This window comes from Nonomuraea sp. 3N208, assembly GCF_052245935.1.
Lineage (GTDB): Bacteria > Actinomycetota > Actinomycetes > Streptosporangiales > Streptosporangiaceae > Nonomuraea.
This window is the reverse complement of the sequence record NZ_JBQQBR010000025.1, coordinates 110,389-165,240: the sequence shown is the minus strand read 5'-3', so window position 1 is coordinate 165,240 and position 54,852 is coordinate 110,389. Positions and strand designations below refer to the sequence as shown.

Here is a 54,852-nt window from a genome sequence, read left to right as displayed (position 1 = left end):
GCTGGTGTTCGACGCCTCGCCCTGGCAGTCGATGAGAGCCCAGATCGAGCCGTGAGGTGACGCGCCGCGCGGCAGGCCCACGCCGCCCCAGCCGCACCGCCTCGGGCGTGCGGATCGGGCAGAAGGCGTCTTTGGGTCGGCACCAGAGCTCTAAACGATTTTGTAATGAGGCGGCGGGGCGTCGTCAGCCAGGATCGCTCGAGTTCAGGCGCTGTCCAGATTTTTCGTCCGGTACGGCAGGTAGGCGTGGGGCGTAGTCCGAGAGAATGTTCTCCGAGGCCGGCGAGCCCGAACCTCCGGACCTGCTGGGGCTTGCTCCCCCAGCACGTCCAGACCGTCGCCCGGCGGGCGGGTCTCACCTGATCCGCCCGCCGGGGTTGCGGACGGCCGCCTCTCGCAGAGTAACATCCCGAAGGCGCCACCCCCGGCCGAGTGGGTCGCCGATGAAGAGGCTTTCAACGCCAACCAACGCTGCGCGCCCAAGTCGACCCCTCATGGCAACGGATCATGTGTCGCAGCGGTGGTGCCGCGGTGGGCACGGATGAGTGCGACCACAGCGTCGGCGGTGCGGTCGAGGTAGCTGCGCCCATCGGGCAGCTGCGCCTCCGGGCTGATGTAACTGTGCCGCCCCATGTGGGTGGCCGGGTCAAGCCGGTGCATGGTGATCTTTCCGGCGCGGGCGGCCCGGTTCCATCCACTGCGGCGGAAAAGCCGCCAACGCTGCGGGAAGATCCAGATGCAGACCCGCTCAATCCAGTCACTAGCGCTGGTGAGCTGATACAGATGATGGGCGTGGGTGAGATCGTTGGCGCCGTTGTGGAACCCGCCGATAGTGATCAGCAGCAGCGGGGCATGCAGCTGGGTATGTAGTTCTTCTACCGCGCCGGTGGCGACCTGGGCGCCGCCGCTGTAGCTGAGCAGCACTACGGGTATGCCACTGTCGGGCTCGTACCCGGCAAGGCGCAGCTGGTCGGCAATCTGGGCGCCCACGGCGCGGTTGTACAGAGGACGGTACCGGCGGTCGGCGGCGACAAAGATCTGCATGACGTTGTGCAGGAACAGCAAGAGCCCGATGTGGTGGCGAAGCCACTCCCACACAGGCCGGTTGACGAGCGGGTCGGCCAGCGGAGAGTAGGGCTGCACCTGACCTAGCACCCGCAGTTCGGGCGCTCCGGCGATCAGGGCCTTGACCAGTTGGCCCCCGTCACGGGTGTCGGTGAAGCGGCGTTTTCCGATGCCGTCCAGATAGACCAGGTAGGCGTCGGGAGGACGGTCGGGGTCCGCGCCCCGGGCGTAGGGCATGCCCTGTGGGAGCTCGGTGGCAGGAGTACGCCAGCCGGCGATGTAGGCCAGCACCTCGTAGCGGGCGAGCAGAGCTTCAGCGAGCAGGACCGGACCAAGCACCAGGACCAGGAGCGGGAACTCGGTCATGTGATCAGCTCCCGTGCCCAGGCGGCGTTGATCTTCATGACCAGGCGCCGAACAGCATCGACGGTGGCGGCCAGCCCGACTCCAGCGATGGCCACGCAGCCCGCGGCAGCCCACCAGCCGAGCCCCGTCGTCGCGGCGAGCGGGGCGACGAGGCCGGCCCCGACCCCCACGAGAAGCAGCAGGTGCAGCAGGGGCCCGAGCAGTGGGAACGCGAGAACAGCGGCGAGAAGCAGCGGGGCGACCAGGCCGGGTGTCCAGGTCAACGCGGCGGCGACGCCTGGCAGCGGAGCGGGCAGCACCAGCTCGGCGAGGGTCCATGCGGCCAGTGGCCACAGCGCGAACACAGCGCCCTCGACCATGGCACCGAACAGCAGGAGCCGGATCGCATGGGACCGGGACACGCTGGGCCGGCGAGCTACCAGGGGCAGGATCCGCCCGGCGGCCTCGGACAGCCCGGCGAACAGCAGCAGGACGACAACGACGGGTGACATCGCTCAGCGCTCCTGTGGCGAACCCGTCTGGGCCGGCCGTCTGGGCCGGTCGGGCCGGTGCAGGTAGCGCTCGAGTTCGTCGGCGGCGTGCAGGTAGCCGCCGGCTTCGCGCTGGGCGACCTGCAGGCCGTCCGCCGCGGCCCGGAAGCGGGGCTCGTCGAGCAGACGCCGGGCGAGGGCGTGCACGAGTCCCGCGTCGGCGTCCCCGGGAGAGATCGACAGGCCCGCGCCGAGCTCGACCACCCGCCGGGCCACCAGCGGCTGATCTGCGCCCTGGGGGACCACCAGCATCGGGACCCCGGCGTACAGGGCCTCGTTGACGCTGTTCATCCCCCCGTGAGTGACGAACAGCGCGGCGCGGGCCAGCACCTCTGGTTGCGGTACGAAGTGGCGAGCGAGCACGTTGGCCGGCAGCGGCCCCAGCGCGGCCGGATCGGTCGCTCCGGTGGAGACGACCACGGTGCCGCCCAGGGGTGCGAGCGCGGTGGCGAACGTGCGCAGCAGCCGCGGGTCGGCATTGAACACCGTGCCCAGCGAGGCGTACAGCACCGGGGCTTGCAGCCGATCGGCCGGGAACGACGGGTCGGGTGGACGGGCGCCAAGGCTCGGGCCAACGAACTGGTATGACTGGTCGAAGGCGTCGACGCCGGGCTGGAACGCGCGCGAGGTGAAGACCAGGTTGAGCGGCTGGCGTACGTTCGCCAAGTCGAACAGTGGCAACCCACGGGTGTTGTAGCGGCGGTACAACTCCCACCGCGACCGCAGGTAGCTCTGGACATTGCGGGGCCGGGTCGCCGCCGCGGCCAGCAGCTCCCACGAGGCGCGGGTGGGGCTGGGCGCATACCGGTTGAACGCGAACGTGGTGAACAACGCTGCCGCCGGCACGTCGAGTTCGCGGGCGGCGACTGCGCCCCAGGGGCAGGCCGCGCCGTGGACGATCAGGTCAGGCCGTACGTCACGCAGCTCGGAAAGCACAGCGGGCAGCATGGCGACGGCGGTGCGCGCAAGCCCGTCGAGCATCGTGACCGGGATCGGCGGATCGGGGAGCGGTTGGTCACCTCCGCGGTAGAGGCACACGGTCGCACCGGTGGCCTCGATCTCCTTCGAGAAGGCGGGCGAGGTGTGATACGTGACGGAGTGGCCACGACGAACAAGCTCGGCCACGACCGGCAGCGTCGGATTTACATGCCCGTGCATGGCGATGTTGAGGAACGCGATGGTGCTCATCGGCCAACCTCCGATACGGGAGCGGTCTCTGCCTTGCCCAGATCAGCCGATATCGCAGGAGGACCGTCGACCCAATAGAGGCCGGGTCCACTGATGCGCAGCCCGTCGAGAAAGCGGCCCGCCGCGAGGGAAGCAGTATTGATCAGCCGCCGGGAATGGCTGAAGTCCCACGGGGAGGGCCAGGTCTCGATGCCGGTCGGCAGCACGACGGTCGGAATCTGTTCGGACACCTCGCGCAGGTCGCGCTCGATCTGATGGCGCCACATCAGCAGTCCCGCCCTGGCGGCGACCGCGCCGGCCCACCGGGGCGGGATGGTCGGGCGCAGCGGCCAGCTTGCCGGCCCGACCGCCAGCACCACCACGCTGGCCGCCCCTGCCTGCAGGGCCGCCCGTACCGGGACAAAGGCGATCACTCCGCCGTCGACGAGCGTCCGGCCTTCCCGATCCACCGGGGGCAGGACCCCCGGAATGGCTGCGCTGGCCAGCAGCGCGGACTCGAGATCTCCGTGGTCGAGCAGCGCCTGAGCGCCTGTGGCCAGATCCATGGCCACCGCGGTGAAGGGGACCTGCAGCTGTTCGATCCGCGACGGCAGCCCAGCCCGAGCGATCAGTCTGCGCAGGCCGCGATCGGCGAAGATGCTGGCCCGTGAGGACGGGACGCCGAGCGGAAACACCTCACGGCGCCGCGTATGGGTCCACACGCGATCCAGCCACGGTGCGGCCTGGCCGGGGTGGGCGGCCGCGATTGCTCCGTTGAGGGCGCCCACCGAGGTTCCGATGATCAGGTCCGGGACGAATCCTCGCTGCTCCAACGCGTACCCGACACCAACCTGCGCGGCCCCGAGCACTCCCCCGCCCCCTACGACTACCGCGACGGGACGGGGAAGGGCGTGCAAACCTGCCGAGTTCGGGCCCTCGTCCGGGCGGCTCGATGACGAGGAGGCCAATCTCCGGCGATATGTAACCCTCATGGTCCGTCCTCTCTCTCCACGGCGCCTAATCGGATTCGTTCCTCAGCTAAGACCGGGCAGCCACCGAATCAGTGACGACATCGGCCAACTTTTTCGTTCAGGTCGTCGCCGTGATCGGTGACAACGCGCTGCAACCGCTGGTCCGGGTAGCGGCGCTCGCGCAGGGCGGCCATGCCGGCTCAGGGACCGCTCCGCATGGAAGGAGCCCTGCTTTTACGCTCAGGCGAGGTCGGCGAGGTCCTGTTCGGTGAGGATGATCGACCGGGCGGCCAGGTTCTCCTCCAGGTGGGCCACGGAACCGGTGCCCGGGATGGCCAGGGCGACCGGGGACAGGGCCAGCAGCCAGGCCAGGGCGATCTGAGGGGCGGTGGCGTCGTGCCGTTCGGCGACTTTGATCAGGCCGGGGTCGTTGATGTCGGCCCTGCCGCCGCCGAGGGGGAAGAAGGGGACGAAGGCGATGCCAGCCTGCGTGCAGGCCTCCAGGACGGCCGTCTCGTCACGATTGGCGATGTGGAAGTTGTTCTGGACGGCCGTGACAGGGGCGATCGTGCGGGCCTCGGCGAGATGGCCGGCATCGACGTTGCTGATGCCCAGGTGGCGGATCAGTCCCTCTTCGCGCAGCGCGGCGAGCGCCTCGAAGCGTTCGGCGAGCGATTCGCCGTGCGGGGGCTCCATCGCGCCGATGCGCAGGTAGACCAGGTCAAGGCGATCCAGGCCCAGGCTCGCGAGGTTGGCTTCGACCTGGGGCCGAAGATCGGCGGCGCTGCCCGGGCGGGGGCCGCCGGGACCGAAGACGGGGCCGACCTTGGTGGCGATGACCAGATCGTCCGGGTACGGGGACAGGGCCTCGCGGATCAGGGTGTTGGCCCGTACCGAGCCGTCCTGGCTGCGGTAGAAGTCGGCGGTGTCGATGTGGTTGACGCCGAGCTCAACGGCGCGGCGTAGGACGGCGCGGCCGGACTCAGGGTCACGGGCCGATCCGCCCGGGCTGCTCTGGGGCAGGCGCATGGCGCCGAAGCCGAGCCGGTCGATCGTCAGGTCGCCGCCGAGGCGGAACTGGGTGGTCATGTCTCTCCTCGTGATGTGATGTGGTGCCTGCGAGGGACCCCCGACTTCGGCCGACGCCGAAGCAGGCCCCTCGTGGCACGAACCGGGAATCCGCTTCTTCAGGAGCCGGCGAAAGTCAACGTGCCGAGCGTCGTCAGCAGATGATCACGGCACTGCGGTGGACCACTCGCTCCCGTGTGCCGCCTGGTGTATGAAGGCGGCGACGTCCGCTGGCTGATCGTCGGGCTGCCTTTCATCGGCAACCGGTCACCCGCGCTGTCTGTGCCCTTGGCGGGGACCATGGATCGGCTTGGCCTGGTAGACCACGGTCCAGTCAGCCCGCTGGAGCGGATGCGCTCGTTCGCGATCTCCGTGTACTCGTGGATCGACCGCGGCAGCGGCGTGCGGTAGCGGCTTCTGTGTGGTGCTCGGCCGGTCGACGGCGTGGCCGGCCCCGAGCGACGACTCCCACTCCAGGCGGGAGACGCCCCCGTCACGCCGCATGCGATGGCAGGACTGGAACCCTCGACGAACGTGACCGTATCGTCGAGCGGTGCGCGTCCCGTACGGACGTAGTCCATCGTGACGTCCTCGAACCCGATGGACATGCCACAGAAGAGGATGAGTTCGTCGGGGGGGTTCACGATCTCCGCGACGGTCTTGCGATACACCGACCACGCCATCTGCGGGCAACTGTGCAGTCCTTCGGCGCGGAGCAGCAGCATGACGGTCTGCAGATATATGCCGACGTCGGCCCATTGGGGCGGCCCCATGTCGCGGTCGATGTACAAGAACAGGGCGACGGGCGCGCCGAAGCACTGCCAGTTCTCGGCGGCGGCCCTCTGGCGCGCCTCCCAGTCGTCGCGCGCGATGCCGAGTGCGCCGTAGCGCTCCCGGCCGAAGGCGGATCGGCGCTCGCGGTATGGGGACTTCAGTTCGGCCGGGTACATCTCGTACTCCCGCTCGTCCCAGGGGTCACCCGCGGCCAAGCGCTCGCCGGCGCGCTTTTTGAGCTCGGCCAGCGGCTCGCCGGTCAGCACGTAGACGCGCCACGGCTGGATGTTCGATCCGGACGGCGCCCAAGCCGCGGCGGACAGCACGCGCTCCAGCGCCTCTATCGGGACAGGCCGGTCGGTGAATCCCCGCACCGCACGCCGGCTCGTGACCGCCTCATAGACATCCATGAGCGTTACCTCCCCGCCCGCTCAACGCATCTATTTCCGTTACGTTCACTACGATATCAGACGAGAAGGTATCATTCAATACCATTCCTGATATAGGTCCCACCCCGGCGTTGTTACGGGTGACCGTTTGCACAGGCGTGGTCTCCTGGACACGCCACAGGCGGACCTTGGCATGGGACGAGCCCACGCGGCAGGCAACCGGCGCGCGGGCGCGCTTACGCCTCACCGCCTGCGGGATAGGCGAACCGGGTCAGCAGATCCTTTAGTTGCTCGTGCTCGCCGGGCCCCAGTTCGGCAACCAGACGCTCAGCCAGCGGCTCCGCCGCCACATGAGCTGCATCGAAAAGCTCGACACCCTGAGGCGTGATCTCCACTACCCGTACCCGCCGGTCCCCCGGAACGGTCTTGCGTACGGCCAGCCCCTTACGCTCCAGGTCGTCCACGACCCGCATGATCCCCGCCTTGTCCGACCCCGTCGCCGCCGCCAAGTCCCGCTGCACCGTGGGCCCGCGGTCGACCAGCACGATCAGAACGGCAAAATGCCGCAACTCGATGCCGAGCGGCCGAAGCGCCTCTGTCATCACCGTGGCCGCGCGCCAGTGTGCCTGCCGCAGCAGCAAGCCGAGAGCGAACGGCGAGGTATCCCCCGGGCGGTCGGTCGCACGCGAGGCGGTGGTTTTGCGAGGAACATCGGCGGTCATGAGGACATTGTACCGAATATCCTTTCATTCGATACGGTATCATGTGAAATTAAATGCGATCAAGGCCTCGTACGTCGCGCACCGGCATGGATGTCACAAATCACGCCGCCACCCGGTCTTGCTTCTGTAATGGCTTTCGTCCGAAGCGGTCAAAGGAGCACCATGCATTCGCCGGAGAACCGGATCGCCACGTCAGTCCTGGTCATCGGGACAGGAGGAGCCGGGCTGCGGGCCGCGATCGAGCTGGCCGAGCGCGGGGTCGGCGTCCTCGCGGTCGGCAAACGACCGAAGGCGGACGCGCACACCTCGCTCGCGGCGGGCGGCATCAACGCGGCGCTTGCCACGATGGACCCTGAGGACACCTGGCAACAGCACGCCGCGGACACCATCAAGGAGAGCTATCTCCTCGCCAACCCGAAGACAGTGCAAATCGTCACCGAGGGTGCCGCGCGCGGCATCGCCGACCTCGAGCACTACGGCATGCCGTTCGCCCGCGAACAGGACGGGCGAATCTCGCAGCGGTTCTTCGGCGCCCACACCTACCGGCGAACCGCCTACGCCGGCGACTACACCGGACTCGAGATCCAACGCACCCTGATCAACCGCGCGGCGCAGCTCGATGTCCCCATCCTCGACACCGTGTACATCAGCCGCATCCTCGTCCGCGACAACGTGGTCTTCGGCGCGTACGGATTCGACCTGACCGATGGCAGCCGCTACGTCATCCATGCTGACGCGGTGATCCTGGCCGCCGGCGGCCACACCCGGATCTGGCGGCGCACCTCCTCCCGTCGCGACGAGAACACCGGCGACTCCTTCCGCCTCGCCGTCCTGGCCGGCTGCCGCATCCGCGACCCCGAGCTGGTGCAGTTCCACCCGTCCGGTCTCATCGCGCCAGAGAACGCGGCCGGCACCCTCGTCTCCGAAGCGGCACGGGGCGAGGGCGGAATCCTCCGCAACCAGTCCGGCGAACGGTTCATGTCCCGGTACGACCCGGAGCGGATGGAGCTGTCCACGCGCGACCGCGTCGCGCTGGCCGCGTACACAGAGATCAAAGAAGGCCGCGGGACCCCGGACGGCGGCGTCTGGCTTGACGTGTCGCATCTGCCGAGACAGACGATCATGACGCGGTTGCCTCGCGTCTACCAAACGCTCCTGGAACTGCAGATGCTCGACATCACCAAGGACCCGATCGAGATCGCACCGACCGCGCACTACTCGATGGGCGGAGTGTGGGTACGACCCGAGGACCACGGTACGGGAGTCGACGGCCTGTACGCGATCGGGGAGGCGGCCAGCGGCCTGCACGGCGCCAACCGCCTCGGCGGCAACTCGCTCATCGAGCTCCTTGTCTACGGTCGCATCGTCGGGCAGGCGGCGGCCGAGTACTCTGCGGGCCTCGACGCCCAGCGCCGCTCGGCGGAGGCGCTTGATGCAGCAGGGGCGGAGGTGGACGAGCTCCTCGCCGCCGACGGCCCCGAGAACGTGCGCGCACTGCAGCGAGCCCTCCGCAACATCATGACGGAGCACGCCGGCGTGGTGCGTGACGAGAGCGGCCTGCTGAAAGGCCTCGCCGAACTCACCGCGGTGGAGGCGCGCATCGCCGACGTCGGCGTACACCCGGACATCGCCGGCTTCCAGGACCTGGCCCACGCCTTCGACCTCAAGTCCGCAGCGCTCGCCGCACGCGCGACGATCGAGGCCGCACTTGAGCGGCGTGAGACCCGCGGCTGCCACAACCGCTCCGACTTCCCCGATCTCGACCCCGCACTGCAGGTCAACCTGGTGTGGTCCGGTCCCGGATCAGTGCAGAGGGAGCCCATCCCACCGATTCCCGCCGAGATCGCGGCGCTCATGCGCGAGGTCTCATCCGTCGGAAAACTCGTCGAGTAGGGACGACCGGTGAGGCAGTCGACGAAAACATCCCGGCTGCCGGATCTCGTACCGCGGCAGACATCGCCGCCCTGTATACCCGCTGAAAGGACCGACAACGATGAGCCCTGTAGTCGTGGGCGTGGACGACTCCGAGGAAAGCCTGCGTGCTGTGGAGTGGGCCGCCGGCGAGGCCGAACGCCGCCGACAGCCGCTGCAGATCCTCCACGCGTTCATCTGGCCCCTCCTGGGAGCACCTCTCGGACCGCCGCCGGGAGCGCCCCCCGAAGGTGGCCTCCGGCACGCCGCCGAACGCATCCTGGCCACCGCCCTGACCCGTGCGCGGGCGGTCGCACCCGACATCGAGGTGACCACCAGCCTGCCGGAACACGATCCCGTCACCGCGCTGCTGCACCACTCTCACCAAGCAGACCTTCTCGTCGTGGGCAGCCGCGGGCTCGGCGAAGTAGGCGGCCTGCTCCTGGGATCGGTGGGCGCCCGGCTCGCGACCGAGGCCCCCTGCCCGGTCGTCGTCGTACGCGGGCCCGTCACGCCACACGGACCGGTCGTGGTCGGCCTCGCCGACCACAGCGAGAGCGAGGCGTTGCTGCCCTTCGCGCTCGCGTACGCCACCCGGACGGCGAACACCCTGATACTGGCGCACGTCAGCACCAAGGGATCAGCCAGCACGACGCTGCCCGAGCACTCCCTGACCCGGTGGCAGGAGCGCTTCCCCACGGTCACGATCGTCCAGGAGTCTCTCACCGGCCACCCGGGCAAGGCACTGATGCATGCCTCCTCCAAGGCATCCCTGCTCGTCGTCGGCTCTCACTACCATCACGAGCTCAGCGCATTGATGCACGGCTCGGTCAGCCAGGCCGTCCTGCACCACGCCCCCTGCCCAGTGGCGATCATCCAGGTCCAGCAGTCAGCAGGATGATCGCGATCTCGATGAGGTCTTCGTGCCGAGCAACAATCGCGTGGCTGGCCGCCGGGCGTGCTCGCTGGAAACCGTTCCTGATGCGCAGGGTCGACGGATAGCGTCACAGAGCGAGCGCGCGGATCGCCTCCTCGTCCACACCGATCCCCAGGCCCGGGCCGGTGGGCACGTGGGCGACGCCGTCGGCGACGGTGATGACGGGATCCGTGGCGTAGGGGCTGGTGATGAACTGCCGGCCGTTGAGGTCGACCGGCGTGTCCACGCCGAACGCGGCGAACAGGTGGAGCGAGGCGGCCAGCCCGATGTCGGACTCGGTGAGGCCGGAGCCCATGATCGCCAGGCCGCAGTCCTCGGCGAGTTGGCACTGGCGCAGCGCCAGGGTCAGCCCGCCGCAGCGCTGCACCTTGGCGACGGCGACGTCGATGGCGTCGAGCCGGACGAACGTCGCCAGGTCACTCGGGTGGCGCAGGCTCTCGTCCACGGCCACCGGGACGGGGCTGGCATCACGCAGGCGGCGCAGGCCGGCGAGGTCGTTGGACGGCAGCGGCTGCTCGAAGACGGCGACGTCCAGGTCGGCCAGGCGCCTGGCCACCCGGAGCGCGGCGGCGGCCGTGTAGCCCTGGTTGGCGTCCACCCAGAGCACGGCGTCGGGGGCGGCGGCGCGTACGGCGGCCACGATGGCCACGTCCTCGTCCTCGGCGTGCAGGCCGATCTTGACCTTGACGTGGCGGTAGCCATGCGCGCGGCCCTCGGCCACCGAGTCGGCGGCTGCGGACGCCGACTCGGTGGCCACGATCCAGGCCAGCTCGATGGTGTCGCGCCTGCGCCGGCCCCACAGCTCGCCAAGGGACAGGCCGAGGCTGCGGGCGAAGGCGTCGTGGCAGGCCACGTCGACCGCCGCGCGCGCCAGCGGCATGCCGATCGAGAAGCCCTTGCTGATGGTGCGGTCGAAGGCGCGGCAGAGCCCGTCCAGGTCCCACAGCGGGCGGCCGACGGCCGCCGGGGCGAGGTATCCGTCGATGGTGGAGACGATGGACTCGGTGGTCTCGTACGTCCAGGAGGGGATTGGGGTGGCCTCGCCCCACCCGGTGGCGCCGTCGTCGGCCGTGACCTTCACCAGGACCCTGACGGCCGGGCGGCCGCCCTGGACGACGGACCCGCCTGCGACGGCGAAGTCGCGCAGCGAGGGCAGGCCCACGGTGAAGGTCTCGACGCGTGCTATCCGGTTCACGTGACAGGCATCCCCAGGACGAACATGCCGCCTTCAGGGACCGTGACGCTGGCAGCCGAGCCGGTCACGACGACGCGCGCGGGGTCGCGGAAGCCGGCGATGAGGCTGGCACGCTGGATCCTGGTGGGGGTGGGAATCTTGGCCTCGGAGCGCCAGTGGCTGCCGTTCTCCAGGATGTAGGTGTAGACGGCCGAGGTTCCGTCGGCGGGGTTGGCGTAGACGCGGAACGCGGTCGGGGAGATCTGCTCCTTGTCGAACAAGGTGGCCTCTCTGGTCATCTCGGCGATGCGCCATTCGTGTCCCTGCCAGGCGGCCGCGTGCACGACGGTGGTGTCGCCGTCTTGGAGCATGAACAGCAGCACGGGACGGTTGCCGGCCATCGACCCGACCAGGTGGGTGTAGCCGACGTCTCGTGACAGCGGCTTCGCCCGCTTCAGCTCGGTCTCCAGGACGAGCGGGAGCCGGGACGCCTCGCCGCAGTCCACCCTGGTGCCCAGGTCGTCGCCGGCGGCGTTGTAGAAATGCCGGTCGCCGGGCTGGAAGGCCGCGTAGTACAGGTTGCGGTGGTAGTAGTCGTGCTCGTGGCGGCCGGGTCCGCCGCCGGCGAGGGTCCAGACGAAGTGGAAACGTTCCGGCACGTTCCCCTGCGCCGGGGTGACCTCGATCTCGCCGATGTAGATCTCGTTGCAGTTGTCGGGCCGGTCCGTGGAGCCGATGGCGAACGGGATGCCCTCCAGGTCCTTGGAGTGCGTCCAGGTACGGCCGTCGTCGGTGGACAGGAGGTAGTGGATGGGCCGGTAGTCGGTGGGGAAGGAGGGGTCGTCGTTGCGCGGGGTCGCCCGGAAGAAGAGGTAGATGTCGCCGTTGCTCGCCTTGACGGGCATGGGGTACGTCGAGCGGGGCGCGGCGTCGACGGTCCCGTCGGTCCAGTCACCCTCGACGGTGTGCGGCCGGGAGGCGGCCAGCCGCTGGACGCTGTTGTGTGAGCCGTAGAAGACCAGGAGCCGGCCGTCGTCGGCCTGGATCATCACCGGGTAGTGGTGCGAGTCCCCCTTCGGCGACTGCCCGACCTTGATCGGCTGGGTCCACGTGCCGGTGGCGTGGTCGTAGGCGGCGACGTAGGGATTGGTGTTCTCCCCGGTCCAGGAGATGAACGTCTTGCCCGCGATCGGGTCGTACAGGCCGCCGGCCATGGCGCGCCGGTCGCTCTTGGCGGCCACGCCGGTGGCGACGGTCTGGACGGCGAAACCGGAACCCGCGCTCGCGAGCGCGGGCGAGTCGGTCAGGAGGGGAGCCAGGGCAACTAACGTGCCGCCGAGCAGGAAGTTCCGTCGTTTGATCATGTCAGTACCATTCAGACTTGTCGACCAGATTGATCAGTTCCCGCCCGGCCACGAAGCGCCGGGCGTTCTCCAGCAGGACGGCGAAGCGCCGCTCGTCGGCATGCGGCCCCACGCCGGCCACGTGCGGGGTGATGAGCACGTCGGGACGCCGCCAGAGCGGGTGGTCGGCGGGAAGCGGTTCGGTCTCGAAGACGTCCAGGGCCGCGCCGGCCAGGCGCCCCGCGGACAGGGCGGCGGCCAGGTCGTCGAGCCGGACGGTGGGCCCGCGGCCGATGTTGACGACGTACGCCCCGGGCTTGGCCAGCGCCAGCCTCCGCGCGTCCAGCAGGCCCTCGGTGGCGGGAGTGTGCGGAACCGTGAGGATGACCAGGTCTGCCCCGGGAAGCAGCCGGTCGAGCGCGTCGGCCGGCAGCACCTCGGCGAAACCCGGCACAGGGCCGCCGCGCCGGGCGTCCACGCCCACTACCCTGGTGCCGAACGCCGCCAGTAGCCTGCCGACCTCCGCCCCGACCGCGCCCACCCCCACCACCAGGGCGGTGGCCTCGCCCAGGGCGAGCACGGCGCCGGGGTCCCGGTCGGGTGCCCAGCGCGCGCGGGCCTGGTCGCGGGCGTACCTCGGCAGGCCTCTGGCCAGCGCGAGCACAAGCGCCAGCGCGTGCGCGGCCACGTGATCGGTGTAGGTGTCACGCATGTTGGTGACCTGCACGGGGTGCGTGACCAGGGCCGGATGGTAGAACCCCGGAGGCGGCCCCGCCTGCGGGGCCTGCAGCCAGCGCAGCCGCCCGGCGTGCGCCAGCAGGTCCGCGGGCAGCGTGCCGTAGGCGGCGTCGGCCTCCGCCAGCGCCTGCACCACCTCCTCGCGGGTCCGCGGCACGAGCACGACGAGCTCCGGCACCGCCTCTTCCAGCCGGGCCCGCCAGTCCGCGGTGGCCGGATCGTGCGGCGGCAGCAGCACCAGGGTGGTGCTCATGCCCGCCTCGCCAGCCCGGACTCGGAGATCTCGTACAGCAGCGGCTCCCCCGCGACGTAGCGGGCGAGCTCCTCGGCCATCGCCTGGCCGTGGCGGCGCCGCTCGTGGCCCAGGCTGCCCGCCACGTGCGGGGTGACGACGATGTTGGGCATCGTGAACAGCGGCGACCCCGCGACGGCCGGTTCCGGGTCGGTGACGTCGAGCACGGCGAACAGGTCGGTCCGCCGGCCCAGCACCTCCACGAGCGCACCCTCGTCGACGAGGCCGCCGCGCGCCGTGTTGATCAGGGTGGCGTCGGTCTTCATCGATTCCAGCAGCCCGGCGCCGACCACGCCGCGTGTCTCAGGGGTGAGCGGCGCATGCAGGCTGACCACGTCGGAGGTGGCGAACAGCTCCTCCAGGCCGACGAGGCGCACCCCGAGGCGCTCCGCCTCCTCCGGGTCTGCGTAAGGGTCGCAGGCCTGCACGACGAGGTCGTGGTGGGCGAGCAGCCGCGCCGTGGCCCGGCCTGTGGCGCCGAGCGAGACCAGCCCGACCACCGCGCCGTAGGCTCCGATCTCAGGCCCGCGCACGGCGGGGGCGGCGGCGGCCCGCGCGGCCAGCACGTAGCGCCAGCCGTGTTTGAGCGCGTACAGGATCTGGGAGAGCGCGAACTCGGCGACCGGGGTGGCGTTGGCGGTGGCCGCCGAGGTGACCCGCACTCCCCTGGCCCACATCTCCGGGGTGACCAGCGGGCGGATGGAGCCCGCGCCGTACAGCACCAGCGAGAGCTTGGGCGCGGCGGCGAGCAACTCGGCGTCCAGCCTGGGCGCCCCCCACCCGGTCACCAGCACCTGGAGGTCGGCGAGCACGTCGGGAGTGAGCCGGTCGGCGGTGAGCGGGGGCGAGGCGATGGCGAGGTGCCGCTCGATCGCGGCCCGGGCCTGCGGGCCGTAGACGTCGTCGAAGCGGTTCGGATCCATCACGTACAGGCCGTTCAGCATTGCCTCTCCTTCAAGCGGGCCGCCGCCCGCAGGCTGGCCAGGCGGGCGGGTGAGCCGAGCCCGGCATGGTAGTAACGCAGTTGCCGCGCGCCCCCGGCGACGAGGTCGGCGGCCAGAGCCGGGATCCGGGCGTGGCCGTCCTCCAGCACGGTGAGGTTGGCGACGAGGGGGACCTCGGTACGGCTCGCCGCGGCCTTCACCTGGGCGAGGGCCGCGTCCTCCTCGCCCCAGCACTTGAGCACGTATGCGTCGACCGGCGCGTCGAAGGAGGCCAGGTCGATGCCCACGTCGGGGCCGGTGACCTGCGGGTCGTCGGTGGCCATAAGCAGCAGCTCACGGCCGCCGGCCAACGCCGCCACGGCGCGGACGAGGTCGGCGATGACCTGGCCGCGGTGACCGTACAGGGCCTGGGCGCGCTCGGGGCCGAGTGCGTCGTCCAGGCTCGTCCCGGCCGGGACGCCCTGCTGGAGCTCTCCGTCCACGGCGGCGCGCACGTCGCGCGCCAGTTCCTCGACGTCCAGGCCGCGCCCGGCCAGCGCGGCCCGGCAGGCCGGGCAGAGGCAGAGGGACAACAGCGCCCTGCCGCAGGCGGACAGGTGCGCGCCGGAGGTCTTCTCGTGGTGGCCGGCGTGCTCCGCGCCCAGCCAGCCGCACGCCTCGAGCATCAGCGCGGGCACGTCGTACTGCTCGCAGACCTCGCGCACGAGGGTGAGCGCGTAGTCGTGGACGGCGGGCTGGGCGGGGCAGAGCGCGTAGGGGTAGGACTCGCCGTAGGCGTTCCGGACTGTCAGGTCGGGCGCTTCGCGGCCCAGCACCGAGGAGTGCGTGAGCACCAGCCAGGCCTCGGGCCGCAGCCCGGCCCCGGACAGCGCGGTCAGCGCCGCGCCGAACCTGTCCTCGTCGGGAACCCCCCAGCTCGGCGGGTACGGCCGAAGCCGCCCGCGCCAGCGCTCGGGGCGCAGCCGGAAGTAGGCCGCCGCGTGGTCGGCCTGCACGATGCGGTGGCGCGGATGCCACGGGGTGGTGGCCCGGACCGAGTGGTAGGCGGCCTGCAAGGTCACCGTGCTCACACCGAGGCCGGCGATGCGCTCGGCCGCTGCGGGGTCGCCCACGATGTCCCAGGTGTAGGCGAACGCGCCGTGCCGCACCGTCGAGGGATCACCGGCGGTGATCTTCAAGCGGACTGTCACCCCTTCGTGGCGCCGGCCAGGCCGCGCGTGAAGTAGTTCTGGAAGAAAAGGAAGATCATCAGCATCGGCAGGAACGAGATCGTCATTCCCGCGGCGAACCCGGTCCAGTCGGTGGCGTACTCCCCCTGGAAGGACATCATCCCGACGGCGAGGTTCTGCAGGTCGGGCTGGCCGAGCGTGAACACGAGCGGGATGTTGAACTCGTTCCAGCTGCTGATGAACTGGAAGATGACCACCACCGCGATGACCGGTTTGGCCAGCGGGAGGATGAGGCGGAACGTCTTGAGGAAGCCGGCCCCGTCGAGCTTGGCCGCCTCGAACAGGTCGGTCGGGACGCTGGAGAAGAACCCGACGAACAGCAGGACGTAGAGGGCGCCCGCGCCGCCGGACATGGCCAGGATGACCCCGGCCCGCGTGTTCAGCAGGCCGAGGTTCTCGATCAGCACGAACTGCGGGACGATGATCGAGGCGACCGGGATGAACAGGGTCCCCACGATCATCCGGTAGAGCAGGGTGCGCCCGGGGAACTCGTACCGAGCCAGCACATAGCCGCACAGGGCCGCCTTGACCAGCTCGATGAAGGTCGAGACGACCGAGTAGAGCACCGTGTTGAAGAAGTATCCGGAGAACCCGGCGTTGACCCAAGCCCGTACGAAGTTGTCGAAATTCAGCAGGTCGGGCACCAGGCTGGCGCCGCTGGTGAACATCCCGGCCTGGGTCTTGAACGCGGCCGAGATCGTCCACAGGAAGGGATAGATCCACACGAGCCCGATGACCACCAGGATCGGCAGGGCGATGAGGTTACCCCGCACGGTGTGGCTGCGCCGGGTGGCCTGAGTGATCGTCGTCATCAGACGCCGTACTCCTTCCTGAGCCGCTGGGCCCGGCGGACCGCGATGCCCTGGGCGGAGACCAGGACGAAGGCGATGACGGAGAACAGCAGCGCCGCGGCCGAGGCGTAGCCGTAGTCGAACGGCACCCTGCCGAAGGCGTTCTGGTAGATGAAGTAGGACACCACGTAGGTGCTGGTGCCGGGCCCGCCCGCGGTGAGCGTGACGACCAGCCCGAAGACGTGCATGGCGTTCACCAGGCCGAGCAGGGTGATGATCACGGCGACCGGCTTGATGATCGGCAGCGTGATGCGGGTGAGCTTTTTCCACTCGCTCGCGCCGTCGATGGCGGCCGCCTCGTAGAGCTCCTCCGGCACGTTCTGCAGCGCCGCCATCCAGTAGATCATGTACTGGCCGAAGATCTGCCAGATGGAGACGAGCACGAGCACGAGCAGCGCGCTCCACCGGTTGGCGAACACGTCGAACCCCTGGTCGACCAGGCCAAGGTCACGCAGGATCGCATTCAGCGCGCCGTTGGACGGGTTGAGCAGGTAGGTGAAGATCAGGCCTGCCATGGCGACGGGGATGATGAGCGGCGCGAAGAATATGGTCCGGAAGAACCGCTTGCCACGCAGCCACTTGCGGGTGAGCAGGATCGCCGCCACCAGCGAGATCGGGAGCTTGATGACGGTCGTCAGCAGGGCGAAGATCAGCGTGTTGACCACCGAGACCCAGAACAGCGGGTCGGCCAGGATCGAGCCGTAGTTGTCGACCCCGGCGAAGTTTTCGATCGGTCCGATGCCCGACCAGTCGAAGAAGGAGTAGTAGATCGTCGCGATCAGCGGCCAGATGGTGAAGCCGAGGTAGAGCAGGAGGAAGGGGGCCAGGAAGACGAGCAGCCAGACTCTGTCGAGGCCGCGGACGCGCTCGCGGGAGTGATCGACGCGTTCGGGCACACGCTCGGCGGGCGACCGGTCGCTGTCCGTCACCCTCTCCCTGCCGGGGGCAGGGGCGATGGTTGTCATGGATGTCCTCACGAGGGAGAAGGGGGCGCCGCCGGCGCGCGGACCGGCGGCGCCGTCCGGTCAGCTGCCGTACATGTCCGAGGTGTAGTCCTTGGTGCTGTCCCAGTCGGAGAAGGTGTAGCAGTCCATCGACACCTTCAGGCCGCTGGCCGCCTCCTGTTTGAGCCCTTCCTCCAGAGCGGTCTGCCGCTGCTTGACGATGGCGGCGCCCACGGACGCCAGAGGCTGGCCGCTGACCAGCGCCTCGTTCATGGCCTCCCACTCCGCGTCGGGGGTCTTCGTCAGCGCGTTGACGTACGCCTTGGATTTGGCGATGTCGGGGCACTTGAGCAGCGGCTCGGGGAGCTGGACCCGGTAGCCCGGCTTCGCGCCGATCTGCATGATCTGCTTGAGCACCGGGTGGGTGACCATCTTCTGGTTGTCGACGTAGGACAGCGTGCCGAAGGCGTTCTTGTAGTACTGCTGGACGAAGTAGCCGTTCGGGTCGGTCATCCATTGGATGAACGTCCAGGCGGCGTCGGGATGCTTGGTCTGCGAGCTGACCCAGTACTTGTTGCCGTCGTACGTGCGGCCGCCCGCGCCGGCCTGCCCCTCGTCCGGGTCGACGCGCGGCGCCACCACGTAGTTGTCGCTGCTGAAGCCCTGGCTGTCCCACACGCTCAGCATCCAGGTGCCGTCGAAGTAGATGCCGGCCTGCCCGGCGGCGAACTGCTGGCGGGAGAAGTTCTTGTCGTTGGTGCCCGGCGCCAGGTATCCGGCCTTCTTGAGCTCCTGGATGAAGGCGAAGGTCTTCAGCTGCCCGGGTTCGGTCAGGTTGAACTTGCCCGTCTTGTAGTCGAAGAAGTCGGTTGACGAGGTCGTGACGCTGCTGACCAGCCCGTACCAGATCCGCTGCATGTCCTCACCCTTGGTGGGCGCGGCGATGCACTCCGCCTTGGTCTTGGCCTTGATCTGCGCGCATGCGTTCTTGAGGTCGGTCCAGGTCTTGGGCGGGTTGTTGACGTCCAGTCCGGCCTGCCGGAAGACCTGTTTGTTGAGGAACATGTAGCCGGAGCCCCAGTACAGGTTCTCCGTGAACGGGAAACCGTACGTCTTCCCGTCCTGCATGTTGATGCCTTCCAGGAAGGACCCGTCCGGCCAGCGCTTGGTGAAGTCGGCGGGGACGGTCCCGCTCGGGCTGAGCGGGCGGATCCACTTCTGGTCCAGCAGTTCGGACAGCCCGGTGGCGTTCCAGTAGAACATGTCCGGCGCCTGGTTGCTCTGGAAGGCCAGGGGCAGGGTCTTCATGTAGTCGGCCTGGGTGATCGAGCGCCACTCGATCTTGATGTTGGGATGTTCCTTGGTGAACTGCGCGCCGACGTCCTTGTGGAATTGCACCTGTTCGGCGGAGAAGTCCCAGATCTTTAGCGTGGTCTGCGTACCACCGCCGCTACTGCTGCTGTTGGTCGATGTGCCGCACGCCGCCACGAGCAGTGATGCGATGGCTGCGGTGATGATCGCGGCGCTGCCACGCCGATGAGGATTCATGGAGCCCTCCCTAAGAGGCGGAGGCCAGAGGGGTGCTCGGGCAGCCAGGAAAGCGCTTGCCCGAGGTTTGTCGAGAGTAACCCGGCTCATAACCCGATTCAAGGCTTGTGAGAAAGCGGTTTCAGATCGATGCTGGGTCGGTGAAGACTTGCCTGTCGACGGCTGCCGCGGCACGCCGGTGCTCAAAACAAGCAATTTTGCAGGCTTTTTTCGTCGGATCGCGGCGGTAGGGTCACGACAGGGTTGCGGCAAATCGGCAGCTCTGGACGAAGTTCTACAAGCGCTTTCTGACCTCGGGAGTACGTGTGCGCCTGCTCGCCTTCACCAAGCCCTTCGGTCCCATAGACGCCGCCCGGCTGGCCGAGGCCCTGGCCTCGGTGGGCGCCGACGGAGCGGACCTCGTCGTGCGCGAGGGGCAGACGGTCAACCCCGCCGACCCCGGCGGCATCGCCGTCGTCGCCGCGGAGCTGGAGCGCCGCGGGCTCACCCTCGACGTCGTCACCACCGACCTGCTCGACGCCGGTGCGGACGCCGAACGGATCATCGCGGCCTGTGGCGAGGCCGGCGTCCCCCTCGTGCGGGCGGGCTTCTACCGCTACGACCCCGCCGCCGGATACCGCCTGCAGTTGGCGCAGTCCAGGGCCGCTCTGGCCCGCCTGGCCGGCCTCGCCGCCCGGCACGGTGTACAGCTCGCGCTCCAGCTGCACCACGGTACGATCCATCCATCCGCCTCGCTCGCCCTCGCGCTCGCAGGCGACCTGAACGACGTGCGCTTCTACGCCGACCCCGGCAACCAGGCGAAGGAGGGCAGCGAGGCATGGGCACTCAATGTCGATCTGCTGGGCGATCGGATGGCCTGCATGGGAGTGAAGAACGCCGTCTGGCGATCCGCCGCGGACGGCTGGGTGTGTGAGTGGCAACCGCTTGCAGACGGGGGCGTGGTCCGCTGGCCGGAGATCATCCCTGGGCTGCGCGCACGCGGCTACACCGGAGCGCTGTCGCTGCATGTCCATTATCCGGCGGCCGACCCGGCGGCGGCCGTACGGCGGGATCTGGATCATCTGCGCGGGCTGCTCGGCTGACGGGCGCTCCACGGGGGTAGGAGGAGCAGGTGCGTAATCTGCGGCAGGGCCGCCCGACCCGGGTGACGATCAGCGACGTCGGGGCGGCGGCGGGGGTATCGGCCTCGACGGTCTCCCGCGTGCTCAACGGCACGGCCAAGGTCGACCCCTCGCTGGCGGCACGCGTCCACGACGCGGTCAGGCAGCTGGGCTACCGGCCCAACGCCGCGGCGCAGGGGCTCGCCCGCGGGGAGTGGGGCACCATCGGTGTGCTGGTGCCCGACCTGGCCAACCCCTACTTTCCCGAGGTGCTCAAGGCAGTCTCGGACGTCGCCCGTTCCCACGGGCGTCGCGTCATGGTCATGGAGTCGGACGAGGACCCCGCGATCGAGCACGACCTGGTCGAGGACCTGATGCGCAGCTGCGACGGGGTGCTGCTCTGCTCCCCCCGCATGGAGCGCTCCGACCTGGTCGTCCTGACCGCCCGGGACCACCCGCTCGTCCTGCTCGACCGGATAGTCCCCGGCCTCGCCGCGCCTGCCGTCTCCGCCGACTTCTTCGGCGGGATGATGCTGATCTGCGGCCACCTGGCGCAGCTGGGCCACCGCCGGGTCGCCTACCTGAGCGGGCCCGAGGTGTCCTGGGCCAACTCCGAGCGGATCAGGGCGCTGGAGGCGGCCAAGGCGTTCGGCCTCTCCGTCACGATCCTGCCGTGCGGGTCCACCAGCCGCTCCGGGTACGAGGCCGCCGCCGAGGTGCCCGGCACCGGCGCCACCGCGCTCACCACCTACAACGACCTGGTGGCCTTGGGGGCGATGACCAGGATGCGCGAACTCGGGGTACGGGTTCCCGAGGAGCTGTCGGTGGTCGGGTTCGACGACATCGAGCTGGATCATGTGGCGCACACGAGCCTGACCACGGTGTCGGTCCCCCGGGGGCAGCTCGGCAAGCAGGCGGCCGAGATGCTGGAGGCTCTCATGACCGAGGGGCACGACGGGGAGCCGGTGTATCTGTCGATGGAGTTGCACGTCCGCGACAGCACCGCCCCGCCCTCGGTGGCCAGGGAACTGGCCGGGTGATCGTACGGCAGGCTGTTGACAAGTGAGTGCTGCGGCGGGAACCCTTTCTCTGAAAGCGCTTTCCTAGGGATGAGAGAGTCTGTGGACATCGACGACCGCGCAGGACGGACGGGCAGCGACAGAGACGACCTGGGCCGTCAGGTCCTCAACCTGGTGGAGCCGCTTATCTCCCGGTTCAGCCCGGGCAGGGGGCGGCTGCGGCTGGGGTTCAACACGGCGCACTACGACCAGGCGGCCTCGGAGCTGGAAGCGTTTGCACGCCCGCTGTGGGGTCTGGCGCCGCTGGCGGCCGGCGGCGCGGCGTTCGATCACTGGGAGCTGTGGCGTGCCGGGCTGGCCGCCGGGACCGACCCCGAGCATCCCGACTACTGGGGCGCGGTCTTCGACCGGAACCAGCGGCTCGTCGAGACCGCCGCCATCGGCCTGGCGCTCGCCCTGGCCCCCGAGCAGATCTGGGACCCGCTGACCGGCCGGCAGCGCGACACGGTGGCCGCCTGGCTCCGGCATGCCGTCACCGTGCAGCCGAACGACAACAACTGGCTGTTCTTCCCGGTCATGGTGGGACTCGGGCTGCGCCGGGTCGGAGTCCCCCACGACCAGGACGCCAACACGGCCAGGCTTGACCGGCTGGAGGAGTTCGACCTCGGGCGCGGGTGGTACTCCGACGGGCCGACGTGGCAGCGTGATTACTACATCCCGTTCGCCATGCACTTCTACGGCCTCATCTACGCGGCGCTCGGCGACGACCCGGACAGGGCCGAGCGCTTCCGCGAGCGGGCCGCGACGTTCGCCCAGGACTTCCAGCACTGGTTCACCAGCGAGGGGGTTGCCGTCCCGTTCGGCAGGAGCCTGACCTACCGCTTCGCGCAGTCGGCGTTCTGGGGGGCGCTGGCCTTCGCCGGGGTCGACGCGCTGCCGTGGGAGGTGACCAAGGGGCATCTGCTGCGGAACCTTCGCTGGTGGGCCGACCGCCCCATCCGCGACACCGCCGGGCTGCTCACCATCGGCTACGGCTATCCCCAGCCGCACATGGCCGAGCAGTACAACGCGCCCGGCTCGCCGTACTGGGCCATGAAGGCGTTCCTGCCGCTGGCCCTGCCCGCGGAGCACCCGTTCTGGGCCGCCAAGGAGGCCGACGCGCCTGCGCTGCCCGAGGTCAGCACCCAGCCGGAGGCCGGCGTGGCGCTGATGCGCTGCGAGGAGGGACGGCACGTGGTGTTGCTGAGCGCGGGGCAGCGCAACCCGTGGGCACGGCACGGCGCGGCCAAATACGCCAAGTTCGCCTACTCCACGCGTTTCGGCTTCAGCGTGCCCGCCGGGACGCTGAAGCTCGAGCAGGGCGCCTTCGACAGCACGCTGGCGCTCAGCGAGGACGGCGAGCACTGGCGGCCGTGCGAGCTGCCGGACGACGCCTCCGCCTCCGACGGTGTGCTGCACGCGCGCTGGACGCCCTGGGACGACGTGGAGATCGAGACCTGGCTGGTGGCGCTGCCCCCGTGGCACGTGCGGGTGCACCGGATCAGAACCGGGCGGTCGCTGCGCACGGCCGAGGGCGCCTTCGCGGTCGACCGGGACCGGCCGCCCACCCGGGTCGACACCGGTCCCGGCCGGGCCAGGCTCGACTCGCCGCACGGCCTGTGCGTGATCGAGGACCTGACCGGCAGGCGGGAGGGCGCCCTCGTCACGGCCCTGCCCGGCACCAACGTGTTCGCCCCGCGCACCACGATCCCCACGCTGAAGGGCGACCTGCCGCCCGGCGAGCACCTGCTGGCCTGCGCGGTCATCGGTCTGGAGGCCGCGGACCCGGCTTCGGCGGGACCGGACGCCGCGGGCGGGTGGCCGGAGCCTCCCGCATGGGATTCCATCGAGCCGCTGCTCCGCCCGGCGCCCACGCCGTGAGTCCGGATGCCGGCCGCATGTGACGCCTCCGCAGCGGCCGCCCGGTACGCGCGGCCCCATGATCAGCTGTACCGGCAGCAGGCACGGCGACGGCGAGCGCGGCAGACACCTGCGCCCCCGGCCGACCCGGAGATGATTGAGGTTGCTGGTTCACCCCCACTGGCCGGGCTCGTAGTCGCCGGCGGGCTGCTGGATGATGACGTTCATACGGTTCCAGGTGTTCATGAGGGCGATGAGGGACACCAGGGCGGCCAGCTGGTCCTCGTCGTAGTGCTTGGCGGCATTGGCCCAGGTCTCGTCGGTGACACCTCCGGCGGCGTCGGCGATGCGGGTGCCCTGTTCGGCCAGTTCCAGAGCGGCCCGCTCGGCGTCGGTGAAGACCTTGGCCTCCCGCCAGGCCGCGACCAGGTTGAGGCGCACCGAGGTTTCCCCGGCGTTCGCGGCGTTCTTGGTGTGCATGTCGACGCAGAAGCCGCAGCCGTTGATCTGGCTGACGCGGAGCCTCACCAGTTCCTGCGTCGCGGCCGGCAGCGGCGAGTCCGACACGACCTTGCCCGCCGAAGTGATGTACTTCACGAGCTTGGCCGTAACCGGGTTGCCGTAATAGTTGAAACGGGCCTCCACGGTGATCTCCTTATCGTGTTGGCTGTTACACCGCACTGACGGAACAGCCCGGCAAGAGGTGACAGCAGACGAATGTGATGTGCGTCTCCGAGGAATCGCCATCACCTGCGGATCAAGATCTTTAGCCGGTGGCCGCCGGCCCCGCGTCCCGCACGATGAGTAGTGGCTATCGCTTTGACGTACTGGGCCTGACATATGTGACCGGCCCGGATGCGCGCCTTAGAACAGCCAGAGCCGCAATCGGGAGCAGCAGCAGTGTCAGCCCACCGGACAGCACAAGCCCTCCGGTGCTCCCGGCCAGCTCGATCAGTGGTCCGCCAACGGTCAGGCCGAGCGGGGCGGCCACCGTGGAGCCGGTCGTCCAGAGCGTGACGACCTGCTGTTGCTCGTCGGGCTTGAGCCCCGATTGCAGGAAGTTGTACGCGACAGGCGTGAACGGCGCCCACACGAGACCGCCCAGACCAAAAACGATCAGCGAGAGAGTGAGATTGCCAACGAACGCAAGAGTGATGGGGCACATCGCCCACAGGCCGATGATCGCGATCAGCACATGACGCTGTGGAAGGTTCCGCATCTGATTCACGAGAGCGGCGCCGACGAACGCGCCAACCCCTAGGGCACCCCACATGAGACCCAGACCAGACGCGTCGGCGTCCAGCGTCCCGCGTACGTGCAGGGGAAGCGCCACCTCGATCGGCATGTAGAAGAAATTGAAGAAGAACTCGACGACCAGCAGTCGCGCCGCGACCGGTCGGCGACGCAGGATCCGCCAGCCCGATTCGCGGGCCGGCGGGCGGCGAAGCGCGTCACGATCTTCGGCGGCTCGGGGAACGGATGCCAGGACGGCGACCAACAAGATGAGCGCACCGCACGCGTCGAAGAAGAGCGCGACGCCGGCGCTGGTGGACGCCACGATCACCCCGCCCAGCACCGGCCCGACAATGTAGAGCGCGAACGTGGCATTCAGCCCGAGTAAGCCGTTGACGGCGAACCGCCCGGTCTCGCCCGCGATGGACGTTGCCAGCAGACGTCGGCTGCTTGATCCAGCCATCCGGAACGTCGCGCCGAAGAGGAGACCAACGATCAGCAGGGGCAGCGTGAGTTGTTCGGTGACGGCCAAAATCGCCAGGGTGACGAAAGTCAGCGACCGTAGCACACAGTCGGCAATCAGGAGGGTTCGCGGTGGCACCCTCACCCGTCCCAATCCGATGGCCAGCGCAAGGATGGTGGACAGGACGAACGGCGCTGCCTCCACCAGCCCAATGGCGATCGCCTTGGGCACGCTGCCGTGGATGGACAGCGTCTGCACGGGCATGGCCACGATGATCATGCCCGTGCCGGCGTTGGCTAGGAGGTCACCCAGCAGCAGGCCGGCCACCTGCCGGTTGCGCAGCACCTCGCGGTAGGACCGGTTGGCCTCATGCGTCGCTCCGGTGGGCATTGGGGTCGTCTCCTGCTGAGTGTCGTCTCGAACATCCGGCCAGCGCTGGGTCGATGACCTCGTTGTTGACCGCCGTGCCGGCCTTGGTGAGTGCCATCACCGGGCGGATCTCAGCTTCAGTACCGGCCGGTCGCGAAAGCCACTCTCATCTCCCCGGCCGCGTCCCAGAGCCAACGCGGCCGGGGGTGAACCGCGCGGTTTCAGGACTCAGGGGCATTCGAAGGTGTCTTTCACGGCCTGGACGACGTTTGCCCAGCTCGTCGACGGCGCCAGGGCCATGGCTGCGATCGACGGTGGGCTCAGCGCAGTTCCTGGATGCGGATCAGGTTGCCTGCGGGATCGCGGACGGCGCAGTCGCGCACCCCGTACGGCTGCTCGGTCGGCTCCTGGACGATCTCGGCGCCGCCGGCCTGCGCCTTCTCGAAGGTGCCGTCGAGGTCGGCGGTGGCCAGCAGGATGCCGGCATAGGTGCCCTTGGCCATCATCTCGGCGATGGTACGGCGCTCGTCGTCGGTGACGCCGGGATCGGCGGCCGGCGGCTGCAGGACGATGGACGTGCCGGGCTGATCGGCGGGGCCGACCGTGATCCAGCGCATCCCCTCGTATCCGACGTCGTCGCGGACCTCGAAACCGAGGGCGTCGCGATAGAAGGCCAGGCAGGCGTCCGGGTCGTCGTGCGGGAGGAAGCTCGCGTGAATGGTGATGTCCATGCCGCTCACGTTAACGGCGGCCCGCTGACCGGCGCTTCTCGATTCCTGACCGGTCTGGTCACCTGCTTGGCCACACACGACGGCATCCCCGCCGTCGCCCGCGCCGCCTCGCGCCGGTAGGTGCTGGGCGGCACACCGACCAGCTCGGTGAAGCGAGTGCTGAAGGTTCCCAGCGACGAGCAGCCGACCGTGAAACAGACCTCGGTGACGCTGAGGTCGCCACGACGCAGCAGCGCCATCGCGCGCTCGATCCGTCGCGTCATCAGATAGGAATACGGAGACTCCCCGTAGGCGCGCCGGAACTCGCGACTGAGGTGCCCGGCCGACATGTTCACGCCGCGGGCCAGCGCCTCGACATCCAGCGGCTGCGCATACTCCCGGTCGATCCGGTCACGAACCCGACGCAACCGCGCCAGGTCCCGCAGGTGCTGCGCCGCGGCGGAACTGCTGGTCACCTACGAGATCCTGCCACACGGCACCTTGCTGCGCAGCAAGCAGACTGTCACGGCGGCCATCGACCTCGTCAACCTGCGGCATGAGCGTGGAGTCAAACTCGAGGACTTGCAACAGAGCGATGTCGACCTCTGGGTCGCCGGTGGGCCGAGGACCAGCCCGGCAAGCGTGCGCCCAACGAACCAGCAAACCCCCGGCTGCCGTGTGGGCTCCACCGGAGGTCAACCTGACTCACGAGCGGTTCAGCAAGGAGTCCGAGTCTTTGCTGCATCAGGCACAGGGGGCCTCGGTCAGGTGCCGACGTAGGCCGCGAGGTGCTCGCCGGTGAGGGTGGAGCGGGCGGCGACGAGGTCGGCGGGTGTGCCCTCGAAGACGATCTGGCCGCCGTCGTGGCCGGCGCCCGGGCCGAGGTCGATGATCCAGTCGGCGTGCGCCATGACCGCCTGGTGGTGCTCGATGACGATGACCGACTTGCCGGCGTCGACGAGCCGGTCGAGTAGGCCGAGCAACTGCTCGACGTCGGCGAGGTGGAGGCCGGCGGTCGGCTCGTCGAGAACGTAGACGCCGCTCTTCTCGGCCATGTGGGTGGCGAGCTTGAGCCGCTGCCGCTCGCCGCCGGACAGGGTAGTGAGCGGCTGGCCGATGGTGAGGTAGCCGAGCCCGACGTCGACGAGCCGGCCGAGGATGGCGTGCGCAGCCGGTGTGCGCGCCTCGCCGGCGCCGAAGAACTCCTCGGCCTCGGTCACCGACATCGCGAGCACCTCGCTGATGTCGCGGCCGCCAAGGTGGTACTCGAGCACCGATGCCTCGAACCGCTTCCCCCCGCAGTCCTCGCAGGTGGTGGCGGATCCGGCCATGATCCCCAGATCGACGTAGATGACACCGGCGCCGTTGCAGGCGGGGCAGGCGCCCTCGGAATTGGCGCTGAACAGCGCCGGCTTCACGCCGTTGGCCTTCGCGAACGCCTTGCGGATCGGGTCGAGCAGTCCGGTGTACGTCGCCGGGTTGCTCCGTCGCGAGCCGCGGATAGGCGCCTGGTCGACCGACACGACGTCTGCGGAGGCGGGGATGGAGCCGTGGATCAGGGAGCTCTTGCCGGAGCCGGCGACGCCGGTGACGACGCAGAGCACGCCGAGCGGGATGTCGACGTCGACGTCCTGGAGGTTGTGGCGAGCGGCGCCGCGGATCTCCAGCTTGCCCGTGGGCGTCCGCACCGTCTCCTTGAGGACGGCCCGGTCGTCGAGGTGGCGGCCGGTGATGGTGCCGCTGGCCCGCAGGCCCTCGATGGTCCCCTCGTAGCAGATGGTGCCGCCTGCCGTACCGGCGCCGGGGCCGAGGTCGACGACGTGGTCGGCGATCGCGATCGCCTCCGGCTTGTGCTCCACGACGAGCACCGTGTTGCCCTTGTCCCGCAGCCGCTGCAGCAGGTCGTTCATCCGCTGGATGTCATGGGGGTGCAGGCCGATGGTGGGCTCGTCGAAGACGTAGGTGACATCGGTGAGCGCGGAGCCGAGGTGGCGGATCATCTTGGTGCGCTGCGCCTCACCGCCCGACAGCGTGCCCGCCGGCCGCTCGAGCGAGAGGTAGCCCAGCCCGATCTCCACGAACGACTCGAGGGTGTGCAGCAGCTTGGCGAGCAACGGCGCCACAGTCGGCTCGTCGAGGCCGCGGACCCATTCGGCCAGGTCGCGGATCTCCATCGCGCAGGCGTCGGCGATGTTGATGCCCTTGATCTTCGACGACCGGGCGGGCTCGCTGAGCCGGGTGCCGTCGCAGTCGGGGCAGGCGGTGAACGTCACCACCCGCTCCACGAACGCCCGGATGTGCGGCTGCATCGCGTCGACGTCCTTGGACAGGAACGACTTCTGGATCGTCGGGATCAGACCCGAGTATGTCAGGTTGATGCCGTCGACCTTGATCTTGGTCGGCTCCTTGTAGAGCAGGTCGTCGAGCTCCTTCTTGGTGAACCTGCGGATGGGCTTGTCCGGGTCGAAGTAGCCGCAGCCTCGGAAGATACGGCCGTACCAGCCGTCCATGCTGTACCCGGGGATCGTGAGCGCGCCCTCGTTGAGCGACTTGCTGTCGTCGTACAGCTGAGACAGGTCGAAGTCGGTGACCGAACCCCGGCCCTCACAGCGCGGACACATGCCGCCGTGGTAGACGGCGTTGCGCACCACGATCCGTTCGCCCTTGCCCTTGTCGACCTTCATCGCTCCGCTCGCCGTCCGCGTCGCGACGTTGAACGAGAAGGCCGGAGGTGGGCCGATGTGCGGCTGCCCCAGCCGGCTGAAGAGGATGCGCAGCATCGCGTTGGCGTCGGTGGCGGTGCCGACCGTGGAGCGGGGGTCGGCACCCATCCGCTGCTGGTCGACGATGATCGCGGTGGTCAGCCCTTCGAGTACGTCGACCTCGGGCCGCCCCAGCGTCGGCATGAAGCCCTGCACGAAGGCGCTGTAGGTCTCGTTGATCAGCCGCTGCGACTCCGCGGCGATCGTGCTGAACACCAGCGAGCTCTTGCCCGAGCCGGAGACGCCGGTGAACACCGTCAGCCGGCGCTTCGGCAGCTCGACGCTGACATCCTTGAGGTTGTTCTCGCGCGCGCCGTGCACGCGGATCAAATCGTGGCAGTCGGCAACGTGCAGCGCAGGCGTCTGCGTGTCCGTCCTCGTGGCCATGATCATCGTGTCTCCATCTGTTAGGCGGGGCCCGCCTTCGCGGTCTCCATCGGCGTCGCCTGGCTCGATCGCACCAGCTTCGAGCAGTACGCCTGGTTCTCCTTCGTCGGCGCTGGCGCCGCAACGGTCCTATGTTTACCTGATCGGCGGTGCCGGTCGGGATGCCGCGACATCCGTCCGGCCGTCGCGCATCAGCTCGGGGTCGGGCATCTCGTTCACCTCGCGCCAAGCCTGGACGCGGCGCAGGGCGATGCTGCACGTCATGGCTGCGATCGCCGGTCGGCTCAGCGCATTTCCTGGATGCGGATCAGGTTGCCCGCGGGATCGCGGACGGCGCAGTCACGATCCCCGGACGGTTGCTCGGTCGGTTCTTGGACGATCTCGGCGCCGCCGGCCTGCACCTTCTCGAAGGTGTCGTCGAGGTCGACGGCGGCCAGGAGGATGCCGTGATCCAGCGCATCCCCTCGTATCCCACGTCGTCGCGGACCTCGAAACCAAGGGCGTCACGAAAGAAGGCCAGGCAGGCGTCCGGGTCGTCGTGCGGGAGGAAGCTCGCGTGAATGGTGATGCCCATGCCGCTCACGCTAGCTGCGGCCCGCTGACCGGCGCTTCTCGATTCCTGACCGGTCCGGTCACCTGCTTGGCCACACACGACGGCATCCCCGCCGTCGCCCGCCGTCTCAAGCCGCGTTCATGCAGGTAAATGACTCTTTCAGGTAGGCGGGTGGTAGCGTCCTCCCATGACCCCAGAAGACCTCGCCAATCTCGCGCACCTGCGCCGAGCGCGGGATCTGATCGACCGGGAGTACGCACAGCCGCTCGATGTGCCGACGATGGCCCGCCACGCGCTCATGTCGCCGGCGCACTTCTCGCGTCGGTTCCGGGCGACCTACGGCGAGACGCCGTACAGCTATCTCATGACCCGCCGGATCGAGCGGGCGATGGCGCTGCTGCGCGGGGGCATGAGCGTGACCGACGCGTGCATGGCGGTCGGCTGTACCTCGCTCGGCTCGTTCAGCTCACGGTTCACCGAGCTCGTGGGCGAGACACCGAGCGCGTACCGCGGCCGGGAGCACAGCGCCGTGATGTTGATGCCCGCGTGCGTGGCGAAGGTGCGCACCCGCCCGATGAGAAATCTGCCGAGCAGGATTGGAGAAGCGGGCCGCGCCGCCGCCGCCTAACGTTGGCCGCATGACCATCGCACTCAAGTACTGCCACATCACCGTCAACGACCTGGACGAGTCGCTCGCCTTCTACCGCGACGCGCTTGGCCTCGAAGTGCGCAACGACGTCACTTCTGGCGAATTCCGCTGGGTCACCCTCGGCAGCCCGGCTCAGCCGGACCCCGAATTCGTGCTCTCGGAACCGCACGCCGGCCGTTCCCAGGCCGACGGCGACGCCCTGCAAGAACTGCTCACCAAGGGCGTCCTGCCGATGATCGTCTTCAGCACCGACGATCTCGACGCCACCTTCGAGCGGGTACAGGCATCGGGCGCCGAGGTACTGCAGGAGCCCATCGATCAGCCCTGGGGGCCGCGCGACTGCGCATTCCGCGACCCCTCGGGCAACATGGTGCGGATCAACCAGAGGGCCAAGGCGTAAATACTCGGCCGTAGGCGCACGCCGTCACCCCGGCGTGCGGTCGAAGTCGTCGGGCGGGCCCAGCGGCGAGGGTCCCGGTTGGCCGAGGGCCGCTCGCGCAGCCTGCCTCCGGTTCTGCGAGCACCTCGTGGCAGAACGGGTCGGCGTCGTTCACTGACGCTCGGGCTCGCCACGCAGCTGCAGCAGGCCGTCGGGAGCGATGTAGCTGCCGCCGGGCAGGTCCGATACTACTGCCCACTGTCCAGCCGCCGCCTTTACAGCGTGGACGTGGCCGCCCTCGCCGATCCCGGCGGTGAGGCGGCCGAGACGGTCGCCGACCTCGGGCCCAAGCCCATGGCCGACGGCCTGGAGAGCGACGACAAGGGCCGGGTCTACGGCGGTGACCTGGAGTACAACGCGATCTGGCGCAGAACGCCGGACGGCGTCATCGAGACCCTCGCCCAGGGGCGGGACCTGGTCTGGGTCGACACCCTCTCCGTCGCGTCCGATCGCCTTCTGTACGCCATCGCCAACCAGCTCAACCGCCAGCCCGACTTCCACGAGAGCCACGACCTGCGCCGCAAGCCGTACCTCCTCCTGCGCGTGCCCATCGACGCGGGCCCGGTACGACTCCGGTAGCCCGGCGCAGGCTTGGAGAGACCGCGTTTTACAGGCCGGTGGCACCGTCGATGAGTTCACGCAGGATGTCAGCATGCCCGGCGTGCTGGGCAGTCTCCTCGATCATGTGGGCGTAGATCCATCTCAGCGACACCTCACCGAGTCGCTTTGAGGGCACCGCGTCATCGAGTGTGAATCCGGCTGCGATATACCGATTCTCCTCACACACTGTGTCGTACTCCGCGATGAGACTGTCGAGCGTGTCGCTGGGCGTCAATTCCCAGCTGTGATCATCTCCGCGCGAGTTGCCGGGGATGTCGGCAGGGTCGCGCTGCGCCAGCTGACGTTGAAACCAGTTTCTTTCTACTGCGGTCAGATGCTTGATCAGCCCTGCCAGGGTCGTCATGGACGGCACGATCCGTTGTCGCGCGTCCGCTTCGGAGACCCCAGCGACCTTTGCCGTGATCTGTCGGCGTTGGCAGTCGAGGAACGCCTCCAGAATCTCGCGTTCGGTTCCGGTGCTGACAAGTTCTTCAGGCCACAACGGCGCCGACACGACCGCACCTCCGTATTGCATCGAACAGGGCATGCGCACGCCGCTGCGGCAAGAGTCAACTTGTGATCTTATGCATGTGGATCGCAAAGCCGACTGGGGTAGAGGAATTCTCATCGCAATGGGCCGGCAGTGACGCGCGTCGGTGATCTTACTCGGATTTCTGCAGGGATCTTGTGGTCTTCGCCCGGAGGCGACCCAGCGCGAGGACCGCGGTGGTGGCCCGCAGCGGCCAGTGCCGGTGCCCCCTGGGTGAGGGTGCTGGCCGGGCTGGGTCAGCGGACTCGGTCGTAGATCATGGCGATCTCGCCCAGTTCGCCAGCCTCCTGGCGGGTGAGCGACCACTTCGTAGCGGGCAGGCCGTCCTCGAAAAGTCGCTGCCCGCCCCCGGCGATCTCGGGTGCCTACTGCGTCGCGGCCCTGGGCCGTTTAAGGATTGGCTGCGTGCGGTTGATGCCCTGTAGGGTGCCGATCATGGCTTGTCGCATCTCCGAGCTGGTGATCGATTGCCGGGATCCGCAACGGCTGGCGGCGTTCTGGTGCGAGGTGCTGGGCTTCATCGTGCTCGACACCGACGACGACGGTGCGGTGGAGATCGGACCACGGGAAGGGTTCGGCGGATTGCAGCCGACTCTGGTCTTCAGCCCCACTACCGAGCCCAAGGCGGGCAGGCTGCGGCTGCACTTCGATGTCAACGCCACCGACCGCGATCAGGACGCCGAACTCGAACGCCTCTTGAAGCTCGGGGCGCGCCCGGCCGACATCGGCCAGACCGGCGAGGAGCCTTGGCACGTCCTGGCCGACCCCGAAGGCAACGAATTCTGCCTCCTGCGAACCCGCCTGAGCTGAGCATCGGCCCGCACGGGCAAATGACCCCTATGTGAGGACTTCGCGCGCATGACGCCGCCTGCTCTTTAGACCTGACACTTCCCTGCGCATCGGTCGCCGACGACGCCGTCGGCTCTGTTTTCCGTGCTCTTCGTCAGGTCTTCAGAGAGATCATGTCTTCACATCCTCATATCGTGCTGCCCTGGGCGGTGCGGCGCACCCGCCTGCCTCTGCTCGCCCTCCGGTGCGTGGTCTGCCCTTCCGGCTGCGCCACCACCGGCAACGGCAGGTTTCGTGTCAACGCCAACGGCAAACTCCTCGACGTCTGGCTCCTGGTCAACTGTGTTTCCTGTGGCCGGACCAGCAAGCTGACCGTCCACGATCGCGTCCCGGTCCGCTCACTGCCCGCTGACCTTCTGGCCGGTTACTCGGCCAACTCGCCTTCCCTCGTCGTGGATACCCTGCTCGACCCGTTGATCGCCCGGCGCAACCGGTTCGTGCTCGATTGGGACGGGTGCTGGGAACTCCACGCACCTCCCGTTCCCGAAGATCCGTGGCCCCTTCAGATCACGGTCACCTTCGACGATCCCGTGCCAGTCCGTCCCGAACGGCTCATCGCTCACGGCTTAGGCATCAGCCGTCATGAGATCACTCACAGAGTCAAGATCGATATCCCGCTGAACCGCAGGACGAAACTGGATTTCTCATTCGTCCTGGTGTGGTCGGTTCAGTAGGTCCAGGTGCCGGTGCGACGCTCTCCGCCAAGGCAGAAAACGGTTGTGCCGTGTTCTGCCTTGGTCAGGTCGAGGCCGCGTTCGACCAGCGGCGAGTGTCACATATCGCCGCGCCATCCGGTCGTTGGTTGTGACAATGCAACCGAGCCGAGTGCGGGGTAACGATGAAGGTCGGCTCACTGGCCAAGGCGCTTGACGACCGTGTCGGCGGCGCCCGTTTCCTGAACAGGGCGATGCGCAAGGCCTTCGCCAACCACTGGACATTCCTGCTGGGCGAGATCGCCCTGTACGCCTTCGTGGTCGTCCTGGTCACTGGCGTCTTCCTCACGTTCTTCTTCAAGCCGTCCATGGGAGAGGTCGTCTACAACGGCGCGTACGTGCCGCTGCGCGGCGTCACGATGAGCCAGGCCTACGCGTCCTCCTTGGAGATCAGCTTCGAGGTGCGCGGCGGCCTGCTGATACGCCAGATGCACCACTGGGGCACGCTGATCTTCATCGGCGGGATCGTGGTGCACCTGCTGCGCAACTTCTTCACCGGCGCCTTCCGTAAGCCGCGAGAGCTGAACTGGGTGATCGGCGTGGCCCTGTTCGGGCTGGTGATGCTCAACGGGTTGTTCGGCTACTCGCTGCCCGACGACCTGCTGTCCGGGGCTGGGCTGCGCATCCTGCACGGGGTGACGGTGTCGATACCGCTGGTGGGCACGTACCTGGCCATGTTCCTGTTCGGCGGGGAGTTCCCCGGCGACGACATCATCCCCCGCCTCTACAGCCTCCACGTGCTGCTCATCCCGGGCCTGTTGCTGGTGCTGATCCCGCTGCACGCGGTGGTGCTGACGTGGCGGCAGACGCACACGCAGTTCCGGGAGAAAGGGCTGAACGACCGCTTAGTGAGCGGGGTGCCGTTCTTCCCCGCGTTCCTGGCGAAGACGACGGCGTTCCTCCTGTGGGTGACCGGGGTGGTCGCGCTGCTGGCCACGGTGTTCCAGATCAACCCGATCTGGCTGTACGGGCCGTACGTGCCCAGCACGGTCAGCGCGGGTTCCCAGCCCGACTGGTACATGGGGTTCCTGGAGGGCGCGCTGCGGCTCATGCCGCCGTGGGAGTTCACCGTGTTCGGCTTCACCGTGACCATGAGTGTGCTGATCCCCGCGCTGGCGGCGCCGGGGCTGCTGTTCGCCGGCCTGGCGCTGTATCCGTTCGTGGAGCGGTGGGTCACTGGTGACCGGGCCGTGCACAACATGCTCGACCGGCCGCGCGACGTGCCGCCGCGGACGGGGATCGGGGTCGCGGGCATCGCGTACTACGGGGTGCTGTGGATGTCCGGGGGCAACGACGTGATCGCCTCCAACTTCCACATCTCGCTGAACGCGACGACGTGGATCTTCCGGGTGGCGATCGTGGTAGGGCCGGTGCTGGCGTACGTGGTCACCCGGTGGATCTGCCTGGGGCTGCAAGCGCGTGACCGGCACACGGTCGAGCGCGGCGTGGAGACCGGCGTGATCGTACGCGGGCCCGGCGGCGGCTTCACCGAGGTGGAACGGCCGGCGACCGAGGAAGAGAAGGCGAAGCTCGCGCCGCCCACCCCCCAGACCCCGTCCGCGTTGCCGCGGGCGAGCAACGGAGACGTCCCGCCGCCGGTCAAACACCGGATCCGAGAGGCGCTCCATCGCTCCTGGAGCAGCCGGTGACAGCCGCAGCCACGGGAACACATACACCGCCAGCACGATCCGGCCGTCCGGCGAGCGCGGCAACGGCAAGCCGGCCAGCACCTCACAACAACCAATCCCCGTCGATCCGGCCGTGATTGAGCCCGCTGTACAAAGCGCCGTGCCCGCGCCGGTACTCCGGCGACAAGGATCTTGGTTGGGGGCGCTGTGAGGCTGAGAGGTACGGGATCAGGATTGGGAACCGGCCTGGTGTTGCCGGTACAGTGAACGACAAGACCTCGATCGAAAAGCGAGGTCTGCGGCGGTGGGGCCCGCCGGCCCCCGGATCGCCGAGGGGAACCGCGGTCACTGCCGCCAACGGTCCCTACCAGAGGAAATATGGTCGTTCTGGTAGGGAGATGCGTATGCACGAGCCTGTCACGCCCGTCGATTCCGACGTTGATGTCCACGTCCCGGCCATGCGCGCCGAACTTCGGCCCCGAGCCTGGCCAGTGCTGGGTGCCGTCTCCGCTGGCGGTGTGCTGGGCGCGCTGGCCCGCTACGGCATCTCCGCCGCGCTCCCGCACGCCCCGACCGGCTTCCCGTGGTCGACCTTTCTGGTCAACGTGTCCGGTTGTCTGCTGATCGGCGTGCTCATGACACTCATCGACCAGGTATGGACGGGTCGGCGGCTGCTGCGCCCGTTCTGGGGGGTGGGAGTCCTGGGCGGCTACACCACCTTCTCGACCTACATCATCGACATCCACGCCGCGATGCGGGCCGGCGCGCCCGGCGTGGCCCTGGCCTACCTGGCCGCCACGCTGGTCGCCGCTCTGCTGGCGGTCTGGGCAGGCACGGTGGCCACCGGTTCGGCGCTCGAGCTGGGCCGGCGTCGGCGCGAGCGAAGGAGGCGGCGGTGAAACTGCACGGGCCCGCGCTGCGGCTGAGCGTCTTCATCGGCGAGAGCGACCAGTGGCACCACCGGCCGCTCTATCACGAGATCGTGCACCGAGCGCATGCCGCCGGCCTGGCCGGCGCCTCGGTGCTGCGCGGCATCGAGGGCTACGGCGCCTCCAACCACATCCACACCACGCGGATCCTGTCGCTGTCAGAGGACCTGCCGGTGGCCGTCATCATCGTGGATGCCGAGGAGAAGATCCGCGGCTTCCTGCCCCAACTGGACGAGCTGATCAGCGAAGGGCTGGTCATCTTGGACGAGGTCGAGGTGATCCGCTACGTCGGCAGGTCACCGGAGCGGGTGGGCGACCGATGACCGTACTGCTGGTGGCCCTGGGCGCGGCGATCGGTGCACCGCTGCGTTACCTGACCGATCGCCTGGTGCAGTCCCGGCACGACTCGGTGTTCCCCTGGGGCACCCTGGTCGTCAACCTGGCCGGGTCGTTCGTGGTCGGCGTGCTGGCGGGGCTGCCCGCCGGCGCGGCCTGGTCGGCGCTGCTCGGCACCGGATTCTGCGGCGCGCTGACCACGTACTCCACCTTCAGCTACGAGACACTGCGCCTGATTCAGGGCGGCTCTCGTTTCTACGCGCTGGCCGGCATCATCGCCGGCGTTGTGGCCGGGCTCGGCGCCGGGATGATGGGGCTGCTGGTGGCCCAGGCCGTCACCAGCTGACCGGCGCCGCCTGCTGGTGGCCGTGGGCGCGGCGATCGGTGCGGCGTAGCCGGGCCCGGATGCCCTCCGTCCGGCTGGCCGAGGCCCACCAGGGGGCCGGCCGGAATACGCCAGAAACGGGCCGCGTGGTGGTGAGAGGGATTGATCGCTAAGGTAGGAGCGCTGCCAGCTCGGTGATCTTTCCAGGGGTTATGGATGACGTCGATCGATCGGACGGCGTATCCCCGGTTTGGGCGGATGATGTCGGCCCGCGAGTTGACCGAGACTTTCACCCCCACCGATGATGAGGCGTCCTGGGCCCGGGGCCGTACCCAGGACGAGCAGCATCTGCTGGCGCTGCTGGTGTGGTTGAAGTCCTACCAGCGGCTGGGCTACTTTCCGAAGTTGGATCAGGTGCCGTCGGTGGCGGCCACGCACGTACGCGGCATTCTGGAGTTGCCCGAGTCGGTCGAGCTGGAACAGGCCGCGGAGCGGTCGGCCAAGCGGCACCGGCAGTTCGTGCGAGAGCGGCTGGGCGTGGTGTACGAGCCAGCCCGGGTGCGGGAGGTCGCCGAGAAGGCGATCCGCAAGGCGGCCCAGACCAAGGACAATCCGGCGGACCTGATCAACGTGGCGCTGGAGGAGCTGGTACGGGCCCGGTGCGAGTTACCGGGCTACAGCACGTTGGACGCGATGACCGCGACGATCCGCACGGAGATCAACACCGGCCTATTCGCGATGGTCGCGGGCCGGGTGGACGGGGCGGCGCGGGCACGGCTGAGCCGGCTGCTGCTGGTGGATCCGGTCAGCCGGCGCAGCGAGTTCGACAAGCTGAAGGAGGTGGCCCAGGCCGCCTCGCTGACCAAGTTCAAGACACGGCTGAAGTTCTTGCGTCACCTGGACGCGCTGGGCCCGACAGAGGACTGGCTGGAAGGCGTGCCGCCGGGCAAGGTGGCGCACTTCGCCGGCGAGGCGAAGGTCACCGACGTGGCCGACCTGCGCAAGGTGCTGTCCGAGGACAAGCGGCTGACGCTGATCATCAGCCTGCTGCACACCGTGCGGACCAGCACCCGCGATGAGGTGGTGACCATGTTCTGCAAGCGCATGGCCGCCATCCACAAGAAGGGCCGCGACCAACTGGAAGCACTGCGCGAGGCGCACCGGGCCGAGTCTGAGCGACTGCTGGGCGTGTTCGGCGAGCGCAGCGTGCTGGACGCGGTGGAGTTCCTGCGCGCGCACCGCAACTCCCGCTCCGCCTACCTGGCGGAGACGGTGACGGTGGAGGAGAGCGACCCGGACGGCGAGGTAAGCGAGCGCACGTTGGTGATCGAGGTGGAGGCGTTCACCTCGCAGGCGTGGCGCAAGATCCTGCGCGATACCAAGCGTCCCGGGCTGCTGGTGCGCCGCCATCTGGAGGTGTGCGTGTTCTCCTACCTGGCGGCCGAGCTGCGCAGCGGCGACATCGCGGTGATCGGCTCGGACTCCTACGCCAACCTGCACGCCCAGCTGATGTCATGGGAGGAATGCGAGCCGCACGTGGCGGCCTTCTGCGAGCAGGCCGGCATCCCGGCCGAGGCCACGGCCCTGACCGAGCACTACCGCGGCAAGCTGAGCGCGATCGCGGCCGAGGTGGACGCGGGCTATCCGGGCAGCACCGACCTGACCTTCAACTGGGTGATCAACCTGACCCCGCCGGACCAGGCGCCGACCACACGCTTGGATCTGGAGCCGCGTGTCCTGTTTCCCGCAGGTCCGGCGTGAGGTAGCCCGGCCGGGTTGGCCGGTGAACACCGCGTGCAGGTGCCCGACCCCGACCGCGTCGTTCCAGGCCCAGGCGCGTCGGTAGGTCTCCTCGTCGGTGGCGCGGAGGACGTCCCAGCCGTGCCAGGTCGCGACGAGTGCCGCGTCGATCGCCGGATCGGACCGGATCGCCATGTCCCAGTCGAGGACGCCGGTCAGCTTGCCGTCCTCGCCGAAATGGACGTTGCTGGCGCCGAGATCGCCGTGGACGAGCCTGGCCGGGACCTCTTCGAGCGCCAGCAGCGTGTCCAGCCGCTGCCGAACTCCGTCGCGCCACTTCGTCGGCAGGCTCGGGACGATCTCGTCGTTCAGGATGTCGGCCCATCCGAAGCCATCGGCATACCGGCGCGGCCTGCGGAGAACGGCCTCGAGCGCCGGCGAGATCTCAACCTCGCGCAGTGCTTCCAAGAGCGGGCCGAACGCTGTCGGGTCCCCGACGCCTTCCGGTTGGCTACGTCGGTCTCACCTGACACCGGATGTCGGTCTCGTTCGACACCAGTATCGATGGGGCGTGCCGGGTGTCGATGTGCGTCGACACCGGGGGCAACGCGGGAGTACCAGTCCTGGCTTATATAAGTCCGATCTGGTATTCTTCTGGTTCGTGCACGCGTTCGACATTCTCGGCGACCCGGTGCGCCGGCGCATCTGGAGCTGCTCGCCGAGGGTGAGCAGACCTCTGGGGCGATCACGGACGTGATCCGGGCTGAGTTCGCACTGTCCCAGCCGGCTGTTTCCCAGCATCTTCGCGTTCTGCGTGAGAACGGGTTCGCGTCGGTCCGGGCCGAGGGGGCTCGCCGGTTCTATGCCGTCGACCCAACGTCGCTAAGCGAGGTTGACGTGTGGTTGGACCGGTTTCGCGGGTTCTGGGATCAGCGGCTCGATGCCCTGGGCACTGAGTTGGCCCGAGGCAGGCGTGCATCCCGGTCCCGGGCTGGCCAGCAGCCCGACACGGCACCGACGTCGCAAGGCCGATCCGCCAGTGAAAGGAACATGACATGAAGGACGTGCTGGACGAACTGGCCGCTGCGCGCCGGACGATGGGAACAGCGACCCTGCCCGCCGGCGACGCGTACACGATGGAGTTGCGGCGTCGCTACGACGCGCCGGTCGACGACGTGTGGAACGCCATCACCGACCCTGAGCGGCTGGGCCGTTGGTTGAAGTCGGTCACCGGAGACCTGCGGCTCGGCGGGTCGTTCGAGTTGGACGGCGGTGAGCACGGGGAGATCCTCCGGTGCGAGCCGCCGCGTCTGCTGCGGGTGTCCTGGCTCTTCGGGCCGGACGCCGACGAGTGGCCGGGCACGAGCGAGGTCGAGGTGCGCCTGTCCCCGGGCCCTGCCGGGGACACCGAGCTTGAACTGGTCCATGCAGCGGCCGTCGGGGAGCCCATGTTCCCGACCTACGGCCCCGGTGCCGGCGGTGTGGGCTGGGACCTGCATCTCCTCACCCTGGCCCGGTTCCTGGCAGACGGCGAGACCCTCGATCACGAGGAGTTCCAGACCTCGCCCACGGGGCGCGAGTTCGTGCGGCGCAGCGCTGCGGCATGGGGCGAAGCTCACCTGGCCGCCGGTGGCGATCCGGATCACGTGGCGGCCGCCGTCAAGGCCACCACCGCGTTCTACGCCCCCGGAGGGAACGCTTGATGAAGTACACCACCTCGATCGAGATCGCCCTGCCGCGGGAGAAGGTGCTCCAGATGCTCGCGGACCCGGCGCACATGCCGAAGTGGCTGCGGGGCCTGGTACTGCACGAGCCGGTGGACGGAGCGCACGGCCAGCTCGGCACCACCTCGCGAGTCGTGTTTCAAATGGGGAAGCAGAGGATGGAGGCCACCGAGACCATCACGCGCCTGGAACCTGAAGACCTGCACGCCATCCCCAGTTCTGTCGTCGTGCACTACGACCGCGAGATCGCCGGCGAGGGCATGTGGCAGGCCCAGCGCGACCGGCTGATCGCAGCCGGTCCGGACACCACGCTGTGGGAGAGCGAGAGCGAATTCCGGTTCGACGGATTGCTGATGCGGCTGGTGGGGCTTGTGATGCCTGGCTCTTTCCGCAAGCAGTCGCAGCAGCACATGGAGGACTTCAAGGCGTTCGCCGAGCACGGGACGGACGTCCGCCAAGGGACGAACTGATCTGCCACTGAGTTGGGTCTGAGCATCATGGCTCGCGCACCCACCTCACGCGTCGACCTGTACGCCGCGATCCGACGCGACGCGGGGGTCAGAGAGATTTGGAACGGAATCCGGCGTTAACGGGGTTCTCCCAGGTCAGTAACCCCTGCCGCTGTGGTCTTCCGGGCGTGGTTAACGCCGGATCCCGTTCGGTCTCTCAGCGCAACTTTGATCTACATTGCGTGACAATAGGTAGCGGTCGGTCACGGTTGTGTCGCTCTGATGACGCTGTGTCTGTTGGGTCATACGTTGCGTACATGCCTGTCGACTTCCTGAGCGACTCAGAAGCGGCGAAGTACGGCCGTTACTACGGTCCGCCCTCCCGGGCCGAGATGGAGAAGATCTTCTTCCTCGACAACGAGGACATGGCCCTCATCAAGGGACATCGCGGCCGGCACATCCGCTGCGGCTTCGCCCTCCAGCTCGTGACCGTCCGCTACCTGGGGTGCTTCCTGGCCGATCCGCTGGAGGTGCCGAACGAGGTCCTGGACGTGGTCGCCGCCCAACTGCAGATCGAGGATCCGTCCTGCGTGAAGCGCTACACCGAGCGGGACAAGACGCGGCTGGAACACACCTGGGAGATCGCCAAGGCGTTCGGGCTGAAGGACTTCGCCTCGGCCGAGACCGAGCTGGCGGGCAAGGTGCGAGCGCACGCCTGGAACACCGGCGACGGCCCGACCGCGTGCTTCCAGTACGCGGTGCGCTGGCTGCGGCAGAATGACGTGCTGCTGCCCGGGATCAGCACGCTGACCCGGCTGGTGGCGCGCGAGCGGGAACGGGCCACGCGGGACCTGCACGACACCTTGGCCGCGCTGCCCAGTGCGCAGCAGCGGGCGGTGCTGGACCTGCTGCTGGAGGTGCCGCCAGGCAAGAAGGTCTCGGATCTGGAGCGCTGGCGAACCGGCCCGTCGAAGGCGTCCGGACCGCAGATCGTCAAGTCGCTGGACCTGGTGGCCGAGATCGGCGGCACCGAGCTCGGCCGGCTGGAGCTCGATACCGCGGTGCCGCAGCGGCGCCTCGATGAGCTGGCCCGCTACGGCCTGACCGCCCACTCGGCGCAGCTGAAGAAGCATCCCGCCTCGCGGCGGCTGGCCACGCTGCTGGCCACCGCGCAGCGGCTGGAGACCAAGACCATCGACGACACGCTGGAGCTGCTGGACCTGCTCATGGTGACCGAACTGCTCGGCAAGGCGCAGCGGGAGGCCGACAGGCATAAGGTCGTCAAGCATCCCCGGCTGGCCAAGGCCTCGGACTGGCTGGCCCAGGCGGTGGAGGTGCTGCTGGAGGCCGAGGGGTGGAGCGAGGACGTGCGGCTGTTCGAGGTGTGGGAGATGATCGACGCGGTTGTCCCCCGCGCTCAGCTGCGCTCGGCGGTGGCCACCGTGACCGGGCTGGTGCCGCCGCCGGACGCCGAGGACGACGGCGGCTGGCGGGCGGAGATGGCGAGCAAGTACGCCACCGTGTCGGGGTTCGTGAAGCTGCTGACCCCGGTGATCGCGTTCGAGGCCAACGCCGAGGGCCGGCAGGTGCTGGCCGCCATGCAGCGCCTGCCGGACGCGCTGGCCTACCGCTCGCGTCACCATCCGGTCACGGTGCTGCCGTTGCGGCTGATCGACCCGCTGGTGGTGACCGGACCGTGGAAGCGGCTGGTGTTCGGCCATCCGGCCCGCACGGACGGGCTGGTCGATCGCAACGCGTACGTGTTCTGCGTGCTGGAGCAGTTCCACCGCCATCTCAAGCGCCGGGAGATCCACGCGCCCGCCTCCAGCCGGTGGCGCGACCCGGACGCCCAGCTGCTGAAGGGTGCGGCGTGGGCGGCGGTCAAGGACAGCGTGCTGACCGACCTGGGCTTGCCCGAAGACCCCGCCGGGCTGCTGGCCGAGCACGCCGACCGGCTGGATCGGGCCTACCGGGTGGTGCGGGCCGGGCTGGCCGCCAACACCTCCGTCGGCATCGACGACGACGGCAAGATCCATGTGGCGAGCGTGAAGGCGATCGAGGAGCCGCCGTCGCTGATCGATCTGCGCAGGCGGGTGGAGGCGATGATGCCGCGGGTGGATATTTCCGAGGCGGTCGTGGAGGTGCTGGGCTGGTGCCCGAAGTTCATGGAGGCCTTCACCTCGATCGCCGGCACTGGCCCGCACCTGGACGAGCTGGACATCTCGGTGGCGGCGTGCCTGACCGCGCAGGCGCTGAACATCACCTATGGGCCGATCGCGGTCAAGGGCGTGCCCGCGCTGGAGCGGCACCGGCTCGGCTACGTCGATCACACCTACCTGCGCGCCGACAACTACGGCGCGGCCAACCCGCATCTGATCGCCAAGCAGGCCGGGATCGGCTTCGCCCAGGCGCTGGGCGGCGGTCTGGTGGCGGCCATTGATGGCATGCGGTTCGTCGTTCCGGTGCCGTCGGCGTACGCCCGGCCGAATAAAAAGTATTTTGGACCGAAGCGCGGAATTACCTGGCTTAATATGATCAATGACCAGGCGTTCGGTATCGCGTCGAAAATCGTGTCCGGCACCGACCGGGATTGCCTGCACGCGCTGGATGTCATCTTCGGGTCGGGCGAGGGCTGCCGGGCTGACGTGATTGTCACCGATACCGGATCTTACAGCGATCTGGTATTTGGGCTCGCGCATCTGCTGGACAAGGAATATCGGCCCGCGCTGGCCGATCTGCCCGATCAGAAGCTGTGGCGGGTCCAGGCCGACGCCGACTACGGGGCGCTGAACGCGCTGGCGCGCGGGCGGCTGGACCTGGGCAAGGTCACCCGGTGGTGGCCGGACATCCTGCGCCTGGTCGGCTCCATCTACACCAGCGCCGTCAACCCCTACGACGTGGTACGGATGCTGCAACGCGACGGCCGGCCGACCGCGATGGGGGAGGCGATCAACACCTACGGCCGGATCTTCAAGAGTTTGCATGTGCTGGCGCTGATCGATGACGAGGGCATGCGGCGCGGCATCAAGGGCATCCGCAACCTTCAGGAAGGCCGCCACGATCTGGCGCAGAAAGTCTTCCACGGCCGCAAAAGCCAGGTGTTCCAGCGGTACTACGAGGGAATGGAGGACCAATTAGGAGCGCTGGGCATTGTTTTGAACTGCCTGGTGCTGTGGAACACGGTCTACCTTGACGACGCTTTGCGCCAGTTGCGGGCGCAGGGCTATCCGGTGCTGGATGACGATGTGGCCCGGCTCAGTCCCTTTATCAGGCGGCACATCAACGTGCACGGCCGCCATTCCTTCCAACGTCCGCAGCTGGGCGGCGGGCGGCGGGCCTTGCGTGATCCTGACGCCGACGACGCCGACGACGAGGATTGATGGCGATGCCCCCGCACCGGACCCCGGTGCCCTTCCTCCTCGATTCCCGGGGACTGGAGGGCCGGTCCGCGAGGTGGGCGTCCGTGAAACCAAGGACGCGCCCGGTGCAGCCGCTTGTGGCGGCGCCATACCAGGGGCCGGACGGCTGGCAAGGGCATCGACCGGGACGGCGTGACGCGCCAGCCGTACGGCATCGATACCTCACCCCGTGCGCGGCCCGTCAGCGCTGCACATGAGGTGGTCCATCGCGTCATTGACCAGCTTCTCGATCGGAAGGGCGTGCTCGTTCGGTGCCCAGAACGTCGTGAACAGCACCATGCCGCGGCGGCCGTCCTCGGTGAAGCCGCTGTGGGCGGTGTGGCCGGGGGTGTTTCCGGCGTGGCCCCAGTACGGGCCGCAGGGAGACCCGAACCGAGCGATTCCCAGGCCGTAGGACGCGCCGGGGAAGACGGGGTCCCATTCGGGAGCGGGGACGGTCTCCTTCATCGCAGTGAGCTGAGCGGGCGCGAGGAGCTCGCCCCCGAGCAACGCCTGCCAGAACCGCACGAGGTCGGCCGCCGTGGTGACGAGATCGCCCGCGGCGTCCGCCGGGGTCAGGTTCCACTCGGTCGTCTCCACCGGCTCGGTACTGTCGGGGAACTCGGTGTAGCCCTTCGGGTGCGGCTCCGGAAGCCGGGGATCATCCCCTGGGATGAAGGTGTGATCGAGTCCGAGGGGACGGATGATCCGATCCGTCACCACCTGTGATCGCTCGGCTCCGGTGACCTTCTTAATGATCATTCCAAGGAGGACGTAGTTGGTGTTGGAGTAGCTCCAGCGCTGGTCGCCTGGTGCCGGCACCCAATGGGGCTCGTGCCGCATGGCGATGGCGACGAGTTCCTCCGGGGTGTAGGAGTCGAACTGATGCTCCCGGAAGTCCTTCGCCGACCAGATCGGCACGTCGTACATGTATTCGGGCAGCCCGCTCGTCTGCTGGAGCAGCCGCCTGATAGTGATCTTGGTGCCATCGTTGCCATTGCCACAGACCACCCCCGGAAGCCAGTCCTCGACGAGGTCATCGAGCGAGAGCAGGCCCTCGCCCACGAGCTGGAGTACCGCGGTGGCGGTGAACGTCTTGCTCGTGCTCCCCATCCGGAAGTAGCTGTCGTAGGCGATCGGCCGCTCGGAATTGAGCTCAGCCACGCCGTACCGGACGGTCAGCAGCTCCCGTCCGGTGTGCGCAGCGGCGAGCAGCCCGGGGACGCCCTTGTCGTGGATGGCCCGCAGGTCGGCCTCCAGCATCGATCGGTCGTAGGTCTTCGATGTCGCTGAGTTCGTCATGGATCCGATGCTCGAACCCTGACGCAGGGTCAATGTCAAGGGTGTTTCGCGGATCGAGCGGCCATCAGCCTCCGCAGCCGCGCCCAGGATGGCGAGGATCCGAAGGCGTTGGAGTTCATCAGGGCGGCCAGGCCCTCCGGTGCCTCATCTCCCCGCGGGTTGCGACCGTCCCAGGCCATGATCGCTTCGGCCAGTCCTGGGAGCCGCGGATCGTCGGCCGGCCAGTCCCACGCCTGGTCCATGGTGAGGTAGAGCCGGACGAGCTCGGGATCCTCCAAGGCGGCGTTCTTGGTGGCCGCCCACTCCAGCACTTGGTCGGGCGCCAGCGCGGTAATCATGATCCAGGAGTCACGCTCGATGCCGTTCATCCGCTCGCTCACCCCGAGGGCCCGCTGTCGGTCGAGGAGCGCGATCACCTGCGGCGGAAGGAACAGCCGATCGCCGGCGACCAGCTCGGCCAGCCGGGCGCGATGATCCTCCAGCTCGGCAACCTTGGCCGCCATCTGCCGGTCGATCTCCGAGATTGCGGCGGCGAACTCGTCCTGGCCGGCGGCGAGCAATTGTTCGACCCGCGCGAGCGGCACGCCTGCGGCCACCAGCGTCTTGATCCGGATCAAATCGACCACGGCTCGCGGGCCGTAGCGGCGGTAACCCGAGGCATCGCGTTCGGGCTCGGGTAGCAGGCCTCGCTGGTGGTAATGCCGGATGGCACGGATGGTCATGCCCACCCGTGCGGCCAGCTGCCCGATGGTAAGCAATCCAGCCCCTCCCAGCACACGCGCTCTGGTTCGAGACCTCAGCCTAGCGTTTTGTACGGCTGGCGCCGGATGGTGGTGCGGCGGGTAGTTGTACCGTGACGCGAAGCCCGCCGGCGGGGGTGATGAGGTCCGGCCCGGCGCCGGCGGCGAGGAGGGGGAGCCCTACCGGGAGGCCCCTGCCCGTTCAGGCGGGTGGCCGCAGAAAGCGGTGACCGCTGAGGCTTCCGCGTCGACCAGGGCCTGGATCTGCGACGACAGGGGTTCGAACGCGTCCACCTGGACAACACGGCCGGCATCGCGGCGGGCGTCGTCCACCCCTACGGGCGCATGGGCGCGAACGTAGCGGCGGGCGAGCTCGGCGACGGCCGTGTCCTCCTCCCGCCGGGAGTCCCCGGCGCCGGCCGGCAGCCAGTCGTCGAGCAGGACATACGTGGCCTTTTCGCCGCGCCGAGGACCGTGGCAGAGGACTCCGGTGAGTGCCGCGTGGCGGATCAGGTGGAACGGCGCCTGCCCGTCCGGCTGAACGCCGACAGTGGCCAGGTGCTCTGTCAGTTCGGGCCGGGTGAGCGGTCCGTGCGTGGCGAGGACGCGCCGGATGAGACGGTCGCATCGCTGGCGTAGGTCGTCGTCCAGGCCGAGCTGGTGGTAGCGGCGGCTGGTTGCGGCGAGGATGCGGGGAGCGAGCAGCCGCAGCACCCGGCGGGCATCCGAGCTGGCGATGGTGTGCAGGGTGCCCCGCATGAACCAGCCGCGCACGATGCTCCGCTCGTCCTCGTACGCCGCGCGGATGCCGGCGCCCGTGATGTCCCGCCCGCGCACCCGGATGCCCAGGTCGGCGGCCATGGCATCCTGGGCCTGGATGGCGAAGACCCGGCGGACGACCGCCGCGGCGGAGGCTTCCCGCACTCCGTCGGCCAGGGCCTGCGCGCGGGCCCGCAGCCCGCGGACGCTCTCGCGGTCAAGCATGGGCTTGTACATCAGTCTCGGTCAGGAGACGGCCGTGTGGAGGATGTCGGCGAGCTCGGCAGGTGCCGACAGCATTGGCCAGTGCCCGGTGGACAGGTCGAAGCGCCGCCACGGCGCGTGGTTGAGGAAGGCCAGCATCGGCACCCCGCTGTCCAGCAGGCCCTGGAAGTTGCGGCAGGCGACCAGGACACGGTCCACACCGGGGCCGGGTTCGACCGGACCGGCCAACCGCTGGGTGTAGGTGCCGAAGGGCTGAGGGGTGGCACGTGCGCTCAGCACGTCCCGCCGGTCCTCATCGAGGCCGTCGAGGCTGTTGGACAGGCCCAGGATCTCGAAAGGCGGCATCGGGAGCCGGCAGCCGTCGCCGTGGGCCGCGACCTGCTGGCTCAGCTGGTCCGCTGCCTCCGGCGGCATGAGGTCGAGCATGCACATGCCTGCGGCAAACGGGGCGCTGTCCACATAGACCACGCGCTCTAGCCGGTCGCCGAGTCGCCCGGCTGCCCCGGTGACGGGGGCGGCCGCGTAGCTGTGGGCGACCAGGGTGACGTCGCGCAGATCGTTCTTCTCGACGAAGTCGGTGATGTCCGCGATGTGCGTGTCCAGGTCCGTCTGGGGCCCGCCCTCCTCAGCGCGCTCGGCCAGGCCGGTCAGTGTCAGCGCCAGCGCCGTGTGGCCGTGCTCCTGCAGCGCGTCGGTGGTGTCTTGCCAGGCCCACGCGCCGAGCCAGGCGCCGGGAACGAGTACGAAGGTGGTCATGTGATCTCCCTGAAGTGAGGTGCTGCGGGGAGCGTAGAGTGGATACAGGACAGAATCAGCCCTGAAATGTCGAGTGATCCGTGTCACATCCCCTGACCCGTGTGCTAACCCTGCTGGAACTGCTCCAGTCGAACGCCGGGCTCACCGGGAGTGAGCTGGCCGACCGGCTGGACACTGATGTCCGTACGGTCCGCCGCTACGTTGCCCACCTGCGCGACCTGGGCATCCCCGTGGAGGCCGAGCGCGGTCGCTATGGCGGCTACCGGCTGGCCCGTGGCTATCGGATGCCGCCCCTGGTGCTCACCAATGACGAGGCCCTCGCCGTCGTCCTCGGACTCCTTGCGGCCGAACGGCTCGGGATGGGTACGACGGTGCTGGCCGGCGCGGGCGCCCGCGCCAAGATCGAGAGGGTGCTTCCGCAGGCCCTGCGGGAACCGCTCGCCGCCATGCGGGAGACTCTGTACTTCACCGCCAATGCTGTGAGCGCGCAGGCACCCGGGAGCGGTGTCCTGCTGGCCCTGGCCCAGGCCTCGCGTGCCAAGACGACCGTTGGCATCGCCTACCTGTCCTGGCGGCAGGACCAGACCGAGCGCGACATCGACCCCTATGGCGTGGTCTTCCATACCGGCCGCTGGTATCTCGTCGGCCACGACCACCTCCGCGACGACCTGCGGACCTTCCGTATCGACCGCATCGCCTCCATCACCCCCCGCCCACAGACCTTCGCCACCCCTGATGGCTTCGACCCGATCGCCCACCTCACTGCGACCCTCGCCCAGGGGCCTTACCGCTGGCAGGTCGAGGTGACGATCCACGGCCCTCTCGACGAGATCGCCCGAAGGCTGCCGCACACGGCTGTCACGCTCACCGCCCAACCCGTCGGCGTGCTGATGCAGGCACGGGCGGAACGCCTTGACGGCATGGCACACCTGCTCGCCTCGCTCGAGTGGCCCTTCACCATCCACAGCCCAGACGAACTCCGCCAAGCCCTCAAGGACCTGGCGGGTCAACTCGCTGCCGCCGCCGAACGACAGCCGGGAACCCTGCCGCGGTAAATGCCGGATTTACCGCGGCAACCCCATGTTCGCCGTCATACTGACCTGGAGCACCTCCCTCGACAACTGGGAGTGAGGTGTACGCATTTACTGCGGCAGAGGCGGGGATCCAGATCATGAGCGCCAGCACCGCCGACGTGATCCCCCTCGGCCAAGACCGCCCCCAGATCTACGGCGAGGCAGTGGAGGCCTATCTGCGCTCGGCCGGGATCGGCGAGTCATCCCAGCGGATCTACCGCATCTCATTGACCACCTGGGCCTGGCTCGCCTGCGGACAGCAACCGCCCCTCGGCAAGTACCGCCGCGGCGCCCAGGTGCCGACGGTCTGGTTCGCGGCTCTCGCCGATCCGGCGACCGCTGATCTCCTCGCCGTGGCTTTCGTCGAGCGAGCCCGCCTGGTGGACGCCGACACCGTCAACCGCGAGCTGTCGATCATGAAGGCCGCCATCGGCTGGTGGCGCGCTCGCGGCTGGCTCGCAGCCAACCCCATCGCCGGCATCGAACGACGGCCCGCTCCGCCCGACCGGACCAAGGCCCTGTCCCGCGACCAGCTCGCCGCCCTGTCCGACCTCAAGGCCGGCATCCGAGAGAAGACCCTCTGGAAGATGCTGTACGAGACATGCGCCCGGGCACAGGAGATCCTCACCCTCGACATCGCCGACCTCCTACCGGCCGACAAGCGCGCCCGGATCATCTCCAAAGGCGGCGCGACCGACTGGGTGCACTGGCAATCAGGCACCGCCCAGCTGCTGCCCCGCCTGCTCAAGGGCCGCACTCGAGGCCCAGTCTTCCTCACCGACCGCAAAGCGCCCGCCCGCACCCCGACCACCGACGTATGCAAGATCACCGGACGTGGACGGCTGTCCTACCGGCGCGCCGCCGAGCTGTTCGAGACGCTCACCCGGCCCCTGGCTCACCCCGGAATCATCGACGCAGCCGAACTCGAACTGCGCGGCGGCTGGACGCTGCACCAGCTCCGACACTCCGCGCTCACCCACGAAGCAGAGGACGGCACCAACACGCCCACCCTGCTCGCCCGATCCCGGCACGCCTCCGTCCGGTCCCTGGCACGCTACGCTCGCCCCGGCGTCGACGCCGTCGCCGACCACGTGGCCAGCCGTGACCCCGCCGCCCGCCGCCGATCCATCTGAGCGGCCAAGATCAACGCAGCTCCTCGGTGATCACCCACCCTCGGTTACGGCTCATCCGGGTGAGCTGCCGACGCAGGTCAGCGATGCGATCCCGGGCGTCGGGCCCAGCAATCCCGATCGTGATGCGCTCGTCAGTGGCGTGGTAGCTGGTTCGCCGGTCACCCGCGGCCACGCGGCACGCCGCGTTGATGCTGGCGCGCAACCGGATGACCGTGCGGGGATCGTCTTTGCCGCCGAAACCCTCGATCGTCAGACAGGAGAACAGCGGCACGCGCTGGAGGCTGTCGCGGCGCTCCGTGGTGCTCTGCTCATCTTGATCAGCGCGCAGAGCGCGGAGGATCTTGTCGCGCTCGGTTGAGCTGATCGCCGTGCTTGCCCTTGTGGGCGGCGGCGTTCAGGCCTTCCAGGGGACTCGCGGATGGCTTCGCGTTCGGTTTCGGCCATCGCGGCGAAGAACGCGAACAGCATCCGGCCCGGTCCGGCCGGATCGTAGATGCCGGCCAGCGGCCCGGCGAGCATCTCCAGCACCAGGCCGTGCGCGGTCAGGTGGTCGGCCAGCGCGGTGAGTTCGGCGGCGTCGCGGCCCAGGCGCTTCATCTCGTAGACGGTCAGGATGACCCGGCAGTGCGGGGCGCGCGCCTTGATCTGCCGGGCCAGCGTGAGCGCGGCCTCGAATTGCGGGCGCACCTTGACCCGGGTTGAGATCTTCTCGGCGAAGATCTTCTCGCGGCCGATGCCGTGCGCGGCCAGCGCGTCCAGCTGAGACTGTAGTTCCTGGGTGAGGCGGAGCATCGGGCGTAGCCGATCCGGATGTCGGCCGACGGCCCATCGTCACTGAGCAGTGCGGGCGGCGGCGTGCCCGGCCGCCACGGCTGCCCCGGGTTGCGGTCGGCCGGGGTCGGCACCCGCAACAGCTTGGCCAGCGGGGGGATCTTGGTGAAGCGGCCGGTGTGGTAGGTGCCGGCTCGTCTTCTGGAGCCGCCGAGCGGGACGCGGGCGTGAGCACGTTCCGCACAGTTGGCCCCGAAACTTAGTTGCCAAAGGTGGCGCGGGCGGGACGGGTGAGGAAGACTGCCTCGATGGCTGCTGAGTACGCCCAGAGTGACCAGTTCTGTGGTGCCCGCATCCACCTGTGCGACCTTGCCGGTCTGGAGATCCGCGATTGCGAGGTCAGCGGTCTGAAGATCGTCGACTGCTATGGGAGCGACGTCTACCTCGGTGGCGACTTCGAGCGTCTCGTCGTCAACGACGTCGACGTGACCGCCTACGTCGAGGCCGAGCTCGACCGGCGGCACCCCACGCGGGTACTGGCGCGTGACGCCGCGTCCCCCGACGACTATCGGGCTGCTTGGGATGCCATCGAGACGATGTGGGCGGCGACACTCGACCGCGCCAGGCTGTTGCCCGAGGCCAAGCTGCACGAGCAGGTCAACGGCGAGTGGTCGTTGGTCGAGACCCAACGGCACCTGCTACTCGCCGGCGATGCCTGGCTCGGCAATGCCGTGCTGGAGGAGGAAGCGCCGTACCACCCGTTGGGCTTCCCTTACGGCGGGATGCCGCCCGACGCGACGGCGAAGCTCGGTCTCACCCTCGAAGCCACCCCGACGCTCGACGAGGTGCTCGCGCCGCGGCTCGCCCGCATGGCCACGATGCGGCGTGTCGTCGACGGGCTCACCGAGGCCGAGCTCGATCGGGTATGCGGTCGCAGGCCGGCGGACCCGTATCCCGACCAGGAGTACGTCGTGCGCCGCTGCCTCAAGGTGGTGCTGAAGGAAGAGGCCGAGCATCACCGTTATGCGGTGCGCGACCTCGCCGTGCCCGAGGCCGGTGCCTGAACTGGCGCCGACCCGGCCGGAAGTGACCTCCAGCCGCATTGCGTGCTGCGGCTGACGAACGGGTTCAGCCGAGGTACGGCCGGAAGCGGCCATTGATCACATCGCTTCGTAATCTCGGAAGTGGAATCGAGGCTGTCCGAGTGCCTGAACAGCGCAATCTCGGAAGTGCGGCCAGCGTGAGCGGTACGACGGAGCTCGGACAGCTCGATGTTGTTGCAGGTCAGGTGGTTCAAGATCCACCCATGGCCGGAATATTCGTTATCTCGGCTGACCGCCGATGTCGGCGGCCAAGATCTTCCTGCCTTTCGGCCCGGAGTGCTTCCAGGGCACGCGCCGTGTAGATCGTGTTCCACAAAATACAGACATTGGTCATGAAACCGAGCGCACCTAGTTGATCTTCCTGGCCTTCTTTGTATTTGGGGGTTGACGAGCATGCGAACGAAAAGTCGCGTTTGGCCGCCCTCAAGGCGATGGCGAGGCCGGCACGGCGGTGATGGCGATCGTGTGGGAGCAGGAGGCGCTCGCGGCCAGACTGCGGAGGTTGGCCGGTCCGGTCATGCAGACGGACTCGAGGCGGTCGGTCAGTGTGCCGTCGCCGAGTTGGCCGTAGTTGTTGGCGCCCCACGCGCACAGTCCCCCGCCGTACGAGGGCAGCTTCTCCACCAGGGTGAAATCGACTCCGGCGGCGATCCGGGTGACGCGGAGGTAGGGACGCAACAGTACGGGAACCGTACGGTCATCCTGGTCGCCGGTCCCCAATTGCCCGCGGTCGTTGGCCCCCCAGCCCCACACCCTGCCGCTCCCCGACTTCACCGCCAGGCTGTGGCTATCCCCGGCGGCGATCTGCGCGACGCCGCCCAGCCCGGGGATGAACTTGGAGGTGGCACGGTCGGTCAGCGTGCTGTCGCCCAGTTGCCCACGCCCGTTCCAACCCCAGGACCAGATCCTGCCGTCGGAACGCAGCGCCAGGTTGTGGAACGCCCCGGCGGCCGCGGCGGTGACTCCGGTCAGCCCGGGCACCGGCTGCGGAGTCGGGAAGATGCCGCCGACCAAGCCGCGGCCGAGCTGCCCGTAGTTGTTGAGGCCCCAGGCCCACAGCGTGCCGTCCGACTTGATGGCCAGGTTGTGCCACAAGCCGGCCCCGATGGCGACGACGTCGGTCAGGCCCGGTACCGGCCCCGGGGTGGACCGCCAGGAGGTGGTGCCGTCGCCGAGCTGGCCGGCGCCGTTTTCACCCCAGGACCACACCGTGCGGTCGGCGGCGACGGCCAGGCTGTGATAAGCGCCCGCGGCTGCGCTGGTGAAGCGCTGCCCGGCCGCGCCCACCTCCACAGGGGTGGGCTGTGCGTCATCGTTCATGCCGTTGCCGAGCTGGCCGTAAAAGTTCCAGCCCCAGGCCACCGCATGCGTCGACTCGGCCGTCGCAGCCGCTGGCATCGCGATGGCCGCTCCTGACATAGCCGCCGGTAAGAACGCCGCCATCGCCACCATCAGGGCGCCGGCTCTGCGCCGATGTATTCCCATTCCCCGTTACCTCCCGTAGCGGTCTGCGCGATGCACGCACTTCTTCAGCGGACTCATGGGTAGCCAGGCACTGTTGCCAGCGCGTTGCCCGGCAGGTCGGCGACGACCGGCGCGCCTGTCCTACCAGCCGATCGGACTGCTCCTTGATGCGGTCGACCGTGCCCGGCATCGATGGCCAGCGCCACGCTGACCTCCACCAACCGCGGTCTGACCAAGGACCTGGCCGTGGCGCCTAGTCAGGCGATCGCCTGGTAGGCAGTGGCCCAGAAGTCGCGGTGGAGGCGGGGCGTGTGGGCCGAGTCCATCGCGGCTTGGGTCAGCAGGATGCCGGTGAGCCCTTCGGCCGGATCGGCGTACGCGGTGGTGCCCAGGCCGCCGTCCCAGCCGAACTGCCCCGGCGAGGCCAGATCACGGCGGTGGGTGCGGACGGCCGTGCCGAAGCCGTACCCACCGTGCCTGCCGAAGTGGTCGCCGAAGGCGTCCTTCTCGACCTTCTGCTCCGGCATCAGGTGGTCCATCGTCATCAGCTCGACCGACGCCCGCGACAGGACGCGCTCGCCGCCCAGGGTGCCCTTGTTCAGCAACATCCGGTAGAAGGCGTGATAGTCGTCGACGGTCGAGACCAGCCCGTCGCCGCCGGCCTGGAACACCGGCGGCGTGCTGTACTTCCCGGTGGCGGCCTCGTCCCACACCACCAGCTCGCCGTTCTCCGGGTTGTGGGCGTAGCTGGTCGGCAGCCGGTGGATCCGGTCGGCGGGCACGTGGAAGCCGGTGTCCTTCATGCCGAGCGGCCCGAACAGCCGCTCGCGCAGGAACTCCTCCAGCGACTGCCCGCTCACCCGGCCGACGAGCACGCCGAGCACGTCGGAGCCGGTGTGGTACTGCCAGAGCGCGCCCGGCTGGTGCATCAGGGGCAGCGTGCCGAGCCGGCGGATCCACTCCTCAGGACCGAAGCCCGGTGCGGTGGTGTCCAGGCCGAGCTCGCGGATGGCGGTCTGGATCGGGTAGGTGTCCGGTGCCGCCAGTACGACGCCGAACCCGAAGGTGAAGGTCAGCAGGTCACGTACGGTGATCGGCCGCGCGGCGGGCACCGTGTCCTCCAGCGGGGCGTCGATCCGGGCGAGCACCCTCCGGTCGGCGAGCTCCGGCAGCCACTCGTCCACCGGCTCGTCCAGCCCCAGCCGGCACTCCTCGATCAGGATCATCACCCCGGCGGCCGTGACCGGTTTGGTCACCGACGCCATCCGGAAGATCGTGTCCCGCCGCATCGGCTCGGTGCCGCCCACGTGCAGCGTTCCCATGGCCTCGACGTGCGTGTCGCCTCCCCGGCCGACCAGGGCGACCAGGCCGGGGACCGCGCCTGACACGACATGCCCGCCCAGCACGTCACGCATCCGCCGCAGCCCCGCCTCGCTCAGCCCGGCGCGCTGGTGCTCTTCCCAGCGTCCCTGAGTGTCCCAAGCACCCTTGCCGTCCCAGGTGTCCTTCATGTCCCAGCTGGCGACTTTCGACATAGTTCACATTCCTTTGTGTTTGTAGACCCTGGTCACGGCCGCGATCACGGCGGCCGCGTGGAGTGTCTTTCGAGCTCGGCAACCCGATGGTCGCCGAGCCGACCTGACACCTCAGCCCTTGATCGCGTGTTCCTGGAGGAACCGCTGGACATGGGGCCGCAAGATCTGCGATCCCCAGGTGCCCCACTGGCCGGTGAAGTTGTG

General features: G+C 68.8%; 54 protein-coding genes and 3 pseudogenes (2 of these 57 cut by a window edge). 23 read left to right on the top strand and 34 right to left on the bottom strand.

What is annotated here, in order from left to right; all coding sequences use genetic code 11:
* Positions 1 to 55: the final stretch of a hypothetical protein gene (locus tag ACTWPT_RS34255; RefSeq protein ID WP_443181644.1), read on the top strand. It extends 326 nt beyond the left edge of the window; only the last 55 of its 381 coding nucleotides appear in the window; the start codon falls outside the window, past its left edge; its stop codon occupies positions 53 to 55.
* 437 nt (positions 56 to 492) lie between these two features.
* On the opposite strand, the gene ACTWPT_RS34250 is transcribed toward ACTWPT_RS34255, so the two are convergent.
* The 7 genes from ACTWPT_RS34250 to ACTWPT_RS34220 form a co-directional block, all read right to left on the bottom strand.
* A complete protein-coding gene (locus ACTWPT_RS34250; protein ID WP_443181643.1) occupies positions 493 to 1,431 on the bottom strand; it encodes a hypothetical protein in 939 nt (312 codons plus the stop codon).
* Positions 1,428 to 1,922: a hypothetical protein gene (locus ACTWPT_RS34245; RefSeq protein ID WP_443181642.1), complete on the bottom strand. Its 495-nt coding sequence runs from the start codon at positions 1,920 to 1,922 to the stop codon at positions 1,428 to 1,430. The genes ACTWPT_RS34250 and ACTWPT_RS34245 overlap by 4 nt, the downstream gene beginning before the upstream one ends.
* 3 nt (positions 1,923 to 1,925) lie before the next feature.
* Positions 1,926 to 3,149, bottom strand: coding sequence for a macrolide family glycosyltransferase (locus ACTWPT_RS34240; protein WP_443181641.1), 1,224 nt, complete (start codon positions 3,147 to 3,149; stop codon positions 1,926 to 1,928).
* Positions 3,146 to 4,120: a patatin-like phospholipase family protein gene (locus tag ACTWPT_RS34235; protein ID WP_443181640.1), complete on the bottom strand. Its 975-nt coding sequence runs from the start codon at positions 4,118 to 4,120 to the stop codon at positions 3,146 to 3,148. The genes ACTWPT_RS34240 and ACTWPT_RS34235 overlap by 4 nt, the downstream gene beginning before the upstream one ends.
* A 219-nt stretch (positions 4,121 to 4,339) precedes the next feature.
* Positions 4,340 to 5,188: an aldo/keto reductase gene (locus ACTWPT_RS34230; RefSeq protein WP_443181639.1), complete on the bottom strand. Its 849-nt coding sequence runs from the start codon at positions 5,186 to 5,188 to the stop codon at positions 4,340 to 4,342.
* A gap of 98 nt (positions 5,189 to 5,286) precedes the next feature.
* A complete protein-coding gene (locus ACTWPT_RS34225; RefSeq protein WP_443181638.1) occupies positions 5,287 to 6,351 on the bottom strand; it encodes a nitroreductase in 1,065 nt (354 codons plus the stop codon).
* 215 nt (positions 6,352 to 6,566) lie between these two features.
* Complete coding sequence (locus ACTWPT_RS34220) at positions 6,567 to 7,052, bottom strand: MarR family winged helix-turn-helix transcriptional regulator (protein WP_443181637.1); 486 nt, start codon at positions 7,050 to 7,052, stop codon at positions 6,567 to 6,569.
* A 162-nt stretch (positions 7,053 to 7,214) separates the two neighbouring features.
* On the opposite strand from ACTWPT_RS34220, the gene ACTWPT_RS34215 reads away from it, so the two are divergent.
* Together ACTWPT_RS34215 and ACTWPT_RS34210 are read left to right on the top strand one after the other, a co-directional pair.
* Positions 7,215 to 8,945 (top strand): L-aspartate oxidase, encoded by a 1,731-nt coding sequence (locus tag ACTWPT_RS34215; RefSeq protein ID WP_443181636.1) that lies wholly within the window; start codon positions 7,215 to 7,217, stop codon positions 8,943 to 8,945.
* Positions 8,946 to 9,045: 100 nt separating this feature from the next.
* Positions 9,046 to 9,864 carry a universal stress protein gene (locus ACTWPT_RS34210; RefSeq protein WP_443181635.1) on the top strand — a complete coding sequence of 273 codons (819 nt, stop codon included), beginning with the start codon at positions 9,046 to 9,048 and terminating at the stop codon, positions 9,862 to 9,864.
* A 103-nt stretch (positions 9,865 to 9,967) separates the two neighbouring features.
* Here ACTWPT_RS34210 and ACTWPT_RS34205 read toward each other — a convergent pair whose 3' ends face one another.
* Genes ACTWPT_RS34205 through ACTWPT_RS34170 form a run of 8 tightly spaced genes read right to left on the bottom strand, consistent with a single transcriptional unit; the run spans position 9,968 to position 18,963 of the window.
* A complete protein-coding gene (locus tag ACTWPT_RS34205) occupies positions 9,968 to 11,095 on the bottom strand; it encodes a mandelate racemase/muconate lactonizing enzyme family protein (protein ID WP_443181634.1) in 1,128 nt (375 codons plus the stop codon).
* Positions 11,092 to 12,438 (bottom strand): BNR-4 repeat-containing protein, encoded by a 1,347-nt coding sequence (locus ACTWPT_RS34200; RefSeq protein WP_443181633.1) that lies wholly within the window; start codon positions 12,436 to 12,438, stop codon positions 11,092 to 11,094. The genes ACTWPT_RS34205 and ACTWPT_RS34200 overlap by 4 nt, the downstream gene beginning before the upstream one ends.
* A gap of 1 nt (position 12,439) precedes the next feature.
* The gene (locus ACTWPT_RS34195) at positions 12,440 to 13,408 is read right to left on the bottom strand and encodes a D-2-hydroxyacid dehydrogenase (RefSeq protein WP_443181632.1); all 969 of its coding nucleotides are present in this window, start codon (positions 13,406 to 13,408) and stop codon (positions 12,440 to 12,442) included.
* On the bottom strand, positions 13,405 to 14,391 hold the full coding sequence (locus ACTWPT_RS34190) for a hydroxyacid dehydrogenase (protein ID WP_443181631.1): 987 nt from the start codon (positions 14,389 to 14,391) through the stop codon (positions 13,405 to 13,407). Before ACTWPT_RS34190 ends, ACTWPT_RS34195 begins: the two co-directional genes overlap by 4 nt.
* Positions 14,385 to 15,569: a hypothetical protein gene (locus tag ACTWPT_RS34185; protein ID WP_443181630.1), complete on the bottom strand. Its 1,185-nt coding sequence runs from the start codon at positions 15,567 to 15,569 to the stop codon at positions 14,385 to 14,387. Before ACTWPT_RS34185 ends, ACTWPT_RS34190 begins: the two co-directional genes overlap by 7 nt.
* Before the next feature lie 8 nt (positions 15,570 to 15,577).
* A complete protein-coding gene (locus ACTWPT_RS34180) occupies positions 15,578 to 16,432 on the bottom strand; it encodes a carbohydrate ABC transporter permease (RefSeq protein ID WP_443181629.1) in 855 nt (284 codons plus the stop codon).
* The gene (locus tag ACTWPT_RS34175; protein ID WP_443181628.1) at positions 16,432 to 17,436 is read right to left on the bottom strand and encodes a carbohydrate ABC transporter permease; all 1,005 of its coding nucleotides are present in this window, start codon (positions 17,434 to 17,436) and stop codon (positions 16,432 to 16,434) included. The genes ACTWPT_RS34180 and ACTWPT_RS34175 overlap by 1 nt, the downstream gene beginning before the upstream one ends.
* A 60-nt stretch (positions 17,437 to 17,496) precedes the next feature.
* Positions 17,497 to 18,963 carry an ABC transporter substrate-binding protein gene (locus tag ACTWPT_RS34170; RefSeq protein WP_443181627.1) on the bottom strand — a complete coding sequence of 489 codons (1,467 nt, stop codon included), beginning with the start codon at positions 18,961 to 18,963 and terminating at the stop codon, positions 17,497 to 17,499.
* A gap of 305 nt (positions 18,964 to 19,268) precedes the next feature.
* Between ACTWPT_RS34170 and ACTWPT_RS34165 the strand changes: the two genes are divergently transcribed.
* The 3 genes from ACTWPT_RS34165 (at position 19,269) to ACTWPT_RS34155 (ending at position 23,002) form a co-directional block, all read left to right on the top strand.
* Positions 19,269 to 20,045, top strand: coding sequence for a sugar phosphate isomerase/epimerase family protein (locus tag ACTWPT_RS34165; RefSeq protein WP_443181626.1), 777 nt, complete (start codon positions 19,269 to 19,271; stop codon positions 20,043 to 20,045).
* Positions 20,046 to 20,074: 29 nt separating this feature from the next.
* Positions 20,075 to 21,103, top strand: coding sequence for a LacI family DNA-binding transcriptional regulator (locus ACTWPT_RS34160; RefSeq protein WP_443181625.1), 1,029 nt, complete (start codon positions 20,075 to 20,077; stop codon positions 21,101 to 21,103).
* Positions 21,104 to 21,184: 81 nt separating this feature from the next.
* Positions 21,185 to 23,002: a DUF2264 domain-containing protein gene (locus tag ACTWPT_RS34155; RefSeq protein ID WP_443181624.1), complete on the top strand. Its 1,818-nt coding sequence runs from the start codon at positions 21,185 to 21,187 to the stop codon at positions 23,000 to 23,002.
* Between the two features lie 150 nt (positions 23,003 to 23,152).
* Here the strand turns inward: ACTWPT_RS34155 and ACTWPT_RS34150 are convergent, their stop codons facing one another.
* From ACTWPT_RS34150 to ACTWPT_RS34120, 7 genes and pseudogenes are all read right to left on the bottom strand, one after another.
* The gene (locus tag ACTWPT_RS34150; protein ID WP_443181666.1) at positions 23,153 to 23,578 is read right to left on the bottom strand and encodes a carboxymuconolactone decarboxylase family protein; all 426 of its coding nucleotides are present in this window, start codon (positions 23,576 to 23,578) and stop codon (positions 23,153 to 23,155) included.
* Between the two features lie 214 nt (positions 23,579 to 23,792).
* Positions 23,793 to 25,067, bottom strand: a complete 1,275-nt coding sequence (locus ACTWPT_RS34145; RefSeq protein ID WP_443181623.1) for an MFS transporter — start codon at positions 25,065 to 25,067, stop codon at positions 23,793 to 23,795.
* A gap of 299 nt (positions 25,068 to 25,366) precedes the next feature.
* Complete coding sequence (locus tag ACTWPT_RS34140; RefSeq protein WP_443181622.1) at positions 25,367 to 25,777, bottom strand: VOC family protein; 411 nt, start codon at positions 25,775 to 25,777, stop codon at positions 25,367 to 25,369.
* 5 nt (positions 25,778 to 25,782) lie between these two features.
* Entirely contained in the window at positions 25,783 to 26,232 is a 450-nt protein-coding gene (locus ACTWPT_RS34135; protein ID WP_443181621.1) for a helix-turn-helix transcriptional regulator, read from the bottom strand.
* Between the two features lie 288 nt (positions 26,233 to 26,520).
* Positions 26,521 to 28,911, bottom strand: a complete 2,391-nt coding sequence (locus tag ACTWPT_RS34130) for an ATP-binding cassette domain-containing protein (protein WP_443181620.1) — start codon at positions 28,909 to 28,911, stop codon at positions 26,521 to 26,523.
* Positions 28,912 to 29,040: 129 nt separating this feature from the next.
* Positions 29,041 to 29,169, bottom strand: a complete 129-nt coding sequence (locus ACTWPT_RS34125; RefSeq protein WP_443181619.1) for a hypothetical protein — start codon at positions 29,167 to 29,169, stop codon at positions 29,041 to 29,043.
* 20 nt (positions 29,170 to 29,189) lie between these two features.
* A pseudogene (locus ACTWPT_RS34120) lies at positions 29,190 to 29,479 on the bottom strand (VOC family protein).
* 166 nt (positions 29,480 to 29,645) lie between these two features.
* On the opposite strand from ACTWPT_RS34120, the gene ACTWPT_RS34115 reads away from it, so the two are divergent.
* The 3 genes from ACTWPT_RS34115 (at position 29,646) to ACTWPT_RS34105 (ending at position 31,125) form a co-directional block, all read left to right on the top strand.
* Positions 29,646 to 30,086 (top strand): helix-turn-helix transcriptional regulator, encoded by a 441-nt coding sequence (locus ACTWPT_RS34115; protein ID WP_443181618.1) that lies wholly within the window; start codon positions 29,646 to 29,648, stop codon positions 30,084 to 30,086.
* Between the two features lie 10 nt (positions 30,087 to 30,096).
* Positions 30,097 to 30,507 carry a VOC family protein gene (locus ACTWPT_RS34110; protein ID WP_443181617.1) on the top strand — a complete coding sequence of 137 codons (411 nt, stop codon included), beginning with the start codon at positions 30,097 to 30,099 and terminating at the stop codon, positions 30,505 to 30,507.
* Positions 30,508 to 30,585: 78 nt separating this feature from the next.
* Positions 30,586 to 31,125: an L-dopachrome tautomerase-related protein gene (locus ACTWPT_RS34105; RefSeq protein ID WP_443181616.1), complete on the top strand. Its 540-nt coding sequence runs from the start codon at positions 30,586 to 30,588 to the stop codon at positions 31,123 to 31,125.
* 28 nt (positions 31,126 to 31,153) lie between these two features.
* On the opposite strand, the gene ACTWPT_RS34100 is transcribed toward ACTWPT_RS34105, so the two are convergent.
* Positions 31,154 to 31,660 carry a DinB family protein gene (locus ACTWPT_RS34100; protein WP_443181615.1) on the bottom strand — a complete coding sequence of 169 codons (507 nt, stop codon included), beginning with the start codon at positions 31,658 to 31,660 and terminating at the stop codon, positions 31,154 to 31,156.
* Positions 31,661 to 32,131: 471 nt separating this feature from the next.
* On the opposite strand from ACTWPT_RS34100, the gene ACTWPT_RS34095 reads away from it, so the two are divergent.
* The 7 genes from ACTWPT_RS34095 to ACTWPT_RS34065 all read left to right on the top strand — a co-directional run bounded on the left by ACTWPT_RS34095 (position 32,132) and on the right by ACTWPT_RS34065 (position 38,237).
* Positions 32,132 to 32,506, top strand: a complete 375-nt coding sequence (locus ACTWPT_RS34095; RefSeq protein ID WP_443181614.1) for a VOC family protein — start codon at positions 32,132 to 32,134, stop codon at positions 32,504 to 32,506.
* Positions 32,507 to 32,679: 173 nt separating this feature from the next.
* A complete protein-coding gene (locus ACTWPT_RS34090; protein WP_443181613.1) occupies positions 32,680 to 33,219 on the top strand; it encodes a DUF1062 domain-containing protein in 540 nt (179 codons plus the stop codon).
* 164 nt (positions 33,220 to 33,383) lie between these two features.
* Positions 33,384 to 34,907: a cytochrome bc1 complex cytochrome b subunit gene (gene qcrB, locus ACTWPT_RS34085; protein WP_443181612.1), complete on the top strand. Its 1,524-nt coding sequence runs from the start codon at positions 33,384 to 33,386 to the stop codon at positions 34,905 to 34,907.
* A 383-nt stretch (positions 34,908 to 35,290) separates the two neighbouring features.
* Positions 35,291 to 35,785 carry a fluoride efflux transporter FluC gene (locus ACTWPT_RS34080; protein WP_443181611.1) on the top strand — a complete coding sequence of 165 codons (495 nt, stop codon included), beginning with the start codon at positions 35,291 to 35,293 and terminating at the stop codon, positions 35,783 to 35,785.
* A complete protein-coding gene (locus ACTWPT_RS34075; RefSeq protein ID WP_443181610.1) occupies positions 35,782 to 36,138 on the top strand; it encodes a DUF190 domain-containing protein in 357 nt (118 codons plus the stop codon). Before ACTWPT_RS34080 ends, ACTWPT_RS34075 begins: the two co-directional genes overlap by 4 nt.
* Complete coding sequence (gene crcB / locus ACTWPT_RS34070) at positions 36,135 to 36,497, top strand: fluoride efflux transporter CrcB (protein ID WP_443181609.1); 363 nt, start codon at positions 36,135 to 36,137, stop codon at positions 36,495 to 36,497. The genes ACTWPT_RS34075 and crcB overlap by 4 nt, the downstream gene beginning before the upstream one ends.
* A gap of 195 nt (positions 36,498 to 36,692) precedes the next feature.
* Complete coding sequence (locus ACTWPT_RS34065; protein ID WP_443181608.1) at positions 36,693 to 38,237, top strand: DUF4158 domain-containing protein; 1,545 nt, start codon at positions 36,693 to 36,695, stop codon at positions 38,235 to 38,237.
* Positions 38,238 to 38,318: 81 nt separating this feature from the next.
* Here the strand turns inward: ACTWPT_RS34065 and ACTWPT_RS34060 are convergent.
* Positions 38,319 to 38,684, bottom strand: a pseudogene (locus tag ACTWPT_RS34060) (phosphotransferase family protein); the annotation flags it as partial.
* 285 nt (positions 38,685 to 38,969) lie between these two features.
* On the opposite strand from ACTWPT_RS34060, the gene ACTWPT_RS34055 reads away from it, so the two are divergent.
* From ACTWPT_RS34055 to ACTWPT_RS34040, 4 genes are all read left to right on the top strand, one after another.
* On the top strand, positions 38,970 to 39,275 hold the full coding sequence (locus tag ACTWPT_RS34055) for an ArsR/SmtB family transcription factor (protein WP_443181607.1): 306 nt from the start codon (positions 38,970 to 38,972) through the stop codon (positions 39,273 to 39,275).
* The gene (locus tag ACTWPT_RS34050) at positions 39,272 to 39,919 is read left to right on the top strand and encodes an SRPBCC family protein (protein ID WP_443181606.1); all 648 of its coding nucleotides are present in this window, start codon (positions 39,272 to 39,274) and stop codon (positions 39,917 to 39,919) included. Before ACTWPT_RS34055 ends, ACTWPT_RS34050 begins: the two co-directional genes overlap by 4 nt.
* Positions 39,919 to 40,410, top strand: a complete 492-nt coding sequence (locus ACTWPT_RS34045) for an SRPBCC family protein (RefSeq protein WP_139636289.1) — start codon at positions 39,919 to 39,921, stop codon at positions 40,408 to 40,410. Before ACTWPT_RS34050 ends, ACTWPT_RS34045 begins: the two co-directional genes overlap by 1 nt.
* A 296-nt stretch (positions 40,411 to 40,706) precedes the next feature.
* Entirely contained in the window at positions 40,707 to 43,769 is a 3,063-nt protein-coding gene (locus ACTWPT_RS34040) for a Tn3 family transposase (RefSeq protein ID WP_443181605.1), read from the top strand.
* 201 nt (positions 43,770 to 43,970) lie between these two features.
* Here the strand turns inward: ACTWPT_RS34040 and ACTWPT_RS34035 are convergent, their stop codons facing one another.
* The 4 genes from ACTWPT_RS34035 to ACTWPT_RS34020 all read right to left on the bottom strand — a co-directional run bounded on the left by ACTWPT_RS34035 (position 43,971) and on the right by ACTWPT_RS34020 (position 47,569).
* A complete protein-coding gene (locus tag ACTWPT_RS34035; protein WP_443181604.1) occupies positions 43,971 to 45,089 on the bottom strand; it encodes a serine hydrolase domain-containing protein in 1,119 nt (372 codons plus the stop codon).
* 35 nt (positions 45,090 to 45,124) lie between these two features.
* Positions 45,125 to 45,847: a MerR family transcriptional regulator gene (locus ACTWPT_RS34030; protein ID WP_443181603.1), complete on the bottom strand. Its 723-nt coding sequence runs from the start codon at positions 45,845 to 45,847 to the stop codon at positions 45,125 to 45,127.
* Between the two features lie 162 nt (positions 45,848 to 46,009).
* Positions 46,010 to 46,813, bottom strand: coding sequence for a DNA glycosylase AlkZ-like family protein (locus ACTWPT_RS34025; protein WP_443181602.1), 804 nt, complete (start codon positions 46,811 to 46,813; stop codon positions 46,010 to 46,012).
* A gap of 21 nt (positions 46,814 to 46,834) precedes the next feature.
* Entirely contained in the window at positions 46,835 to 47,569 is a 735-nt protein-coding gene (locus ACTWPT_RS34020; protein ID WP_138667699.1) for an alpha/beta fold hydrolase, read from the bottom strand.
* Between the two features lie 101 nt (positions 47,570 to 47,670).
* On the opposite strand from ACTWPT_RS34020, the gene ACTWPT_RS34015 reads away from it, so the two are divergent.
* Positions 47,671 to 48,624, top strand: a complete 954-nt coding sequence (locus ACTWPT_RS34015; RefSeq protein ID WP_443181601.1) for a helix-turn-helix transcriptional regulator — start codon at positions 47,671 to 47,673, stop codon at positions 48,622 to 48,624.
* Between the two features lie 116 nt (positions 48,625 to 48,740).
* Positions 48,741 to 49,775, top strand: a complete 1,035-nt coding sequence (locus tag ACTWPT_RS34010) for a tyrosine-type recombinase/integrase (protein WP_443181600.1) — start codon at positions 48,741 to 48,743, stop codon at positions 49,773 to 49,775.
* A 10-nt stretch (positions 49,776 to 49,785) separates the two neighbouring features.
* Here the strand turns inward: ACTWPT_RS34010 and ACTWPT_RS34005 are convergent, their stop codons facing one another.
* Complete coding sequence (locus tag ACTWPT_RS34005; protein ID WP_443181599.1) at positions 49,786 to 50,046, bottom strand: hypothetical protein; 261 nt, start codon at positions 50,044 to 50,046, stop codon at positions 49,786 to 49,788.
* Complete coding sequence (locus ACTWPT_RS34000) at positions 50,025 to 50,567, bottom strand: recombinase family protein (protein WP_443181598.1); 543 nt, start codon at positions 50,565 to 50,567, stop codon at positions 50,025 to 50,027. The genes ACTWPT_RS34005 and ACTWPT_RS34000 overlap by 22 nt, the downstream gene beginning before the upstream one ends.
* 287 nt (positions 50,568 to 50,854) lie before the next feature.
* Between ACTWPT_RS34000 and ACTWPT_RS33995 the strand changes: the two genes are divergently transcribed.
* Entirely contained in the window at positions 50,855 to 51,610 is a 756-nt protein-coding gene (locus ACTWPT_RS33995) for a DinB family protein (protein WP_443181597.1), read from the top strand.
* A gap of 295 nt (positions 51,611 to 51,905) precedes the next feature.
* On the opposite strand, the pseudogene ACTWPT_RS33990 reads toward ACTWPT_RS33995, so the two are convergent.
* The 4 genes and pseudogenes from ACTWPT_RS33990 to ACTWPT_RS33975 all read right to left on the bottom strand — a co-directional run.
* A pseudogene (locus ACTWPT_RS33990) lies at positions 51,906 to 52,028 on the bottom strand (Tn3 family transposase); the annotation flags it as partial.
* A 44-nt stretch (positions 52,029 to 52,072) separates the two neighbouring features.
* Positions 52,073 to 53,047: an RCC1 domain-containing protein gene (locus tag ACTWPT_RS33985; protein ID WP_443181596.1), complete on the bottom strand. Its 975-nt coding sequence runs from the start codon at positions 53,045 to 53,047 to the stop codon at positions 52,073 to 52,075.
* A 323-nt stretch (positions 53,048 to 53,370) separates the two neighbouring features.
* On the bottom strand, positions 53,371 to 54,648 hold the full coding sequence (locus tag ACTWPT_RS33980; protein ID WP_443181595.1) for a serine hydrolase domain-containing protein: 1,278 nt from the start codon (positions 54,646 to 54,648) through the stop codon (positions 53,371 to 53,373).
* Between the two features lie 111 nt (positions 54,649 to 54,759).
* On the bottom strand, positions 54,760 to 54,852 hold the final stretch of the coding sequence (locus ACTWPT_RS33975) for an alpha/beta hydrolase fold domain-containing protein (protein WP_443181594.1). 1,122 nt of this gene lie beyond the right edge of the window; only the last 93 of its 1,215 coding nucleotides appear in the window; its start codon lies beyond the right edge, outside the window; its stop codon occupies positions 54,760 to 54,762.

Excerpts from the sequence above, each read along its gene's own strand:
- ACTWPT_RS34250 (WP_443181643.1), bottom strand. The coding sequence starts at position 1,431 with ATGACCGAGTTCCCGCTCCTGGTCCTGGTGCTTGGTCCGGTCCTGCTC.
- ACTWPT_RS34245 (WP_443181642.1), bottom strand. The coding sequence starts at position 1,922 with ATGTCACCCGTCGTTGTCGTCCTGCTGCTGTTCGCCGGGCTGTCCGAG.
- ACTWPT_RS34240 (WP_443181641.1), bottom strand. The coding sequence starts at position 3,149 with ATGAGCACCATCGCGTTCCTCAACATCGCCATGCACGGGCATGTAAAT.
- ACTWPT_RS34235 (WP_443181640.1), bottom strand. The coding sequence starts at position 4,120 with ATGAGGGTTACATATCGCCGGAGATTGGCCTCCTCGTCATCGAGCCGC.
- ACTWPT_RS34230 (WP_443181639.1), bottom strand. The coding sequence starts at position 5,188 with ATGACCACCCAGTTCCGCCTCGGCGGCGACCTGACGATCGACCGGCTC.
- ACTWPT_RS34225 (WP_443181638.1), bottom strand. The coding sequence starts at position 6,351 with ATGGATGTCTATGAGGCGGTCACGAGCCGGCGTGCGGTGCGGGGATTC.
- ACTWPT_RS34220 (WP_443181637.1), bottom strand. The coding sequence starts at position 7,052 with ATGACCGCCGATGTTCCTCGCAAAACCACCGCCTCGCGTGCGACCGAC.
- ACTWPT_RS34215 (WP_443181636.1), top strand. The coding sequence starts at position 7,215 with ATGCATTCGCCGGAGAACCGGATCGCCACGTCAGTCCTGGTCATCGGG.
- ACTWPT_RS34210 (WP_443181635.1), top strand. The coding sequence starts at position 9,046 with ATGAGCCCTGTAGTCGTGGGCGTGGACGACTCCGAGGAAAGCCTGCGT.
- ACTWPT_RS34200 (WP_443181633.1), bottom strand. The coding sequence starts at position 12,438 with ATGATCAAACGACGGAACTTCCTGCTCGGCGGCACGTTAGTTGCCCTG.
- ACTWPT_RS34195 (WP_443181632.1), bottom strand. The coding sequence starts at position 13,408 with ATGAGCACCACCCTGGTGCTGCTGCCGCCGCACGATCCGGCCACCGCG.
- ACTWPT_RS34190 (WP_443181631.1), bottom strand. The coding sequence starts at position 14,391 with ATGCTGAACGGCCTGTACGTGATGGATCCGAACCGCTTCGACGACGTC.
- ACTWPT_RS34180 (WP_443181629.1), bottom strand. The coding sequence starts at position 16,432 with ATGACGACGATCACTCAGGCCACCCGGCGCAGCCACACCGTGCGGGGT.
- ACTWPT_RS34175 (WP_443181628.1), bottom strand. The coding sequence starts at position 17,436 with ATGACAACCATCGCCCCTGCCCCCGGCAGGGAGAGGGTGACGGACAGC.
- ACTWPT_RS34170 (WP_443181627.1), bottom strand. The coding sequence starts at position 18,963 with ATGAATCCTCATCGGCGTGGCAGCGCCGCGATCATCACCGCAGCCATC.
- ACTWPT_RS34145 (WP_443181623.1), bottom strand. The coding sequence starts at position 25,067 with ATGCCCACCGGAGCGACGCATGAGGCCAACCGGTCCTACCGCGAGGTG.
- ACTWPT_RS34140 (WP_443181622.1), bottom strand. The coding sequence starts at position 25,777 with ATGGACATCACCATTCACGCGAGCTTCCTCCCGCACGACGACCCGGAC.
- ACTWPT_RS34130 (WP_443181620.1), bottom strand. The coding sequence starts at position 28,911 with ATGATCATGGCCACGAGGACGGACACGCAGACGCCTGCGCTGCACGTT.
- ACTWPT_RS34125 (WP_443181619.1), bottom strand. The coding sequence starts at position 29,169 with ATGACGTGCAGCATCGCCCTGCGCCGCGTCCAGGCTTGGCGCGAGGTG.
- ACTWPT_RS34115 (WP_443181618.1), top strand. The coding sequence starts at position 29,646 with ATGACCCCAGAAGACCTCGCCAATCTCGCGCACCTGCGCCGAGCGCGG.
- ACTWPT_RS34110 (WP_443181617.1), top strand. The coding sequence starts at position 30,097 with ATGACCATCGCACTCAAGTACTGCCACATCACCGTCAACGACCTGGAC.
- ACTWPT_RS34095 (WP_443181614.1), top strand. The coding sequence starts at position 32,132 with ATGGCTTGTCGCATCTCCGAGCTGGTGATCGATTGCCGGGATCCGCAA.
- qcrB (WP_443181612.1), top strand. The coding sequence starts at position 33,384 with ATGAAGGTCGGCTCACTGGCCAAGGCGCTTGACGACCGTGTCGGCGGC.
- ACTWPT_RS34080 (WP_443181611.1), top strand. The coding sequence starts at position 35,291 with ATGCACGAGCCTGTCACGCCCGTCGATTCCGACGTTGATGTCCACGTC.
- crcB (WP_443181609.1), top strand. The coding sequence starts at position 36,135 with ATGACCGTACTGCTGGTGGCCCTGGGCGCGGCGATCGGTGCACCGCTG.
- ACTWPT_RS34065 (WP_443181608.1), top strand. The coding sequence starts at position 36,693 with ATGACGTCGATCGATCGGACGGCGTATCCCCGGTTTGGGCGGATGATG.
- ACTWPT_RS34050 (WP_443181606.1), top strand. The coding sequence starts at position 39,272 with ATGAAGGACGTGCTGGACGAACTGGCCGCTGCGCGCCGGACGATGGGA.
- ACTWPT_RS34045 (WP_139636289.1), top strand. The coding sequence starts at position 39,919 with ATGAAGTACACCACCTCGATCGAGATCGCCCTGCCGCGGGAGAAGGTG.
- ACTWPT_RS34040 (WP_443181605.1), top strand. The coding sequence starts at position 40,707 with ATGCCTGTCGACTTCCTGAGCGACTCAGAAGCGGCGAAGTACGGCCGT.
- ACTWPT_RS34035 (WP_443181604.1), bottom strand. The coding sequence starts at position 45,089 with ATGACGAACTCAGCGACATCGAAGACCTACGACCGATCGATGCTGGAG.
- ACTWPT_RS34025 (WP_443181602.1), bottom strand. The coding sequence starts at position 46,813 with ATGCTTGACCGCGAGAGCGTCCGCGGGCTGCGGGCCCGCGCGCAGGCC.
- ACTWPT_RS34020 (WP_138667699.1), bottom strand. The coding sequence starts at position 47,569 with ATGACCACCTTCGTACTCGTTCCCGGCGCCTGGCTCGGCGCGTGGGCC.
- ACTWPT_RS34010 (WP_443181600.1), top strand. The coding sequence starts at position 48,741 with ATGAGCGCCAGCACCGCCGACGTGATCCCCCTCGGCCAAGACCGCCCC.
- ACTWPT_RS34000 (WP_443181598.1), bottom strand. The coding sequence starts at position 50,567 with ATGCTCCGCCTCACCCAGGAACTACAGTCTCAGCTGGACGCGCTGGCC.
- ACTWPT_RS33995 (WP_443181597.1), top strand. The coding sequence starts at position 50,855 with ATGGCTGCTGAGTACGCCCAGAGTGACCAGTTCTGTGGTGCCCGCATC.
- ACTWPT_RS33985 (WP_443181596.1), bottom strand. The coding sequence starts at position 53,047 with ATGCCAGCGGCTGCGACGGCCGAGTCGACGCATGCGGTGGCCTGGGGC.
- ACTWPT_RS33980 (WP_443181595.1), bottom strand. The coding sequence starts at position 54,648 with ATGTCGAAAGTCGCCAGCTGGGACATGAAGGACACCTGGGACGGCAAG.